The organism is Moritella sp. JT01, from assembly GCF_001574435.1.
In the GTDB taxonomy this organism is placed as follows: Bacteria; Pseudomonadota; Gammaproteobacteria; order Enterobacterales; family Moritellaceae; genus Moritella.
Window position 1 is genome coordinate 1 of record NZ_LOCN01000002.1, and the last position, 50956, is coordinate 50956.

Below are 50956 nucleotides of genomic sequence, written 5' to 3' on the forward strand. Positions count from 1 at the left end.
CTCATTGTTTGGGTAGAATCTGTATTTATACGCAATAAGTTTCAATTTTCAGCACCTTATGTGACTGTATTTATATACAGTACCAAGTTCTAAACTTAGACTCTATGTGAAAATATGTCAATATTAATAACAAAACAAAGTGCTTATTGCTACGCAATAATGACTTACATCACAGCCCTAAAAGACAGTGTTTTTCGTCAAAGGTGATAAAAAAATACACCATAACTATTGTTGCATATACATCAATAAATCTATAGACTTCGACCTCTAGATTTATTGTTGTATAGGTAACAAAACAAATGAAGGACACAATTTATAAATACGCCATCTATTCCGTACTAACGGTAACGATAGGGTTTTCTGCATTTTTGATAAGCGCAGATAATATCGCACCATTTACAACGCAAGCGACCATACACAAAACAATTGCGAATATCGCACCGGAAGTTTCTGGGGTGATAACGGCAGTCAATGTCATAAACGGTCAATCAGTCAAAGTTGGTGATGTATTGTTTAGTGTTGATAAAAAGAGTTACGCATTGGCAGTGCAGCAGGCAAAAGCAGAACTACATAAAATACAAGAAAGTAACTCAGCGAAATGGCAAGAACTTCAGTCCGCCAATCAAATACTCAGTCAGCGCACGATTGAATGGAAAAATACAGATACAAAATATCGTCGTTATCAACAGCTACTCAACAAAGGCTTAATCACCCAACAAGATGTTGATGACAGCTTAACAAATGTAAATATCGCCCAAAGTGCGGTAGAAGCGGCGAATGCCGATATTCTGCGAATCAAAGTCGATTTACCAAGTGATAATAAAAATGCTGCAATTGAAATAGTAGAAGCAAAATTATTAACCGCGCAACTTGATCTACAACGCACCGATATTATTGCAACAACCGCTGGTACGGTAAGTAATTTACAATTACAACAAGGTACGTATATCAACAAAGGTAGTGCATCGTTATTTTTGGTAAACGAAGCAAACAGCTGGCTAAGCGCCGACTTCAATGAAAAAGGCGTCGCACATTTAACAACAAACACAGCCGTGTGGATCGCTTTTGATGCGCTGCCGGGTACTGTTTTTGAAGGTAAGATCAGTAACCAAGATCGCGCAATTTTTGATCCATCCACATCGACCAATCAGCTATCGACAGTCGTCAATGATACGCGCTGGATACGTGAACAACAAAAAATACGCACACGCATTAGCGTAGATGATATTGATAGCGTACTTATTGCCGGATCACGCGCCAGCGTTATGGTTAAAAATGGCAATCAAACCGTAGATTTTATCGGTTACGCTTGGATCAAACTCGTCGCTTGCTTCCGCTATATCTATTAGCAAGAGGTTGATATGTTAATTAAAAACCAGCAGTTAAATGATACATTACGGATCACTCTGATCATTACCTTATGCATGTTAGCGGGTAACTTATTACACCTTGAAAACAATGTATATTTGGTTCTCTATCCAACGCTCCTAATGACAAAAGGCAAAGATTACTCATGGTATGGACTGTTGAAGATGCTCATCCCGACCTTGATCGCTGCAACTTGTGCACTGATTATTGCGGAAACATTTAAAGATCATCCCTTTGCTATTTGGACAATCAGTTTAATTTTCATTGATCAAGTGCGCCGCAGTGCTAATACCCCAGCAAAACAGGGAGGCATGCTCATGCCAGTATTTAATTGGGTATTGATCATCGTATTTTCTCAGTATACGAGCGCTAGTATGCCAATGCGAATTCATGAGATCTTTATTTCAATGGCTGTGACTATCGCGGTCTGTAAATTCATGGTGTGGCTATTTCCAGTTGCCAAGAATGGCAAAGCACCGCAAATAAAACCGCAACAAGTGACTTATCAACACCGCTTCATTTCCCTCAGCCTGATTGGCTCAGGATTAGCATTCTTAATGATTGTCGATTTACTCTCTGCGACATTCTGTATGGTGCCAGTCATAGCGGCTGCAACGCAATTTAACCGAGCACAATATCTACGCGTAGTAAAGTTACGTTTTATCACTCAGATAGGTGGCTGCGCACTGGCGATCATTTTTACACTACTGCTCGCTGGACATCAGAGTGTCATTAGCTTTTACGCACTTGGGCTTGGCTTCTTGATATTTACCATCACCAACTGGATGGTTAATTCCCCAAATAAATTTAAAGACTTACATGCAGATGTATTACTGGCAACGGTACTGCCGATACAGCTGTATATGGGCAATATTTCATTTGGTTTAGAGCGAACCTATCTACGTGCATGGGAACTTGCGGTCACTTTAGGTATACTCTTTATTCTTTATCAGCTAACACGTTCGCGAGATAACAATGGCCAAATCAATCACCAATATTCCAACATTGGATAACAGTATTTCATTTATGATGGGATTGGCATACAAGCAATTTAGAACCTTAGCAAATCAGGTACTGGTAACTGAATTTGATATTACCTTAGAAATGTTAGGCACGTTACGTGCGCTAGAACAGTTAGGTGAATTACCACAACAAAAACTGGCCGAAGCATTGCTTCGTGAGCGCTCTGTGATCAAACGTCTGGTTGATAATTGTATTAAGCGTAAGTTAATCGCCGCACATAAAAGTGACACCAATAAAAAAGCGCGTTATTTATCAATAACAGCAAAAGGGATCGCGGTAAAAGATGCGGCACATAAACGAATACAACAAGTAACAACAGATTACTACTCGCCGTTAACTGCAGAAGAACAGCAACAGTTACTCACCCTTAATAAGAAAATTATTCAAGTTGATATGATCGTTGGCAATGATTAATCGTTAAGTGGTGTTGTTATCCAACTACAACTACAACTACACAACTACACAACTACAACGATAAGATGACTGGCTATCGCTGATTACTTGCCGCCAGTCCATATTGGATTGGTGATAAGTGATAAGCAACAACCATGCATACCAAGCCTACTGATGTATTAGCAGCGGTAATAAAGCTCAATTAAAAACATTAAACCGCGCTTACTACGTCTCCATTCTCATCCGCTTGCAATTCCAACTCTGCTTGTGAAAGCAATGCAAACTCTTCCTCTGCGCTGCCAGCAACCAAGTTGTGCCGACTGACAAAGAAATAATACAAACCGCCAATCACAAATAATCCCAATGTCAGATTAAATGCGCGGGGGTCAAACGCATACACCCCAGTCAAAGCAACCAACGAAAGTAATAACGAGATAGATGAAGTCACAATACCACCCGGCGTTTTGTAAGGGCGAACTAAATCAGGTTGTTTAATCCGTAATAATATATGACTGAGTGACATCAGAGCATAAGACACAGTCGCACCGACGACTGCCATGGCTAAAATCAAATCACCCTCGCCACTTAACGATACAAAGAATCCAAATACACCTGGAATAATCAAGGCTCTTGAAGGTACTTTACGTTTACTGGTTAACGACAATGAACGCGGTAAATAACCAGCACGTGACAATGCAAATACCAATCGACTATAACCATAAATAATAGAGAAAAACGAGGCCACTAGCCCAGCAAGACCGAGTACATTGACCAATGTAGCTAATGTCTCATTACCACTAATTTTTAATGCATCGACTAACGGGACAGCACTTTTACCAATGACATCTGCGCCAACGGCGCCAGCCAATAACACCACCACGAGCAATGCTGTAAAGAGCAAAAATGTCATCGCAGCAATAATACCTTTAGGCACATCCTTTGCTGGGTTTTTAGCTTCTTCAGCGGCAAGCGGCACCCCTTCAACAGCCAAGAATAACCACATAGCAAAAGGTAACGCCGCCCATACGCCATACCAACCCATCGGCATAAATTCAGAGGCACCCGCTGCATCCGTGACTGCAATGTCGTATAAATTATTTACATCAAACTCACCAATCAAGGCGACTGCAGTAGCGATAATGGCAAATACCGCCAGACCACTGATCACCATCATCACTTTTAATGCTTCACCGACACCCGCTAAGTGAATACCAATAAAAACCAAATAAAATAACGCGTATATGACTGGCCCGTCCACACCAAGCAGTGCATTAACCGCCGACCCGATAAAAATAACGATCGCGGCGGGGGCGAGTGCATATTCGATTAATATCGCGAGTCCGGTAAGATAACCACCTGCAGGACCCATGGCTTGGCGAGCAAAACTATAACCCCCACCTGCAGCGGGGATCGCAGCAGACATTTCCGCCAGTGATAACACCAAGGTGTAATACATCAGCCCCATTAATACCGAGGCAATCGCAAAGCCACCCCAGCCTGCTTGAGCAAAACCAAAATTCCACCCTGCGAAATCACCCGATATAACATATGACACACCTAAACCAGCCAATAAGAGCCAGCCTGCAGTACCTTTTTTCAATTGTCTCTTAGCGAGATATTCCTTATGATCCGACATGTTATATCCTTATCTTAGTTTGTTTTCGACAGTAAAAAATTTTGTGTGTCTTGCAACGCCTCAACTTCTAACGTATCGGAGCGATCTTTCAGGTTTACCCCAGACAGTGATAATCGACGCGCTTCCGTTAAGAGATAAAAGGCCCGTAAACTGGCTTCCTTATAACTCAACCCTTCGGGACGTACGTTAGAAATACAATTACGACTGGAATCATCCAGTCCGCGAGAGGGAGCCCATGTGAGATACATGCCTAAACTGTCTGGTGAACTTAGTCCAGGGCGCTCTCCAATTAACACTAAAACAACCTTGCCATGGAGTAATTCACCAATATCATCCCCCACCGCAACACGTCCCTGTTCGACGACAATGATGGGAGCGACAGTCCACGATTGTGTCTTATCCGCTGCTAAACGTTGCGTTAATAATGTAATAACGGCAACAGCATGATCTTGCACAGCCCGAGAAGACAGCCCATCTGCGACCACGATGACCAAGTCATATTCAGTCTGCTTCATCTGCTGATAATCCGTTAATTTCTGACATGATGCCTCATCAAGCTGACGGCCCAAATCTGGACGCTGCAAATACATCATGCGATCAACAACTGCACTGTGTAATACCAAGGGGTCGGCTAACATAACAGGTGTCTGCATTAACGTGAGGTCATGACATAACACATTAATGTCGAGTGGCGTATGCACTGCATCTTTGGCCTGCGCATGCGCTAACTGAAATTTAAATAATTCATTACTCGGGATACTGTTACCTACCCGACCTAAACCAATTCTGGCATTCGTAAAACGCCTTAATGTACGCCACGGGTTAGTCACAACGGAATCTGACTGGGGCGCTATTAACGCATGAGCATGAGAATCAGGCATAGCATTCCCCCTTCGGTAAGTTATTTAATTGTGTTGAAAAGCGTTCAGGAATAGTGTTATTAAGGATCACACCCGCGGTATCATCAAACAATTGCATCTTAGTTAGCCATTGCTCAAACTCTGGGGCTGGACGTAAGCCCAATACGCGACGCGCATACAGCGCATCATGAAATGAGGTCGTTTGATAGTTCAGCATGATGTCATCCGAACCCGGAATGCCCATAATGAAAGAACATTCCGCAACACCCAGTAAGGTCAATAAGTTATCCATATCATTTTGATCGGCATAAGCATGATTGGTGTAACAAATATCACAGCCCATAGGTAGGCCGAGTAACTTGCCACAGAAATGGTCTTCCAAACCAGCGCGAATAATTTGTTTACCGTCAAATAGATATTCAGGTCCAATAAACCCAACCACGGTATTCACCAATAAAGGCTTAAACTTTCTGGCCACCGCATAAGCGCGGGTTTCGCACGTTTGCTGATCGATATTATGATGCGCATTCGCCGACAGTGAGCTGCCCTGCCCAGTTTCAAAATACATCACATTATTACCAACAGTGCCTCGATTCAGTGATAATGCCGCATCGTTAGCTTCTGCCAATACATTAAGATCAAAACCAAAACTCCGGTTTGTCCCTTCTGTCCCACCAATAGATTGAAACACCAGATCAACAGGCGCGCCCTGCTCAATCGCTTCAATGGTATTAGTCACATGAGTTAATACACATGATTGTGTTGGGATCTCGTATTGCTGAATAACCTCATCCATCAGCGTTAACAGTTTCGAGGCCTGTGCAACATTATCAGTCGCGGGATTAATGCCAATCACGGCATCACCACTGCCATACATCAGACCATCAAAAATACTGGCAGCAATACCATTTACATCATCCGTTGGGTGATTTGGCTGAAGCCGAGTCGATAAGCGTTTGTTCAACCCTATAGTATTGCGAAACGCGGTAGTTACCTGACATTTTTTAGCCACCAGAATAAGATCTTGGTTACGCATTATCTTACTCACGGCAGCCGCCATTTCTGGCGTGATACCCAACCGTAAACGATTTAATATCATCGGTGTTGCGGCATCACTGAGTAACCAGTTACGAAAATCGCCCACCGTAAAATGCGCAATAATCGCAAAAGCCTCTACATCATGTTCATCCATGATAAGACGAGTCACCTCATCTTTTTCATAAGGAATGATGGCTTCATTGATAAAGGTTTTAAGCGGTAATTCCGCCAGTGTCATTTGCGCTACAACACGTTCTTCAGCGGTATGGGCAATGACACCTGCAAGCTTATCTCCTGAACGTTCAGGGGTCGCTTTTGCGAGCAGATCGGCTAAAGATTTGAATTGATATATTTTACTGCCAAGTTGATGACGATAAGCGGATTTCATACGTTGACCTCAAATAGCTTCTGTAACCATATCGCACAGATAGGATTGATACTTGCATGAATAAAACCAAAGCGAAGATCATTCCAACCGCCTATCAGATTTAGGCAAATTTAATAAACCATTAAAATCAACACGTTGAAATTATAGTGCATCATAAAAGGGCGTAGTCATAAAGAGGTAATTAGAAATGAACAATAAGAGTAAACAAATCATTGCACCATGTTTGAACATCTATGAAGCAAACGATGCAAACAGGCATGCTGGTAACTTATCGCTTTGGTCACAAGAGTATGATCAATTCAGCCATGGGGCTTTTTATGGATGTATTAACGAAGTCGCCTTAACGCAAGTCAGTGTCTTTAAGGAATACACTAATCAATCATTACGACAACAATGCAATATTAACGACAGTGGGATCTGGTTAGGGTTTAGTGCAAATAGCAAAAGTTGTCGTATTAATGGTCGCCATACTCAAGAAAACACAATTATGTGTAGAGCTGGACAGCAAGATTTCGAACTAATGACACCTGAGGATTTTAGTATTTACGGTATTGTTATCGACAAGTCGGCATTGACTCAGATTGCAAATATACAAAATATAACGTTAGATGAAATAATACCAGATTCAGAATTACTACGCAGTTACCCCCCGAATACTGTTTCCGCTTTACGGTATTTTGTAGCACACTTATTATCCTCGAAGTTATTGAATATAACCTGCCGGATACAAGAAGATATTCTTATTTCAGCGGTCGTTGAATTACTTGTTCAAAAGCAACCTCTCACGACAGCACGCGTCAGTTATCGTAAACGTAAAACAACCGTCGACGCCATAACTCAATACATTACAACCACCGCTTACCCAACAACGATTAGTGAACTTTGTAGTATCGCCAATGTGAGCAGGCGTACGCTGCAATACAGCTTTGAATCAATATTAGGTATTAGTCCCCAGCGCTTTATTCGCCTTACCCGCTTAAACCAAATACGCCGAGAACTCAGTAAACCACATCAAACCAGAGCCATCGTGGATGTAGCCCTCGATTACGGTTTTTATCATCCGGGGGGATTTTCTCAGGACTATAAATTGCTTTTTGGCGAAACCCCATCAACCACACGGCGGCTGCATACGGTTAGTCCATCTCTTTCGCAACACTCTGACAAATAGTATCTCTGACCCACTTATGTCCCGGCTCATCATTATTACGTTCATGCCATAACAATACATAGACCAATGAAGAAAAATCTATCGGCAAAGGTAATTGCACCAAGTCATATAACTTTTGTGCATGCGAGACAAAACTCGACGGTAACGTAAAAATTAAATCACTGTGCGCACACACACTGGCGGCACCGTAAAAATCCGGTAAGGTTGCGCAGATATGACGGTGTTGACCCGATTCAGCTAATTGATAATCCAATAACCACCAATCATTACCTTCACAGCGAACCTGTACATGCGACATACTCAAATAAGTATCAACATCCCAATGCCCTGCATTAATACTTGCTAACATAGGGTGATTTTCGCGTATTAAACACACCTGGTTATCGGTAAATAAACGCTGATGTGCAATCCCCTCAGGTAAATTATTGAGGCGAACATTGGCCGTGGGGTGCAACTCTCTGGCCGTAATGCCAAAATCAATCTGTCCTTGCTGCAAGTCTAATAATGACTTTTCATTCCAACCATAAATACCTAAATTCAGCTTAGGTGCTTGCGATAATATTGGCCCAATATAATGAGGTAGTAAAGTTTCATAGGCACTTTCAAGCATCGCAAACGAAAACTGGCGATGACTATTTTCGGGAATAAAACTCGGCGGTAAGCAGAGCTGATACAAGCCCTGTAATATCGTCGGTAATTGTGCTTTTAATTGCAAAGCATGCGCCGTCGGTTTTAAACCATGGGCAGTACGTAAAAACAACGGATCACCCAAGGTATCACGTAGTCGGTTTAAACTTTTACTCAGTGCCGACTGGCTTAAGTGCAAGCGATGCGCTGCGCGGGTTACACTCTCTTCTTCAAGTAAGATCTGTAAAATAGCCAAGAGATTTAGATCTATCTTGGCAAGGTTATCTAAATTCATAAGATATTCCTAAATGGAAACTCAGTTCTGAAATTATACCACTTCCATTCATATCACGCTTTACGTAAACTGCTCCACATTAATCCATGCCTTATATTTGAGAATAACAATGCGCCGAAATATATTACCTATTTTGATGGCTATGGTGGTGTTAAGCCCCCTCGCTATCGATATCTACCTGCCTTCAATGCCAACAATGGCAGCTGAATTTAAGGTGTCATCAAGTGAAATACAGTCTACGTTAATCTTATTCTTATTTGCTATGGGTATCGGCCAGATATTAATTGGCCCACTGGCAGACCGTTTTGGTCGCCGTCCTGTCGCTATTGGCGGGGTCATATTGTATTGCTTGAGCAGCCTGCTTGCTGCTGGTGCAGCCGAATTTCACTGGCTACAAATAGCACGAGTACTGCAAGGAATAGCAGCGTGTGCGGTATCAATTGTGGTGTTTAGTGCGGTACGTGACAGCTTTGACTCTAAAAAAGGCGCGTATTATTACAGTTATTTAAATGGCGTTATTTGTGTGATTCCAGCGCTTGCACCTACCTTAGGCGGCTTATTAGCGCTGCAATTTGGCTGGCGCTCTACCTTTATTTTTATGATGCTATACGGCTTAATAATATTGCTACTAATTATCAAAAAGTTACCAGAAACACGCCCAGATAATACTGATATGTCCGGACCGTTGTACCACTGGTCTCGCTTTAAACCGGTATTATACGATGCCCATTTCATGTTTTACGCTATGGCTTGTATGGTAGGCATGGCATCAATCCTAACGTATGTATCCTATGCACCAGACTGGCTAATTCGTCATTTAGGTATCGAAGAATTAGAGTTTAGCGCATTGTTTGGTCTAAATGCTATCGTCAATATCGCCGCTTGTTTTGCTGCGCCAACGGTGATCAAACGTTTCGGTAATCGTCCTACAGTGATCATTGCCTTTATTGCATTATTATTATCCGCGGCACTGCAATTGGCCGTACAACATTGGGGACCAACAGCTGGTATGGCTGCCGCGTTTGCCTTTATGTTACCAATGATGTTGTTATGTATTGGCTTTGCATTATTGCTTGGTCCAGCAACCAGTATGGCATTAGCTGCATTTGGCGAACGCGCAGGTACAGCGGCCGCAATGTTAGGTTGTATCCAAATGAGTGGCGCAGCACTACTCGCAGGGTTAATTCAACAAACAGAACTCACCGCACCCTATGCCGTGATCGTATTAATGGGTAGTTTATCCACAATATTACTGGCGATAATGCTTATGCCACGTCTCAACCATTGGCATCAAGAACAAGTCCAACATTAGATGCCGCGATGAACGAGTTCGACTACACTAAAAGAACTCGTTCATCACTAAGGCAATTATAATGCAAAATGAAAAACACCCGCTCAACCATGAATTTCCTGAACACGCCATTGATATCGCCAAACTAAAAAGCGATGACCCCGAATTTGCCGCCCTAGCCAAAGAATATCACAAACTCGATCATCATATTTACGGCCTTGAAGCCAGTGACATTCCCACCACAGATAGCCATTTTATTGAATTGAAAAACCGTCGACTTGCTTTAAAAGACCAGATTTATCAAAAACTAATTAACGGTGATTTTTAATTTCCCCACTTCCATTTAGTCATAAAAGCCTTACACTGAAGTTAATCGCACAAGGCATGAAAGGAATGCAGAATGACGGAAGAACATAACCAAGATAAACATCAACAGAAAATGCAGAAGATCCAAGATACAGTCGCCAAACGCGTCAATAAAGCCACGGAAGAACGTGGTATTTTGATCGTAATGACAGGTAATGGTAAAGGTAAAACCTGTGCAGGTTTTGGTAATGTTATTCGCTGTATAGGCCACGGTTTTAATGCGGGTGTTGTGCAATTTATTAAAGGTACATGGGAAGCGGGGGAAGTTAAATTCATCCAGCAAGTACGTCCTGATATGCCTTATCACGCAATGAAAACGGGCTTCACTTGGGATACCCAAGATAAAGCCGCAGATATCGCCGCAGCAGAAACAGCATGGGTGCATGCTAAAGCCATGTTAGCTAATCCTGATCTTAAAATGGTGCTTTTAGACGAACTGACTTACATGCTCAGTTACCAATATTTAGATTTGGAAGAAGTACTCAGCGCTATCCGTAATCGCCCTGTTGATCAAACAGTTATCGTCACTGGCCGTAGTGCCCACAAAGATTTAGTCGCCATCGCCGACACAGTGAGTGAAGTCAGAGAAGAAAAACACGCCTTTCGCTCAGGTATTAAAGCTCAAATAGGGATCGACTGGTAATGGATGAACTCTCGCTACATGAAACCCGCGTATTAGGCGCGTTAATTGAAAAAGAACACACCACACCAGATAATTACCCACTATCGTTAAACTCATTAACCTCGGCCTGTAATCAAAAAAGCAGCCGAGAGCCTGTTCTTTCACTTAGCCAAGATGAAGTACAAAACATTGTTGATGATTTAGTGAAAAAACGTTTAGTCGTAAATGATGAGCATGGCGGCAAACGCAGCGCTAAAATTCGCCATCGTTTTGGTAATACCGAGTTCAGTAAAATTCGTTTCAACCCGCAACAGTTAGCGATCCTTACCTTGCTATTTTTACGTGGGCCACAAACCCCGGGCGAACTAAGAACCCGTTCAGCACGTCAATGCCAGTTTAATGATGTACAAGAAGTTGAAACGACACTGGATCAGCTTGTCAATCATGAACAAGGTCCATTTATCGTTAAACTGGCTAGAGAGCCGGGACAAAGTGCTTGTCGTTATGCTCACTTATTCAGTGGTGAAGTAACCTCGACAGCAGTAGCAGATAGTACAGTACAAACGATGAATCCGCGTTCTGACGAACATGATGCATTATCAACTAGAGTCGATGAACTTGAGCAAGAAGTGGCAACACTAAAGGCGCAATTAACGGAATTACAAGAAACCGTAGCCGCACTCATAAAATAGATTTTTAGATCATAGTAATAACAAAGGGAGTTCTGAGTTCACAGATTCGAACTTCCAACTTACTCTATTGAAAGACTGTGTAATTTGATCCTAACGAATACCATTCGTCGAAATGTTACCGACTTTTTCGATTGAAGATAATATACTTGGAATTTACGCGTGCCCGCCTGAACATCATCAATGGAGAATTCATACCATCACTGTTACGGACAGAAATATCGCTTACACCAAACCCTTTAAGTTCAAAAGTTGATACAGCACTTACCATGGATGTCGACATCAGCACTGCCGTCATTATTATTGCAGTTTTCATTAATTACCTTACATCTAAGTTTCAATCTAAATCAGGCATCATAATAAAGTTAAATTTAACGAAAAAATAAACAAGAATGAAATATGTTTATAATTTAATAAAGAACAATAAAAATCAGGCATAAGCAACTGTATAATAACAATTAAAAACACCACCAAAAAACTAAAATACATGCTACTTTTCATTTTGGTTATATTTTTATTATAAAAAAACAACGTTTAAAGACAATTCTTAGTGTGATATGAATTATTTGAGGCTGAAATAATCACATTTTAAAAGACTGATGGGATATTGATAGACCCATGACACAAATCGTCACCTGCAATTGATTCAACTATAGAGCTATAGAGCTCCTCCTCCACGAGTTTGTAATTAATAACATTCAAACTTTCGCTCTTATTGGTTATGATAAAAGCACTCATCGCGATGTTATCTTTGTTGTATGGCGAGGAATAAACCCTAATGTAGACCTTATTTATATCACATGAATTTAGGTTTGAACCATCCAGGTCTTTTCTAAATTCCCTCCCAACAAGTAATGCATCAAGATCACTAATGTAGATATCAATATTATCCAGTTCATAGTGTTGATAGTTTTTTGTATCCATAAAAGAAGCGTTACCCATATTATTCTTTGCTATTAAAAAGATTAATGTCGATATAAACACTATATTAACAACAAGCCAGAACCCTCTTTTGTAGGTCCCCTTAATTGATGGTAAGCTTATTCTTTTATTATCGTTTAACAACTTACGATTAGCGTTATTCTTTTTATCACTGTCATCAATAACTTCATCTAACTCTTGTGCTTTACCTGACTCTTCAGCTCCATCTACAATTGACCCATTAAGACTATTTTCAGGTAAAGTAATTACCAATGAGTAGCCTTTTTTACTAATGGTGTTGAGTTTCAACTCATTAGACTCTAGTTTCTGTATCGTCTTTCTTATATAAGAAATCGTATTCGTTAATGATTGCTCAGAAACAACTGCGCCTTGCCAGCACACTTCGAACAATTCATCTCTAGAAATGCATTTATCTTGATTTTTTAATAAATGCATTAACACTCTAAAAGGTAAAGGGCGCATGCTCACTGTAACGCCTGAAATAAGACAAGTGATAGCACGCAGCTCTACATCTATAACTATATTCTTTTGGGTCGCTTGCTGTTTATGAGTCATTAAAGTCCTACATTAAATTAGATACTTATAGAGCTTCACTTCGTAAACATAGCTACGAACAAGCAATAAATTGTATATAATATATTATAACGCAAATTCTTAGTTCATATTCTTAGCTGTTTAAATTTATATTCGACAATGGTAAGAAAATTAAATAGTAGAGTGGTGAATAAATGCAATCATATTTAGTCAAACTGATCATTATATATGGCATTTTATGTTTTATTTTGCTTGGTAAAAGTTTGATAACACCAGATTTAGTTTTGGTCGGTAGTCAATGGAAATGTAATTTCCAAAAAATTAGATTCTCAAGTAATGTATACTCAAAATACGAAATGATAAATGAATCAATGCTTTATACTTTTAGCTCTAAGACTAGTTTTTATATTAAAGACAGAATGTTGGTCAAGGATAAAAACGGCCTCACAGAAACAGTAGAGCTACTCTTTGTTGGTGAATATATTCTGGACGGTAATAGTTTGTCGATGGTTTTCAACGACGTTAATTTTCAAAAAAAGCATTCTGATGATGTGATTAACAATGATCAATTATTATATAAAGGTTTTTCAATCGATTATAAGATTGAGCGTGAAGGCAATTTCCTTTATCTTTACTCCGCCAATAATAGCGAAGTATTTAATCACGTCTGTTCTATACCCTAGACAATCACTTTCCGAGTGCTAGTTTACTGCCAGCTCTTTCGCTAAATAATCTACTAACATTCGAACTTTCGGTGATAAATGACGATTTTGTGGATATAACGCCCATACTGCATCGTCCGGTTCACGGTAGTTCGGTAGCAATTCAATGAGTTGACCTTGATTAATGTATTCCTGCACATAATAATCAGGCAGTTGCACGATACCTACGCCTTTTAGCGCCGCATCCACTAATACCGGACCACTATTGCAACTAAAATTACCTTTCACGCGAATATTGCGGGCTTTGCCTTTTTCCTGAAAACGCCAATAATCCAGTGTCCCTGACAAACAATTATGACGATCTAATTCAGATAAAGTATGCGGCGCACCAAATGCACTTAAATACTCAGGCGCAGCACAAACATATTGTTTACGGGTCGCTAATCGTTTACCAATCATGGATGAATCGCCTAACTGACCTAAGCGGATCGCTAAATCAAAACCTTCATCGATTAAATCAATTTGCTGATTAGATAGTACCAACTGCACTTCTAATTCAGGATATTGCGTCACAAAATCATTCACTAACGGCGCGACACTACGCTCACCATAAGTAATCGGTGCCGTGATTTTTAACTTACCTTTGGGTGTGCTTTGTAAATTGGTGATCGCACGTTCTGCATCTGCTAATCCATCCATGACCTGACGACAATGTTGATAGTAAATCCCCCCCACCTCTGTCACCGATACTTTGCGTGTCGTACGATAAAATAATTTTGCCGATAAGCGTTCTTCAAGGGCAGAAACTTGTCGACTGACCTGCGCTGTAGAGATCCCTAAACGCTTTGCCGCCGCGGTAAAACTTTCGGTTTCAGCAACCGCAACAAATTCACTGACACCAGACCAATCACTCATCTATACACTCTCTTATTCTACAGTTAGGTAACAATTATAAGTTATTCCCTGCAATAAACCTACATTATTACTAACCAGTAAAAGTGATTTGCTTATCAAGCTCATTATCATTATCGAATAACTCCAATATAATCGCGCCTCATTTACTGATATCCAGTAACTCTAACGAGAAAGATTATGTTATCCACGATCAAGCGTTCATTGCCGTTGCAATTACTGACTGCCGCTATTTTAGCTTGGTTTTTTGCCTCAATCATGCCAACAGTCGCCAATATTACCGAGCAAACTTGGTATCAATTGATCTTGTTAGGAAAGACCACCTATATCGGCTTGCTAAAAATGGTCATCGGGTTGGTGGTGATGCTGTCTTTAATGCAAGGCATTACCAATATAGGCTCCACCCTAAAATTAAAAACTTTGGGTGTAAGTACACTCATTTTTTATAGCCTGACTTCGATTATCGCCATCAGCTTAGGGCTTGGTGCAGCACTATTAATGCCAGAATGGCAACCTTTAGTCGAACCTGTCACGGTTGCAGACCACATCAAACTGATTGATCAGGATACCGTAACCGGTTCAAGTATTGCCGCAAAATTACTCGCGATGGCGCTGGTCAATCCTTTTGCGGCTTTGGTCAACGGCAACTTATTGGCCATTGTATTATTTTCGTTGTTATTTTCAGTGTCGCTATTGCGGTCACTGCCACAACAGCATGTGGTATTTGATGTTATCGCGGGCTTAAATAAAGGGTTAAATAAATTAGTCCAAGGCATTATTCGTCTGGCACCGGTTGCTGTGTTTGCTATCGTATTTGAATTTACCGTTACCGGGAATTCCAGTTTATTTGGTCAGTTAGCATTATTCGCTTTACTGGTATTTTTGTTGACGTTGATCCACGGTGTTATTGTATTACCAACCTTGGCTAAGATATTTACTGGCATTAAATTCCGCACTTTATTTAAGGCTATATCAGCACCGCTAGCCATGGCATTTGCGACTTCGTCAAGTACCGCTACGCTACCGTTATCGATGCAAGCCGCAGAAAAAGAGCTCGGAATATCACAAAGTACCAGTAGCTTTGTTCTACCACTTGGCGCAGTCATGAACATGGATGGCACAGCCCTGTTTGAAGGCGTTGCAGCTATCTTTCTTGCGCAATTATTTGGAATTGATTTAAGTACAACTGGCATAGTAATGATTTTTATTATGGCTATGGTGTCGTCTGTCGGCGCACCGGGTATGCCATCGGGATCTATGTCTGGTATGCAGTTGGTCATGCTCGCCGCTGGTATTCCACTCGAAGGTATTGCGATCTTACTGATTATTGAACGTCCGTTGGATACATTCAGAACCGCAGTGAATGTCGAAGGCGATCTGATTGCCGCGCTGGTTGTTGATAAGTGGCAGCAGAATAAAAATATAACCTAATGGCCTGTATAAGGTAAGAGGAGATAAACCCTCTACCTTTAACCATTGCATTTCAAGACGATCGGTCATAGAATAACCAAATGCCAAGACCTAAACAAAACGAACATACCCGCGAAGCCCTGATTGAAGTTGGTATCAAGCATATCTCTCAACACGGTTATCACGGTACTGGGATAAAACAGATCCTAGATGAGTTAAAAGTACCGAAAGGGTCCTTTTATAATTATTTTAATAGCAAAGAAGCTTTTGTTGCCGAGCTAATCGAAGCCGATATGCACGCGCAAGCAAAACAAATGCAACCGCTATTGGATAACGCTAACCTGAATCCAATTGAAAAATTGCGCGCGTTGTTTGAAAAACAACGTCAAAAATACAGCGAGCAACAGGGTAAACAAGGTTGTTTAGTGGCGAGTGTTGCCAACGACATTGGTAACTCGAGTGAGTTATGCCAACAAGCGATGCAACGCTCAGTCAAAGCATTAAACACATTATTGTCTGGATTAATCAGCGATGCACAAGCACAGCAATTGATCCGTACCGACTTACCTGCGAAGCAACTTGCAACTCTGATGTGGACAGCGTGGGAAGGCAGCTTAATCGAAATGAAGATCGCCGGTAATACCGATAATCTCACTCAGATAACTGATTTCATTTTTGATGACATTTTAAAAGCTAGCTAACTTAATAAGCAGACAAACAGACAAACAGACAAACAGACAAACAGACAAACAGACAAACAGACAGCGATATTATAAGTCGAATTGTAATATCGTTTTTTTTACCCAGACCTAAGACGACCGGTCTAATGATTTATTTAAAGCAGGATTAATAATGACAACAGCAATTACATTACAGCAAGGTTTCACCTTAAAAAATGGCACTCATATTAAAAACCGTTTATTTAAATCGGCAATGAGTGAACAGCTAAGCGATATTAACCATAATCCATTACCTGGGTTAGCAACGCTTTATCATGCTTGGGCTTTAGGTGGTTTAGGACTGTCGATTACCGGTAATATCATGGTTGACCGCAATGCACTTGGCGAGCCAAAACAAGTGGTATTAGATGAACAAAGTGATTTAAGCGAATTTAAACGTTGGGCGCAACAAGGCAGCGTTAACGATACCCAATTGTGGGCGCAATTAAATCATCCCGGTAAACAAACACCGAACTTCATTAATGCAGAGCCTATTGCACCATCGGCAATAGCACTAACGAACGGTTTGGAAAAAGGCTTTAATACACCACGTGCGCTGACCGAATCAGAGATATTGAACATTATTGTTCAGTTCCAAACCAGCGCCAAACTGGCCAAACAAGTCGGGTTTACTGGCGTACAAATTCACGGTGCCCATGGCTATTTAGTTAATCAATTTCTGTCACCACGTCACAACCAACGTGATGACCAATGGGGTGGGACAATTGAAAACCGCATGCGCTTTGTACTGTCAATCTATCAAGCAATACGTACTGAGGTTGGCAACGAATTTCCGATTGGCATTAAACTGAATTCTGCCGATTTTATGCGCGGTGGTTTTACCGAAGAAGAATCCATGCAAGTAGTCAAAGCATTATCTGATGCTGGCATCGATCAAATCGAGATCAGTGGTGGTACTTATGAAAGTCCAACGATGACCGGTCACAAAGTGAAGAAGTCAACATTAGCGCGTGAAGCTTACTTCCTTGCTTATGCTGAAAAAGTACGTGCTATTACCGATACACCGTTAGTTGTGACTGGTGGCTTTCGTTCAAGTAAAGCCATGCTTTCTGCACTGCAAAGTAACGCAACAGATTTTATTGGACTCGCGCGTCCTATGTCGTTAGATACCCAGTTGCCGAATAAATTAATGGCATCTGATGACCACAAGATCAGTTTACCGAACTTAACCACAGGTGTTAAAGCCATTGATCGCATCGCGATGTTAAACATTACGTGGTACGAAGCCCAGCTTGCGCGTATTGCTAAACAGCAGCAGCCAAAAGCCAATTTAGGTACTTGGCCAGTATTTTTCAAAACTCTCTATGGCGCAGGTATCTACGCATTTAGAAAACGCCGCGCTTAGTCATAGCGTCACCCCGCAATCACATTGTATATAAGCCTGGTTATAAACAATAACTAATTAGGTCTGCGCCTAACCCCCTTGCTGATATACAGCAAGGGTCGTGCTGAGCGTCGCCTTACGGACTATAAATGTGTTAGCATACCGAAAAACTCACCCCATTTTCACAAGGTACTTATTCATGAAAGTTGTTCGCTGGCTACTAGGCCGTCTAATTTTAACGCTTAACTTTATCTTCACGCCAAAAAGCATGAAACGCCCAGCTGATGCACAAGCAAAAGTTGATAGCGAGATCAATAACATGTCACTTTACCAATTTGAGGCTTGCCCATTTTGTGTAAAAGTACGCCGTAGCATGAAGCGTTTAAACTTAGATATCACCGTACGCGACGCGAAAAACGATGCGACGTTTGGTAACGAACTAGAACAACAAGGCGGTAAACGCAAAGTACCTTGCCTACGTATTGAAGAAAATGGTCAAGTACAATGGATGTATGAATCAAGCGACATCATTGCCCACTTAGAAAAGAAATTTGCTTAATCTAGCTAGGCAAGTTTAGCCATTCATAGCACATAATGAACACCAGTCTGATAGTAATGTCAGACTGTTCTTATCAAAAATCATCGTCAGTATCTCCTTAATATCCCTATTTTACCCACGATTAAACTGTTAAAAGCACTCAATCCATATTAACAGCTACCAATTGTTACCACTCAGTAAAAGTAAATTACTATTTAATGGGATTATCAATGTCACAGAAATAACTATAATGGCTCCAACAAAACGGGGGTCCTCAGTGTTACCTCACAACTGACAGTATAAATTAGAGAGAAAATAGAATGACTGACAAATTTATCAAATCAAAAGCGGCAATTGCTTGGGGCCCTAACCAACCACTTTCTATCGAAGAAATTGATGTGATGTTACCCCGCGCTGGTGAAGTATTAGTGCGCATTATCGCAACTGGCGTATGTCACACTGACGCATTCACTATGTCAGGTGATGATCCAGAAGGTATCTTCCCAGTGATTCTTGGTCATGAAGGTGGCGGTGTCGTTGAACAAATTGGTAAAGGCGTAACAAGTGTTGCCGTTGGCGACCATGTTATCCCGCTTTACACACCAGAATGTGGCGAATGTAAGTTCTGTAAATCAGGTAAAACTAACCTTTGTCAAAAAATTCGTGAAACACAAGGCAAAGGCGTAATGCCAGATGGCACGACGCGTTTTTACAAAGACGGTCAACCAATCTTCCATTATATGGGCTGCTCAACGTTTTCTGAATACACAGTATTACCAGAAATTTCATTAGCAAAAGTAAACAAAGAAGCACCATTAGAAGAAATTTGTCTATTAGGTTGTGGTGTAACAACCGGTATGGGTGCGGTACTTAATACTGCCAAAGTGCAAGAAGGCGATACAGTGGCTGTATTTGGTCTCGGTGGTATCGGTCTTTCTGCGATTATCGGTGCTCAAATGGCAAAAGCAGGTCGTATTATTGCTATCGACATTAACGAAAGCAAGTTCGAACTGGCCCGTCAATTAGGCGCAACAGATTGCATTAACCCGAAAAACTACGACAAACCAATTCAAGACGTGATCGTTGAATTAACGGACGGTGGTGTTGACTACTCATTCGAATGTATCGGTAACGTTGACGTCATGCGATCGGCATTAGAATGCTGCCATAAAGGTTGGGGTGAATCGATTGTTATCGGCGTAGCCGGTGCGGGCAAAGAGATCTCAACCCGTCCATTTCAACTGGTAACAGGTCGTGTATGGCGCGGTTCTGCATTCGGTGGTGTGAAAGGTCGTTCAGAGTTACCCGAAATTGTAGAACGCTACATGGCAGGTGACTTCAAACTAAACGATTTCATTACTCATACTATGAGCTTAGAAGATATTAACGAGTCATTTGAATTGATGCACAAAGGCGAAAGTATTCGTACTGTCATTCATTTCGATAAGTAGCGTTTTCTACAAGAAATTTTTTGATAAGTAAGCGTTTACAAATAATCGTGTTATATCCGCCTTCACATACAGCAAGTATGTGAAGGCGTTTTTTAAGGCATAAAAATTTCTATATTTTCTATTTCTATAAATCAAAGTGAGCAGGTAGCGTTATGGGTTGGTTATTTCTTTTGTTAGGCGTATTGGCAGAAGCTACATCACACGTGGCTCTGAAAGCGACCAATGGATTTAGCAACTTCTGGCCCAGCGTCATTGTCGTCTTTGGTCACCTACTCGCTTTTTTGTTCTTAGGCCAAGCCGTTAAAAACTTACCCGTTGGTATTGTGCATGCTTCATGGGCAGGGTTAGCGATTATTTTAGTGACCTACATGTCGAGCTTAGTCTACAAACAACACCTTGATACTAAAGTTTGGATCGGCATGTTATTTATCGCCGTCGGCATTGCCTTAATCAATCTTTCATCGACACCTCATACCCACTAAGTCCAATTAAATCGCTTAACGAACAGTTTCCAGCAATTTTTTGTGCGTTGTTACTGAGTAAAGCATAAAAGCAGTTTAATTCTTCCTTGTATTTATGCTATCTTGGGCCGCTTTTAACGCTAATCAAAGGCTCACCATGGCACGTAAAGGCACTCTATTTATTGTATCCGCTCCAAGTGGCGCAGGAAAATCAAGTCTTATCAAAGCACTTCTAGATGCAAACCCAAGCAGCGATATGAAAGTGTCTGTATCTCACACGACTCGAGCAATTCGCCCTGGTGAAATTGACGGCACCCATTACCACTACATCCCTGTAGCAGACTTCAAACAGCAAATCGAAAACAATGAGTTTTTTGAATGGGCTGAAGTATTCGGTAATTACTACGGCACATCCCGTGTAACGATTGAAAAAACACTGGCTCGCGGTATTGATATTTTCCTCGATATCGATTGGCAAGGTGCGCGTCAAATAAAAGAACAAATTGCGGATGCACGTGGTATTTTTATCCTGCCTCCAAGCCGTGAAGAGTTAGAGCGTCGTCTAAATAGTCGCGGCCAAGACAGTGAAGAGATCATTGCAAGCAGAATGGCGGAGGCAGAAGCTGAAATGTCACACTATAATGAATATGATTACCTCATTATTAATGACGATTTTGCGACCGCATTAGAAGATCTTCACGCGATTGTGCGTGCAGAAAGACTCGATTCAGCAAAGCAAGCAGCAAAAAACAGCGTAATTATGAAAGATTTGCTGGTTAAGTAAGCAAAAATAAAGTATAGTTCCTCGTCATTTTTTAGACTTAATTCACTGGGAGTTCCTGCATGGCACGCGTAACTGTAGAAGATGCTGTACAACAGGTTGGTAACCGTTTCGACCTAATATTAATGGCGGCACGTCGCGCTCGTCAATTACAGATTCATGGTAAAGAACCTCTAGTATCACCGGAGAATGATAAACCGACTGTAATCGCCCTTCGTGAAATTGAAGCGGGTCTAATTACCAACGAATTAATGGATGCTGGCGATCGTCAAGAACAGCAAGAGCACGAAGCACAGCAAATTGCAGCAGTAGCAGCAATCGCTGAAGGCCGTGGCTAATAACGAATCATCTTCCTCGATGATTTTATAAAAAAGGTGCATATTGCACCTTTTTTAATACCTAAATTTTATCTATTATCTTTTATAACCAACATTCCAAAATGCTAATTCAAGATTGAATTGGCATAAATATAACAAAGATGTAAATTTAAAGGTGCAATTAGTTCCACTTTTTATTATCTTGCTAATACGATCATCTTATTTATATCAACTTTTAGTAACGAGGCAGTACTTGCATATATTCGCAAATTTAAAAGCAACGACATCAACCTACTTATCGGTTGAACAAGTCGAACTCATTGAACATGCTTATTTAGTCGCGCGGGAAGCGCATCTACCTCAAAAGAGAAGTACGGGTGAACCTTACATTATTCACCCTGTTGCCGTTGCTGAAATTCTTGCTGATATGCGCCTTGATCATAAAACCATTATGGCGGCACTGCTCCATGATGTGATTGAAGATACAGAAACAACCCAAGAAGACCTTGCGTCATTATTCGGTGGTACCGTTGCTGAATTAGTGGAAGGTGTTTCTAAACTTGATAAGCTTAAATTCCGCGATCGCAAAGAAGCACAAGCGGAAAACTTCCGTAAAATGTTCATGGCGATGGTACAAGACATACGCGTTATCTTAATCAAACTGGCCGATCGTACCCATAACATGCGTACCCTTGGTGCATTAAGACCAGACAAACGCCGTCGTATCGCCAGCGAAACCTTAGAGATTTTTGCCCCGATCGCTAACCGCCTTGGTATTCATAATATTAAAAATGAATTAGAGGAGTTAGGGCTAGAGGCCATGTACCCTATGCGTTACCGTATCCTAACTGAATCGGTAAAAGCGGCACGTGGTAACCGTAAAGAAGTGATGTCTAACATCCGTCAAGAAATTGAAGGTCGTTTAGTCGAAGCTGGCGTCCCTGCGAAAACAGATGGTCGTGAAAAACTCATCTTTAGTATTTACAACAAGATGAAGAAAAAGCGCGTACAGTTTCATGAAGTTGTTGATATTTATGCATTTAGAATCATAGTTGACGATCTCGATACTTGCTATCGTGTACTGGGGCAAATGCACAGTTTATACAAACCAAAAATAACCCGCTTTAAAGATTATATTGCCATTCCAAAAACCAATGGTTATCAGTCTTTGCATACCTCATTAGTGGGTCCACACGGGGTACCGCTTGAGATCCAAATCCGCACTAAAGATATGGACCTTATGGCTGACCGTGGTGTTGCTGCGCATTGGTCATACAAACAAGGCGCAGACAAAATTAATACCACCGCACAATTGCGTGCACAAAAATGGATGCAAAGCCTACTCGAATTACAGCAAAGTGCTGGTTCGTCGTTTGAATTTATTGAAAGTGTGAAAACCGATCTATTCCCAGATGAAATTTATGTGTTCACACCTAAAGGTAAGATCATCGAATTACCACGTGGTGCGACACCGGTAGACGTCGCTTATTCAATCCATACCGATGTTGGTCATACTTGTGTTGGAGCCCGTGTTAATCGCCAGCCACATGCGCTAAGCCAACCATTGAAAAATGGTCAAACCGTTGAAATTATTACTGCGCCAGGTGCGCGACCAAATGCCGCATGGTTAAACTTTATTGTCACAGGCAGAGCACGCGTTCGTGTCCGTCAGCAGTTGAAAAACACGCGCACCGAAGATTCAATTATTCTTGGTCGTCGTCTATTAAACCACGCATTAAACGGTGTTAAAGTTGATGACATTGACGTCGAAAACTTAAACAAAGTACTCGAAGATACCAAGTGTGAAAATCTAGATGCACTGCTTATCGAGATCGGTTTAGGTAACATGATGAGTATTGTGATTGCCCGCCGCCTACAAGGTCGGGTTGATGAACTAACCGATCTGTCACCGCGCTCGGAAGAAGCTAAAATGCCAATTAAGGGCGCCGAAGGCATGCTCGTTAGTTTTGCTAACTGTTGTCACCCTATTCCAGGTGACCCAATTGTTGCCCATTTAAGTCCAGGCAAAGGTCTGGTCATTCATATTGAAACCTGTCGCAATATTCATGGTTATCAAAATGAACCAGACCGTTATATCCCAGTTGAATGGGATGAAAATATCGACCCAAGCCAAGAATTTAAAACAGAGATTCGTATTCAAGTGGTTAATCACCAAGGTGTATTAGCGAAATTGACCAATACTGTGGCCTCGACTGGTGCCAATATTCATAACATAGTTACCGATGAAAAAGATGCCCGTGTTTATAACGTTGATATTCTTATTACCGCGAAAAACCGTAAACATGTGGCCGATGTCATGAAGAAGATCCGTACCCTGCAAGACGTACTGAAAATATCACGCAGTTATAATTAAGCATTCAATGAACAATATGAATGTATGTATAACACAGTGTTAGTTTGCTGATAACGAAGCCGTTGTAAAGGACGGCTTCGTTATACAAACGCCATTCAACCACCCAGACTCGCCTAAGCTAAGTTCAGATATTCGCATTAGCCCGTGATTTGGGTATAATACCTCGCCAATTAAATCTGATAGAGTAAGACCATGACCCCAGAACGTCTCGAACGCATTACTAAAATGCTCCAACACCGCCAACCAGATCTTACTGTTTGTATGGAATCTGTGCATAAACCACATAATCTTGCAGCCGTAGTAAGAACTTGCGATGCAGTGGGTGTCAACAATGTTCACGCGGTATGGTCTATACGTCCAACAAAAGTATCTGGTGGCACTGCAACAGGCAGCCAAAACTGGGTGAAAGTACACTCTCACGATAACATTGCTGCAGCAATCAAAGAATTAAAAGCCCAAGGCATGCAAGTGCTTGCCACTAACCTTTCTGATACTGCTGTTGATTTCCGTGAAATTGACTACACTAAACCAACTGCGATCTTAATGGGTCAAGAAAAGACCGGTATTAGTGCAGAAGCATTGGCACTTGCCGATCAAGATATCATCATCCCTATGGTGGGTATGGTGCAATCGTTAAACGTATCAGTAGCAACCGCGACGATCTTATATGAAGCACAACGTCAACGTGATAATGCAGGCATGTATCAAGGCGAAAGCAAATTATCCGCTGAAGAGCAGCACAAAATTTACTTTGAAGGTGGCCACCCTATCTATGCAAAAGCATGTAAACGTAAAGGTTTAGCTTACCCTGCATTAGATGAAGAAGGTCAAATTGTTGCTGACGAATCGTGGTGGAATGCACTGCGTAGTTCAAACTAGGCCAGCTTAAATTAAGCTTTGCATTTAATACCAAAATGCAAAGCTAGCATAATCTAAATCTTCTGATAATATATGTGTATATGTACAGTAGATTCGTGAGTGATTATGCGACTAGATAAGATCCCGGTTATCGAATTAAAAGGTGTTGGCGCCAAAATGGCCGAGAAATTAGCAAAGCTGAACTTAGTCACGGTTCAGGATCTGCTTTTTCATCTACCAAGCCGCTATCAGGATCGTACAACCATCTATCCTATCCAAGACCTATTACCCGGTCTGCATGGTACTATCGAAGGCGAGATCGTCAGTTGCGATGTCACGTTTGGTAAACGCAAAATCATGTCTTGTAAAGTCAACGACGGCACAGGCATTATCACGTTATTATTTTTCCATTTTAATGCCGGACAAAAAAACAGTTTCAATATTGGTAAAACCATTACCGCGTTTGGCGAGTTTCGCCGTGGCCGCTTTGGTTATGAAATTGTCCATCCGGAATATAAACTTGCGCATGCTACCAGCTCAGAAATGAGTGAAGAAACGCTAACGCCGATATATCCTTCAACAGATGGGTTAAAACAACTTACCTTACGAAATCTAACAGACCAAGCACTGCAACACCTTACGCAAACGACATTACAAGAATTGCTACCAGAAGGTCTATACACAGGGCAAATCGAGTTAAATCATGCCATCCAACTATTGCACCGACCAACACCCGATGTCTCGCTTGAGCTGTTAGAGCAAGGTAAACATCCTGCGCAACAACGCCTTATTATTGAAGAACTACTGGCGCAAAATATCAGTATGCTGCAATTACGTAAAAAAATGCAGCAGCATCCTGCAGTCAAATTACACCCTAGCAAAACAATTACCGATAAATTTTTAGCGCAATTGCCTTTTACGCCAACGAATGCCCAACAACGTGTTGTCGGTGAGATCCAACAGGACCTCCAGAAAGGCTATCCTATGATGCGTTTAGTGCAAGGCGACGTTGGGTCAGGCAAAACCCTCGTTGCGGCCTTAGCGGCGCTGCAGGCTATCGGTAACGGCTATCAAGTCGCATTAATGGCACCCACTGAAATATTAGCGGAACAACATGCGCTTAATTTCAAAGGCTGGTTCAATCAACTGGGTATCAAAGTCGGTTGGTTATCCGGTAAACAAAAAGGCAAAGCGCGAGAAGCTGAGTTGGCATCCATTGCGAGTGGCGAAACGCAAATGATTGTCGGCACCCATGCCATTTTTCAAGACGCGGTAAAATTTTTAAATTTAACCTTGGTCATTATTGATGAGCAACATCGCTTTGGTGTCGAGCAACGCCTTGCCCTACGTGAAAAAGGCGCGGTCAGTGGTTTATACCCGCACCAATTATTTATGACGGCAACGCCGATTCCACGAACCTTAGCCATGACGGCTTATGCCGATCTAAATACCTCGGTTATTGACGAATTACCACCCGGGCGAACCCCGATCACCACCGTAGTGATGCCAGATAGCAAACGCGGTAAAATCATCGAACGGGTTGCATTAGCCGTTAAAAATGAAGGTCGCCAAGTCTATTGGGTATGTACACTCATTGAAGAATCAGAAGTATTAGAAGCCCAAGCGGCTGAAGATACCGCTAATGATTTACAAAAAACGTTACCCGATTTACGTATTGGCTTAGTACATGGCCGAATGAAAGCCATTGAAAAACAATACGTCATGGCGGCGTTTAAGAACAAACAATTGGATTTATTAGTCGCCACCACGGTTATCGAAGTCGGTGTTGATGTGCCAAATGCCAGTTTGATGATTATCGAAAATCCAGAGCGTTTGGGTCTGGCACAATTACACCAACTGCGTGGTCGTGTCGGCCGTGGTAAAGTAGCCAGTCACTGCGTATTACTTTATCACGCACCGCTTTCCGATACTGGCAGTAAGCGTTTATCGGTATTACGGGAAACCACAGACGGGTTCAAAATTGCACAACGAGACCTCGAGATCCGTGGCCCGGGCGAAATGCTCGGCAGTAAACAAACCGGTATTGCCGACTTAAAAGTGGCAGACTTAGTGCGCGACCAACAACTTATTCCTTTAGTCCAAAATATTGCTCGCCACTTACTGCAACAGCATCCCGATAATGCCCATGCGATCACCCAACGTTGGATGGCAGACAAAGACATTTATTCCAATGCCTAACCACTGATTTTTAATCAATTAAGGTTATCGAATAGGTTAAAATTATGCACCAACTGGCATAACGACAAAGGTCGCGCTAAAAATAGCTGCCAGTTTGGGACCACTATAAACATCAACTTCAATATCAAGCTTGGCGTTACGTCCTTCGATTAATTCCACCAAACTGCCCTTCATTCGGTATTTATGAGCAACCGCGAAGGGCGCTTGGTTAATTGGTCGTTTATAATGAATATTACCTTTAGACAGGACAATATTACCCAGTAACCCCTGCTCTTTTAGCATTAACCAAACTAACCCCCAGCCTGTTAACGTCGCCTGACTGTAGATACTGCCAGCAAACATAGTATCGTGAACATTGACATTGGCATTTAATGGCGCCGCTGTTTCGAATCGCCAACCACTGTACTGACGAATATTAATGCCCATATGCTGGCTAATCGGGATCTTGGTTGCCCATTCTTGTTGTAATTCTGCGCACCAATCTGGATGTCGTAAAATCTTATCCATGGCGTTCACTTCTTTAATCATCTGACGATGACGAACACCTTCACTAATTTGGCCACTGCCGACTAAAGAGAACCCGCACTTTTCATAAAATGGCACCGCTTCGACACGCGCATTCATGACAATTCGTTCACTACCAGCCTTGTAAGCTTCATCTTCTAACGCCGAGATCAGTAAACTGCCTAATCCCTGCTTACGGTGACTCGGGTCAACCGCCATATAGTGAATCTGAGATTCATCCGCTCCCGCGGTATAAATCCGCCCACACGCGATGGGTGTGCCGGCATTATCCAAGATCATACGATGCTCACTGTGCTCATCATAGATATCTTTTTCGCTACCAGGCGGACGCTGCAGTGGTGCTCTTAATAGCGACCAGCGCAAATGATAATAATCTTCTAACTCTTGTTCCGTTTCAGGTATATGCACGTGAAACATATTCTCTCCTTGTCTATAACTATCACTCATGGTCTGCGGTCTACACTTGCAGCCAAAAAGTAACCGGTCCATCATTGACTAACGACACTTGCATATCTGCAGCAAAGCGCCCTGTCTCTGTCGTTATTTCTTTTTGACGACATTGACCAACAAAATATTCATATAAATGATTGGCATCAGCAGGGGCGGCAGCACTCGAGAAACTCGGTCTTGTACCAGAATTGGTATCTGCCGCCAACGTAAATTGAGATACCACCAACAGTTCACCATTGATTTGATTAACATTTAAATTCATTTTATCGTCTGCATCACTAAACACCCGATACGCTAATAATTTTTCACATAGACGCTTAGCTTTCGCCTCGGTATCGCCTTTCTCAATGCCTAATAACACCAGTAAACCTTGGCTTATTTTACCGATAACTTCATCTTCAACGCTTACATCTGCTTTGCGTACACGTTGGATCAATGCGATCATGCCTTTCCTCAATAATCATTATTAAATTTTAATGTTATTGATAATACCGAAACTCCTTAAATTAATCACTGACAAACTCAAACGCAATAATCTCAGCCATGAGTTCTGTCGCTTTTCGTAACGCATCTATCATGCCTGGCTCACAATCAAAATGACCCGCATAAGGCACAATAAACAGCTGTGCGAATGGGAGGTGCTGACATAACTCATACGTAGGCCCTAACGGATTAGAAATATCAAAGCGCCCATGCACCATGATCATCGGTAAATGTGATAATGAGTCTAGACACTTAAAAATATAATTGTCAGAAATAAAACAATTTTTCGAAAAATAATGACATTGTAACGTCGACATACTTAACGCCACATCGGCATCAATCAGATCCACTTTACTGCGGAACTCTGGATGTGGATTACCAATTTGCACTTGCCACTCCACCCAGGCTTTTGCCGCTGCCATTTTTTCTATTTCATTATCACTCACTAACAACTGGCTATATGCAGAAAGTAAGGCACCATAATCTCTTCCGTTAGCGCGACTAACCAGCTGATTAAAATGCTCAGGAAATAGCTGTGCGGCACCACCTGATGCTGAAAATTGCCACGTTAGATCCTGATTACGCGCTAGAAATAAACTGTGTAGTATTAAGCCCTGTATCTTATCTCGATGATTCAAGCTATACAGTAACGCTAACGTCGCCCCCCAGCCTTCCCCGAATAATACGCAACGGCGAATATCTAACAGCGTTAAGATAGCACTGATATCCTGCAATAAATCTTGGGTGGTATTGTCTTCAATACAGGCATACGGTTGAGAGCGTCCACAGCCTCGTTGGTCAAACAAAATTATCCGGTATAGCTTAGGGTCGAATAAGCGTCTATCGTCTGCCAGAACCCCTTTACCGGGACCGTCATGCAGAAATAATAGCGGTATACCATCAGGATTACCCACTTCCTCAATATAAAGACTGTGTAGGGGACTTACAGATAAATGATGTTCAGCATAATGCTGGATGGCCGGGTACAGTCCAATCATAGCAATATCAACCTCTTCTCCCACAACAAAAGACACTAGAGGTTGATAGTTGAACCGAACATTAGCGCAACAATGTTAATCCGCTTGCAGTATTAACTTTGCCTTACTTAGCCAGAGCTGTCATCCATAGATAGATGTTTTTGCTGTTGATTTTGTGACTGTTTTTTCAATTTAACCTGTGCTTTTTTATGCTCATCAAATTCTGTTAATGACGCGGTAATTTCAGCCCCGAGTAGGACAATCAACCAGCACAGGTAAATCCAAACTAATAAGATAGGTATAGTTGCTAATGCGCCATAAATCACTTCATAAGAGGGAAATTGTACTAAATACCAAGTAAAGATCCGTTTGATACCTTCAAATAACAAAGCACTAATCGAGGCGCCAATAAATGCATAAAGTAACGGAACGTGACGATGAGGAATAACCACATACATCACAAATAAACCCAATGTACCCAGCAAGGCAGGCACCAACTTTAACAGGCTAACAATCCCGGTCACTTCAGTCACATCAGAAACAAATGATAAGGATAATAAATAAGACGAAATACCTAAACTAAGGGCAATAAATAATGGACCAAAAGTTAATATCAACCAATACACCGCAAATGATAAAAAGAAACTACGTTCAATTTTACAACGCCAAATATGATTAATGTGCTTATCAATGGTATTAATTAACAGCAATGCCACCATAAACAACGCGCCAGAACCAATCGAGGTCATTTTTCCTGTATTGGCAACAAAATCCTGTAGATATTCTTGAATCGTACCCGTCGCATGTGGCACTAAATTAGTATATAAAAATGCTTCAACACTTTGCTGCCAACTTTCAAAAATAGGAAAAGCCGACATCACCGAAAAAACGACAGTGATTAATGGCACGAGAGAAAGTAAGGTTGTATACGCTAACGAACTGGCGTTAACCGTGATCCGATCATCACTCACGCGTTGACCTAAATAGCGCAAAAATGCAAAGCAATTTAACAAGAACAACCACAACACGGTTTTAGTTTTTGCCAACAGCAACAGTAACGGATGTTGATAAGATAACGTAACCACAAGTACCCTCCCTGGTAATTTGAAGATAAAAAAAAAGGTGATACCTAAGTATCACCTTTTTTTGAAATAGCGCCAAGATTATTAATTCATAACCTTGTTAACTATTATTATTTAGCTGGACGGCTAGCACGTTTACGATCGTTTTCTGAAAGAAGTTTCTTACGGATACGAATGCTTAACGGTGTTACTTCTACTAACTCATCAATATCGATGAATTCAAGCGCTTGCTCAAGAGTCAGAACGATTGCTGGTGAAAGCGTTTGTGCTTCATCAGTACCAGAAGAACGAACGTTAGTAAGCTGTTTACCACGAATACAGTTAACTGTTAAATCGTTAGAACGGTTATGAATACCAACAATTTGACCTTCGTATACTTCTGTCGCGTGACCTAAGAACAGACGACCACGATCTTGTAAGAAGAATAAAGAGTAAGTAACTGCTTTACCAGTTTGGTTACAAACTAATACACCATTCTGACGTTGACCAATTGTACCGCCTTTATGTAGACCGTAGTGATCGAAGCTATGGTATAAAAGACCAGAACCAGATGTCATTGTTAGGAATTCAGTTTGGAAACCGATTAAACCACGGCTTGGGATCATGAAGTCTAAACGAACACGACCTTTACCATCTGGAGTCATGTTAGTTAGTTCCGCTTTACGGATGCCTAACTGTTCCATTACAGAACCTTGATGTTGATCTTCACAGTCAACAGTCAATGTTTCCATTGGCTCATGTAGCTTACCGTCAATCATACGTTCGATAACTTCAGGACGAGATACTGCTAGCTCGAAACCTTCACGACGCATGTTTTCAATTAAGATGCCTAAGTGTAGTTCACCACGACCAGATACTTTGAATTTATCTGGATCAGCAGTTTCTTCTACTTTAAGTGCAACGTTGTGTACTAACTCTTTGTTCAGACGGTCAAGGATGTTACGTGATGTAACAAATTTACCTTCTTTACCACAGAATGGTGAGTTGTTTACTTGGAACGTCATTGTTACAGTTGGTTCATCAACTGATAACGGTGGTAGCGCTTCAACATTGTTCTGTGCACAGATAGTGTCAGAAATTTTTAGTTCGCCTAAGCCACTTATTGCAATGATATCGCCCGCTTCTGCAAGTGCAACATCATGACGTTCAAGACCTAAGTAACCTAATACTTGGCCAACTTTACCTTTACGCTGTTTACCGTCAGAACCAACAATAGTAACTTGTTGATTTACTTTAACAGAACCACGTGTGATACGACCAACACCGATCACGCCAACGTATGCGTTGTGATCAAGTTGCGAGATTTGCATTTGGAAATCACCGTCACGATCGCCTTCAGGTGGAGCAACACCGTCAACAATAGCTTGGAATAAAGGTTCCATGTTTTCAGTTGGTTCATCTGATTCAGAGTTAGCCCAGCCATTTAGTGCAGAAGCATAAACAACTTTAAAGTCTAACTGTTCATCAGTTGCGCCTAGGTTATCGAATAAATCAAAGATTTGATCCATAACCCAATCAGGGCGAGCACCAGGCTTATCGATTTTGTTGATAACAACAATTGGCTTAAGACCGTGTGCAAATGCTTTTTGTGTTACGAAACGCGTTTGTGGCATAGGCCCATCAACTGCATCAACGATCAAACAAACACTGTCTACCATAGACATAATACGCTCAACTTCACCACCGAAATCGGCGTGTCCTGGAGTATCTACGATGTTGATACGGTAATCTTTCCACATAATTGCTGTGTTTTTAGCAAGAATAGTAATACCACGTTCTTTTTCAAGATCGTTAGAATCCATTACACGTTCTTCATTACCACCACGTGTTTTTAAAGTACCTGACTGTTCTAATAACTTGTCAACTAAAGTGGTTTTACCATGGTCAACGTGAGCGATAATCGCAATGTTGCGTAGTTTCTCTAGCACTGTGATGCCTCTGTATATTTTATATGGGTAAAAATTAGGCGGTATTGTAACCGCCTCGCTGTGATCTACCTAGCAAAATTTTGGCACAGAGTAAAATGATTGCAATTTATTTTATTGAAAAATCGTGCGATAGGTACTGAATGGACTTTTAGCACACAAAAAATAAATAAATATAAGCCATATCACACCGTGAGTAATTAGGCTTATAGATGATACGTTTTATCAACTATATTTGAATACGATTTTACTGGTAATCCCTGAAAATAAACCATAATATCAGAGTTAGTAATCGTAAATGTATGCGTTTATTTACCGCAACAACTTCTGCACCAAAAAGGTGCTCTGCACGCACGATGTTCGTGCAGCAATAGGTTGAAGCAAGGAGTGACACATACATTAAAACAACAAAATCAACAACTTAAATAGTTGGCACATATATGGCATTATTTAAATTATGATTGTTTACAGTCAGCCACTTTAAATGAAGCCATCATATTGATGACACCGGAGGTTATTTTTTATGTCAGCAGAAAGCGTATTAGCTCTAATTAAAGAACAAGACGTTAAATTTGTAGATTTACGTTTTACAGATACTAAAGGTAAAGAGCAGCACGTTTCTCTACCACATCATCAAGTTACTGCCGGCTTCTTTGAAGAAGGTAAAATGTTTGATGGTTCATCCATTGAAGGCTGGAAAGGCATCAACGAATCTGACATGATTTTAATGCCAGATCCGGCAACAGCCGTACTTGACCCGTTCACAGAAGCAACAACACTGAACCTTCGTTGTGACGTACTAGAGCCTGCAACGATGCAAGGTTATAGCCGTGACCCACGTTCAGTAGCAAAACGTGCACTTGCATATTTACGCTCAACTGGTATTGCTGATGATGTATTCTTCGGTCCAGAACCAGAATTTTTCCTATTTGATGATGTTAAGTACAAAACTGACATGTCAGGTAGCATGTACAAAATTGACGCTGAAGAAGCTTCTTGGAACTCTGATAAAGAGTACGAAGGCGGCAACATGGGTCACCGTCCAAGTGTTAAAGGTGGTTACTTCCCAGTATCACCAGTTGACTCTGCACAAGACATCCGTAGTGCAATGTGCCTAATAATGGAAGAAATGGGCTTAACAGTTGAAGCGCATCACCATGAAGTAGCGACAGCAGGTCAAAACGAGATCGCAGCACTATATAACTCAATCGTTGAAAAAGCGGATGAAGTTCAAATTACTAAATACGTTATCCATAATGTTGCACACGCTTACGGAAAAACAGCAACATTTATGCCTAAGCCACTTGTAGGCGATAACGGTTCTGGTATGCATTGTCACCAATCACTACAGAAAAATGGCGAAAACATTTTTGCTGGTGATCTGTATGGCGGCCTATCTGAAACTGCGCTTTATTACATCGGTGGTATCATCAAGCACGCAAAAGCAATTAACGCCTTTGCTAACCCAGCAACTAACTCGTACAAACGTTTAGTTCCAGGTTTTGAAGCACCAGTAATGCTAGCTTACTCAGCGCGTAACCGTTCTGCATCAATCCGTATCCCAATCGTACCATCGCCAAAAGCGACACGTATTGAAGTACGTTTCCCAGATCCAGCAGCAAATCCATACTTAGCATTCTCAGCAATGTTAATGGCGGGTATTGACGGTATTAAAAACCGCATCCACCCAGGTGATGCAATGGATAAAGATTTATACGACCTTCCAGCGGAAGAAGCAGCAGAGATTCCACAAGTTGCCTCTTCACTACAAGAAGCACTATCAGCACTCGATACTGACCGTGAATTCTTAACGGTTGGCGATGTAATGGCAGACGATACTATCGATGCTTACATTGCAATAAAAGAACAAGAAGTTGAAAGACTGAACATGACAACTCACCCAATTGAGTTTGAAATGTACTACAGCGTATAATTTCTGATTAATACAAATTAATATCAAAAAACCCGCAATTAAGCGGGTTTTTTATTTGTTAAACAAATGTAATTAGGTGAAAATAACCATACAAATCAAGTAAGCAAAGACAGGATGTCGCCATGAAACACGTAATGTTATTCATATTAATAATCACAAGCTATGCCAGTGTTGCCGCTATTTATCAATGGACTGATGAGCAAGGTATTACCCATTTTTCGGATGATGAAAGTAAACCCGCATCAGCCAAAGAAATTAATGTGAAGCTCACACCACCTTCCATTGACTCTCTAACTCAATCAATCACCCACAAAGCAAGTCATGCAAATACCACTATGAATGATAAATCTGTCACGCCAATTAGCATTCATATCAACACACCACGCGATCAACAAACGATACGCAGTAACACTGGCGAAATAACAGTGTCAGCCGCTCTCAGTTCAACACTGCAGTACGGCTCGAATATTCGTTTATTAATTGATGGCATTATTCATAGCGAACAAATTGAGAACCAATTTAATGTCACCAACGTACCGATTGGTACGCATAAATTACAGTTACAAATAATCAACAATTTAGGCAAGGTAATTGCATCATCAGAACTCATTACTGTTTATTTACATCGATTTAAGGCCAACTAAGCATTACAGCTTTAATTTTACCACGCTGTACAGTAATATTTTAAAGTCAGCACCAAATTGGTGCGTTCGGTCTCGGGATGTTTATCCTAATAAGGAAGTGCCATGATAATGATCCCAGAACCTCAACAGTCATTAATGAATAACTTAGTTTCTTCGGTTTTCGTTCTCAATCATGATCTGTATATAAAATATATCAATCCAGCGGGTGAACAATTGCTAGGCTCCAGCGCTAGCCGGGTGCTTGATGTGAAGATCACGGACATCATCGAACATACAACGCTAGACCTTTCGTTATTGGCAAGTACAATTAAAACAGGGCAAGGATTTACTGACAATGAAGTATCATTAGTCATTGATGATCGCCAACTATTAGTCGAGATTTCAGCAACATTAACGAACTTTAACTCGGAAGTCTGCATTCTAATTGAAGCGAGGCAAATAGATTTACAAAAGAAAATCAGCCAAGAGCTTTATCAACATGTACAACAGCAAGCAGCGCAAGAATTAGTACGTGGTTTGGCCCATGAAATTAAAAACCCACTAGGGGGATTACGTGGCGCCGCACAATTGTTAGAGAAAGAGCTACCAACGGCGGAATTAAAAGAATTTACCGGTATTATCATCGAACAAGCCGATCGATTACGGACGCTAGTTGACCGTTTATTAGGGCCACAAAAGCCTGGTCAGAAAACCATTTTAAATATTCACTCCGTCATTGAAAAAGTAAAACAATTAGTCGAATTCGATTTACCGCCAGGCATCATTATCGAGCGAGATTATGATCCATCTATCCCTGATTTTGAGATGGAACCAGACCTATTACAACAAGCACTACTTAATATCATTAGTAATGCAGTTCAAATACTAAAAGAACATGGCATCATTAAAATTATTACGCGCACAGCACATCAAGTGAATATCCAAGGGCAGAAATATCGCTTATGTGCTGAAATAAAAATCATTGATAACGGACCAGGTATTCCAGAGCACATTAAAGATACCTTGTTCTACCCAATGGTTACTGCACGTGAAGGCGGCACCGGACTTGGTCTTTCTATTGCTCAAAACCTGATTAAACAACACAAGGGTAAAATTGAGTGTCATAGCTGGCCAGGCCATACCGAATTTGCCATTTATCTGCCACTAAGAAAATAAAGGATTAAACTATGACAACAGCAACAGTTTGGATTGTCGATGACGATAGTTCCATCCGCTGGGTTCTCGACAAAGCATTAAAATCACAGAAATTTGAAACCTCTGCATTTAGTGGTGCGCATGCCTTATTAAATAAACTCGAATTCGAACAGCCAGATATCATTATTTCTGATATCCGCATGCCAGAAATGACCGGATTAGAGTTAATGAAAAAAGTACATGCCATTCACCCCGATCTCCCGATCATCATTATGACTGCCCACTCCGATCTAGACAGTGCAGTCAATGCGTATCAGGCGGGTGCATTTGAATACCTACCAAAACCGTTTGATATTGATGAAGCAGTGTCCTTAGCGACTCGCGCAGTGACCCATGCCAAAGAGCAAAGCAAAAATCGTCGTAAAAATAATAAAGTGGCGCCAGTGACTGAAATTATTGGTGAAGCACCCGCCATGCAGGAAGTTTTTCGCGCTATCGGTCGCTTATCACGTTCTTCGATCAGCGTATTAATTAATGGTGAATCTGGTACGGGTAAAGAATTAGTTGCACAAGCGCTACACAAACACAGCCCACGCGTAAATAACGAATTTATTGCCTTAAACATGGCTGCAATTCCCAAAGATTTGATTGAATCAGAACTTTTTGGTCATGAAAAAGGTGCCTTCACGGGCGCAGCAGGTGTGCGTAATGGTCGCTTTGAACAAGCTAATGGCGGTACCCTATTTTTAGATGAGATCGGGGATATGCCGATTGATATTCAAACCCGATTATTGCGGGTACTTTCTGATGGGCAATTTTACCGTGTAGGTGGCCATTCTCCGGTGAGTGTAGATGTACGAATCATCGCAGCAACGCATCAAAACCTAGAAAAAAAAGTAGCTGATGGTAGTTTTCGTGAAGACTTATTCCATCGTTTGAACGTCATTCGTATTCATATTCCATCGTTAAATGAACGTCGAGAAGATATTCCTAAACTCGCCAATCATTTTTTAATCAGAGCGGGTAAAGAACTGAGTGTCGAAACCAAAATTCTCAGTAAAGAAGCACAAACCTATTTAGCTAATCATCATTGGTCCGGTAACGTTCGCCAACTTGAAAATATTTGTCGTTGGTTAACTGTGATGGCCAGCGGCCAAGAAATATTCATTGCTGATTTACCTCCTGAGATCACCGAAGAGCAACCGCCCTTAATGAGTCATGGTAGCGCAGCTCAAAGTGGCGACTGGCGCACGCAATTAAAAACCTGGACGGCACAGCAACTCGCATCAGGACAGCGTGATATCCTTGCTGAAGCAATGCCTGATTTTGAACGTATCATGTTACAAACTGCATTAGAGTACACGCAAGGTCATAAACAAGATGCAGCAAAACTACTGGGCTGGGGTCGTAATACCCTCACCCGTAAGTTGAAGGAACTCGATATTAATTAATCATGCTTAGGCAGTTAACCTATCCTTTAAGTTAACTGCCCGCTTACTAATTCAGTGAATCATGTTTTTCAATAATATAATTATGGAGTATCAAAGCTAAGTCATTATCAATATCGAAATTCAACGCCAGTCCTTTACCATTATTATTTTCATTTTCAATCCGTACAACGTTAGCCTTAACTAAATGAAAACCACGTTGTGGGATCTTTAAATAAAAGTTCACACAGTCCCCTTTTTGAAGGTTGAAATCGATAGACGAAAATTGCTGCGCACTGCATAACATAAACAAACCCGACGTCGATATATTCAGAACCGCACCCAATAATACTTCACCTTGCGGATCAAATACCTTTAAACCTTTGGGATCCGACAGGCGCCAATAACGCCCTTCTCCACCTTTATAATCAATGATATCGGGAGGACCAAGCTCCTTTAGCTCATCGCTATAGCCATCACTAATAAGATAAAGCGGAAAACGAAATTCCTTTTTTTGGCTTTGCGTTACCAATACAATGTCATCAGATTGCGCTAATACATTCAGCATTTGCTTTGAGATATGCGAGATAAATACTTCACGGCTAACATCATCAGCCTGACTCTCTATTACTTCCTGTAATAAATTAAGTTCATCTTGAGTTAAAACATCCGTCACTTTCTTTGGCATGAAAAAACCTTTATTGCTTTGTCGAGAAACATCCTGTTTGCTATACAAAGAGTGGGAGTAATTCGAATCACATTTTCATCTAGTTATACTAATCTTAGTAAACCAGAACAGGTTTAACCTTGCAAATATAAAAACTGTGAGCTTGATGACACTGTCATAAAAATAAGTATTAACAAATAACGATTCCGATATCACGACAAGTGAGCTGAGCATGGAAGTAAATCTAGATAATATGAATAATGAAGTCTGTCTAATCGAGACGATAGAAGTAAAAGGCGAGTTTATTATGGAGCAACGTCACCGCCATGAGCGGCGGCAACGTCAATCAAATCACTGTTCTCGTTACGAGCGCCGGTTACACGATCGACGTAATGCCCAGAGAAACAAGATTGATATTACAATCTAATGATGGTGATGGTGAGGTTTGGCATTTCTAAAACTATGCGGTAATAATTCCAACATAAAGCTACGCGCACCGCGACGTAAAATACTTATCGCAAATAGAACCGTTACAATGACTAGACTCAAATAACGCCACCAATCATCTTGCCAATGTGGTGCTAGCGTTAACCATGGCTTAGGCAATTCAGGTACCCAATACATAATCCCCAGGCCTAATAACAAGGCTACAGTGACAATCGCCATAACCACAGCCATTGCAATGTGCTTACCTTGATTATCTTTAATAAAGCGGTATAAATCTAAGTTAAGCGTTGGTCCCACTAAACTAAAAGCAACAACCGCACCTGGCGATACGCCGGCAATAAGCATAATCGCTAATACAGGGGTAATACCCGTCGCACAAAAATGAAAGGGTAACGCAATCAAGATCGCCAGAACCACTTGTAACCAAGGTTCTTGCTGTAAAAACTGCCAACCAATCGTCGGGGTAAATGTTGCTGCGGCAATTAATCCAAACAATACCCAAGGTGCAGTATGATCAATTAAATGCGCAAAACCATGTTCAAAAGCATGCTTCAAACGCGATGTAGATTGTTTTAGCTGTTCAGGTGTCGCACACGTTTCAGTATTTAAATCATGTTTCTTAAACAATAACCCAATCAATAAACCCAAGGTTACCGCTAAAATAATCGCCATCACTAAACGAATACCAACCCACTCAGCACCGAGTAACGGCAATGAAATAAGTAATGCATCAAACCCGATCACAGGCGACGCCACCAAAAATGACACTGCTAATGCAGAGCCGCAGCCCGCTTTAATCAATTGCTTATACATGCTTGATGCATCTGGAATACAGATCGGCAGAGGTAAACCAATCAGCGTGCCTTTTAATGCGCCAGCGACTGAGCCAGTACTGCGTAATTGGCCAACCAGATTGAATGCAGGTTTCACAAAGTTAATCAGCCATGTCAGGATATAAGCGAACAATAACGCGGGGGCCGCATGTAACGACAAGCTCACAAATCGTAATAAGGTTTCAGCTGTTTCATTACCGTGCGCATGTCCCGCATGGTCATCATGTCCCGCATGGTCATCATGTCCTACATGGTCATCATGCCCTACATGGTCATCATGCCCTACATGGTCATCGTGTCCTACATGGTCATGCCCTTCATCTTCCGCATGCTCATGTAATTCGATATCGACCTGTAGCTCAGGAGATGTCGCCATTTCTGATACCAACACGGTTTCTTCCGAACCGTGATCATGCGGCGCATAACCTAACCAATGTGGCAGTAATACCGCAAGTAAACAGATGGCACCAATTAAGCTACCCGTACCAGCGGCAAATTTATCACGTTGAGTTTCTTTACCGTGTTCCTGTTTATAGGGCTGGTGAAATACAACATGTAAAATAGAACCCATCACTAATGCTTGGAACCAGATCAACCAGTTACCACTATCATGTGCGATCAGTTCTCCACCCAGCCAAGTACCCGCAACCGTTGCCACTGACATTGCTGTTAATACCGCTAGCGGTAATGCTCTGCCGTAATGCGGACGTAACAACCACCACACAGTCAAACCGACAGGAAAACGATGGAGAACCACACCGATTGCCAATAAATAAGCGGTCTGATCATTTTCAATCGCAAGCGCGCCGCCATCGGTAAGAGCGTGTAAAACTAGGCCTAACACGCCTAATATCAAGGTAATAGAATGGGTTTGTTTGGCGACTTTATGAAATATTTTTTCCACCATACCAGGGCCAAATAAGCCGACTAGCATCAGTCCAAGAACGGCAATACCCCCACTTTCCAATAATTCTGGCAAGATATGGAATAACACCAAACCGCCAATGGAAACAAAGATAAAACTATCAAAGAAAGCAAAACGATCAGATTTAGAGCCGACAAATTTACATAAATAAGGGCCAAGGAAGAGGGTCGCGATGCTCAGAAATAAAAGTAAAGACATGGTATAAACACGAGGTCAGTAAACAGGTGTTATAATATAACATAACAGCCGTCACTGATGCCAGTCAGAAATGTTATATTATAACAATGCTGACTGGCATTAATAAAACGTAGATTAAATTAGCCGTAGAGGAAAATTATTTTACGACTTTAATGTTATGTTTTTCTAATAAATGTACATATTCTAACGAAGCATCTTCGTCAGTAATCACCATATCGACCTGATCGAATTGATATAATGGTGTATTGTGAACTTGACCGAATTTAGAAGAATCCGTGATGACAATATTTTGTGCACCTTTTTCTAAAATAGCCACACCGACATCAGCACGCATCATATTACGGCTCGTAAAGCCCGTATTTGGATGCAGACCATCGATACCTAAAAATGCTTTAGTAAAGTGAGTATGCTTGATGCAAAGACGCGTCAAGGTACCCACCATGCTTTCACTTTCATGCTGATAAAGACCACCTAACACGATAATCTTAACATCGGTTTCTTTCATTAAATGGGCAATATAGCTGCTCGGTGTAATAATGGTTACATCACTACGTTTACCTAGCTCTTTTGCCAGTAAAGCATTCGCACTACCACCTTCGATCATGATAGTTTCGCCATGCTCAACGAGGCTTGCTGCACACATTGCCATTTTACGCTTGTGCTCATAATTGACCGTAATACGATGCGACACGTTATCGGTATTATGCGGAGTAGCGCCACCATGAACACGACGGATGAATCCTTCTTTTTCTAACTTGTTCAGGTCATGACGGATCGTAACCTCTGAAACACCCAGCTTATTCGACATTTCGCCAACAGAAGCACGTCCCTTTTCATTTACAAGATTAATAATATCAGTATGTCGTTGCTGCATGATTTCTCATATCCCACACAATTTAAGTTTCCTATAAAGTAGATAGTACCACTTTCATCTGAAAGTCATAAGTACTAATTAGAGCTACAAATTGAAAAACTCAGATACATCGTATAACTGAGAGCTTCATCGCTAATACTAAGTTTAGCTTATTGTACCGACCATGTTTTTTCATGCCACGTTTGTATGATATAGGAAATTTCATACCAGTCGTGTGCACTCGTTACTCTTTCTCTGAACGCTTTATTATGCGGTTGCTTTATCATAATGCAATTATCAACCCCAGCATTTTTCGCATCCAGCAAATTATCATATTTATCATCTACAAAAGCATGGATCTCATGCGTCTGTTGAATCTTGTTTAAATAAGTCGCTTTTGACTCTCCAAACTCAACAAAAAAGATATCTTGAAAAATATTACCGAAGCAATGATACATGTTTGCTCGACGCAGCGCTTCCACCTGAGGGTCACGACTACACGCAGTAATACAAAAAATATCATAACCTTCTTGGATTAGTTTAGTTAGAATTCGCGAAGCACCTGGCAGCGCATCTAATGCACCAAACTGCCAACTAGATGCAAACTCTTTTAATATTTTAACATCTTGACCTTCTTTAACACCTAACCACTCGCATAAATCCCATGCTAAGGGTTTACCAGTCACTTTTTTATCATATTGGTGATTAACAAACTCACGTAACCGAGAACCAAAATCTAATACCGTATCATCAATATCAATGACTATCGCTTTCATAGGCGTATTTCCATTTTTGTGATTATGTCTATCATTAATAACTTTGTAAAATAAGATAATGTTATCGAAGAACAATATTACATAGATACCAAGTTATGTATATTTAACTTCTATGAAATCAGGTCTCCAATACTAACGTAATAGTCAGAAAATCGAGAGCACTATTTTCCTTAAAACAACAATGATTACATTCAAACAGGCATTAAAAAGGCACCCTAAGGTGCCTCACTATTATTTAATCTCTTGCGGAATTAGATCACGCGAGAAAACTGTTGCTGACGTGCGCGTTGACGTAAATACACATCGAAACACATACAGATATTACGGATCAACAATTTACCTTTCGGTGCTACTTGCAACATATTGCCTTCAATAATAACCAGTTCATCGTTAATGAAGGTTTGTAATAATGCCATGTCTTCAGCAAAGTAAGTGGCAAAGTCTAGCTTGAAAGTATCCGCAATCTTATCCATATCCAGCTCAAAATTACACATTAGCTGTTTGATCACCGCGCGACGAATCGAATCATCATCATTCAGACCCACACCACGCCATTGTGCATGACCAAGCTCATCCACTTGCTTATAGTACATTTTTAGTTCTTTTTGGTTCTGCGAATAAGCATTACCAATTTGGCTAATTGATGATACACCTAAACCCAACAAATCCGTTTCACCTTGAGTCGTATAACCTTGAAAATTACGGTGCAGTATACCTTCGCGCTGAGCAATCGCTAATTCATCGTCTGGCTTTGCAAAATGATCCATACCAATAAATTGATAACCGTTATCGGTCAAAAACGCGATCGCATCTTCTAAAATAGCTAAGCGATCAGAAGGCGACGGCATATCTTCTTCTTTCATTTTACGCTGACCAGCAAACAAACTTGGTAAATGCGCGTAATTAAATACCGTTAAACGTGCCGGATCTAAATCTAGTACACGCTCCAAGGTTTTATGGAAGGTTGCTTTGGTTTGATGTGGTAAGCCATAAATTAAATCAATATTAGTCGATTTGAACCCTAACTCATGAGCACGTTTGATAAGCGCAAAAATGAAGTCTTCATCTTGATCACGGTTGATTGCCGCTTGCACTTTTTTATCGAAATCTTGCACACCAAGACTTAAACGATTAAAGCCAACTTTCGCTAATAAATCAATGGTACTTAGTTCAATTTCACGTGGGTCAACTTCAATCGAAATTTCAGCATCGTCGTCAAAATTAAAGCTGTTTTTTAACGCATCCATCAAACGTTGAATTTGTGGTTGCGTTAAAAACGTTGGAGTGCCACCGCCCCAATGTAATTGCGATACATTACGGTTTTTGAAAAATGCAGCTTGTTGCTTGATCTCAGCTTCAAGCACATCAAGGTACGGATCGGCTTTATGCTGATGGCGGGTAATGACTTTGTTGCAACCACAGTAATAACAAAGCTTATGGCAGAAAGGAATATGCACATACAATGACAACGGCTTATCAGGTGTCTCATCGCAAGCAAAGCGAAAGTCTTGATAACCGAAAGACTCATCAAATTCCAACGCAGTTGGATAAGATGTATACCTTGGACCACTGTAATTATATTTTTCGATCATAGCCTGATCCCAGACTAATTTTTGATTTAGCATATTCATCCCCTAAGACAACTCACGACAGTATGCCGAAAATAAACATCATGCCGTTTGTCTTACATCATAATATTAACGATTAGTTCCGTTATTTATTAACACTCGAACGTCGTTAAGCGGGCTACGTCTTTTTGCACACGTTCTGCATATTCACCTTCAAAACGAAAACGATCTAAATCAAATTGCATACGCGTTTTTTTTGGTAATTCACTGCGAGCATCCATGATTGGCATATGTTTTACTTTGTCATAAAACGCATGTAAGTCAGGATACTGCTGCGCCCAATCAACAGGTTCTAAAGCAGGTATAGCCGCCAATAATTTACTGATACGAATAGTGCCTTCTGACAGGTCACATTCTTCACGCCCCATCGCTTTGGCAATGATCTGTACACTTTCAGTAATGCGGACTTTACGTGCAGCAATTGCTTCATTTTGTTGATTAAGCTGCTGTACTTGTTGTGCTTTCACACGATACAGTAAACGTCCCGCATACACTGATAATGCCAGAATGATCAGGCATCCGATGCCCATTAATATCATCCAACTCGCTTGCATTATTAGTCCTCTGCGTCGTTATTCTTTAACTTCTTCTCTGTCGCTAAGAAGCGTTCATATAACTCATCTTCCGATAATTTTTCATTAGTAGTTTGAAGTGCTTTAGCATCAAGTTCTGCCATCATCGCTTCATCCCACTCATCTTCATCATAATCTTCTTCAAACTCTTCGTCATCAGCATAACCAAGTTCTTCAAGTAAGAATGCATGACGATCAACACCTTCATCGACATATGCTTGGTCATCACTGTTTAGCACTTCATTGTTATCTAAACGTAGTAATAGACCACTTAGGCGTGCATCATTTTCTAGTTTGTCTAGCTCTTGCTCAAACGTTAATACCGGTGCAACAGGCTTAACTTCAGCTTTAGGTCGTTTCACTTTAACAATCGCAGGTTGCACAACTGGTGTCGGTGTCGTTAGCAATTGAATCGGTGCTTTACTGCCTACTCTTGGATCGCCCGACTTACGTGAACCACCCGTGCCTTTTTTACCTTTTACAGCTTCCGTGGTTTTATTACCTGATGTTAAACCTTTACGCTTTTTTAAACGTTTATGCTTACGCGCTTCTAACGCTTGGGTATTCGTTTCACGCTTTTTGCGGTCTGATTTAGCAATAGCTAGCGGGCCGCCTGAACGTTCTTTTCTTTTACGAGTCATAGTATTCTCTGTCTTTAATCTGTCTAATAACAAGGTTCACAATTATCTTGTTGACCATATTGTTTATTAGCGGGTATCGTATTGCGCCTTATTTAAAGATAGTCAATTGACCCGTCTTTATTAAGGGCATAATGAGGCAATTCTTTAAGTGAGCGCAGACTATCAAAAAAGCGAGGAAGAAAAAAGGTAATTCCGATCTGATGAAAATAAAAAACTCAGCCGAGGCTGAGTTTTTTACGATATTAAAATGAACTCACTAAACAAAAATGATTAGTGAAGACCACCTAGATATTTAGAAATCATTTCCATATCGGCAGGTTTCAATTTATATGCAATATCATGCATCATATCATTTTTGTCATTTGCACGTTCTTGGCTACTAAATTTCTCTAGTTGCGCTTTAATATAATCAGCATGTTGACCTGATATTTTCGGGAATTTAGCTGTTTCGCTACCATTACCACGTGGGCCATGACATGCAGCACAGCCAGCAATGCCACGTTCGATATCACCACCACGATATAATTGCTGACCTGCAGCGATAACGTCTTCAGGTGTTTCTTCAGGCTTCATAGTTTTAGACGCAAAAAACGCCGCAAGATCCTGGATGTTTTGTTCAGTTAACATTGCAGACATACCCATCATGGTTGGATCATTACGACCCTTTTCACCACCAGTTTGCATCGCCAGTTGAAAATCTTTCAACTGCTTAACAATATACGACGCATTTTGCCCCGCTAACTTAGGATAGATACTTGCAGGACTATTACCATCAGCACCATGACACGCTGCACATGTACCGGAAATAGCTTCACCCGCAGCTGCATCCCCTGCAGCTTGGGCGGTACCCATTAATCCGATTAACATTGCAAAAGATAAGACAAGACTTTTCATAGCATTCCACTTGTTATTTTCAGCTTCCGATCCCATGTCACGGCGTGACATGTTACACTTATTATTATTCTATTTGACTATTTTACACATTTTCAAAAAAAAGTAATCATTTAACACAATTTCAATGAGAGATATTAGATTGGATAACAAAAAGATACACTTCGAAAACGCTGCATTTAGGATTAGTGCGCCAGACATTAGTCACCTAACAGACGATTCGGGCATTGAAATTGCTTTCGCTGGGCGATCTAATGCAGGCAAATCAAGTGCATTGAACACGCTGACACGCCAAAAAAGCTTAGCGAGAACCAGTAAAACCCCTGGCCGTACGCAACTTATTAACGTATTTGAAATCGAAGAAGGCAAACGTCTTATCGATTTACCGGGTTACGGTTTTGCTAAAGTACCTTTTGAAGTAAAGAAAAAATGGCAGAAAGCCTTAGGTGAATACCTTCAAAAACGCCAGTCATTAAAAGGTATCGTGGTATTAATGGATATTCGTCACCCATTAAAAGACTTAGATAAACAATTAATTCTTTGGGCGATTGATTCTGATATCCCGGTGATGGCGCTATTAACCAAAGCAGATAAATTAAAACAAGGCGTTCGCAGTAAAACCGTTAAAGAAGTAAAAGAGGCGGTAAAAGAATTTGGTGGTGACGTAACAGTAGCCCCGTTCTCATCATTGAAACATACCGGTATCGATGTGCTTAAAAACAAACTATGCGAATGGTATGCTTTGGAACCTGCAATAAACATTGCTAGTGACGACGATGAAGCGTCTGACGTTGAATACATTAACGAAGACTAGTTCAAACTCTGAATTTCAGGCAAAAAAAACGCCTCGTCAAAAAGTGACGTGGCGATGAATAATAAATTCAATTTGAAACAAAAGGTTTGAAATATAATTTCGAACCTCCATACCCTACCTCGCTAATATACTTCAAACTTATTTACACCGAAAGTAAAATACGTTATTTAGTTACATTTTTTGTGACAAAGCGCACCTGCATCGTTATTTTATGTAAAAAAACAACAAAACCAGCTCTGAGACTGGTTTTCTTTTAAATCACAATATAATGAAATTAACGCTTAATACAAAATTAGTGCGCTTCATCCCAATTATCGCCCACACCTGCTTCCGCAATAAGTGGTACATCCAATGACATTGCCGCCGCCATCAACGCTTTGATATTAACAATGTAGTCGTCCACATGCTCTTCTTTGATCTCGAATACCAATTCATCGTGAACCTGCATTAACATACGAATAGAGTCTGTTTCCACAGTTTCCATCCAGCCAGCTACATTAATCATCGCCTTCTTGATAATGTCAGATGCAGTCCCTTGCATTGGCGCGTTAATTGCCGCACGTTCAGCCGCCATTTGACGCATTTTATTACGTGCATTAATTTCAGGTAGGTATAAACGACGCCCTGATAAGGTTTCAACATAGCCTTTATCTTTAGCCACTTTACGTGTTTCGTCCATGTACGTTAATACACCAGGGTAACGTTCAAAATAGCGCGTCATGTATTGCTTAGCTTCTTTTTGCGGAATGTTTAACTGACGACCTAAACCGAATGCGCTCATCCCATAAATAAGCCCGAAGTTAATTGCTTTGGCACTACGACGCTGATCACTCGTTACTTCATCAAGCTCAACAGAAAATACTTCTGCAGCCGTTGCGCGGTGAATATCTTTACCTTCCGAGAACGCCGTTAGCAGCCCTTTATCTTGTGATAAATGCGCCATAATACGTAATTCAATTTGGCTGTAATCCACTGCTACATATTTATAACCCGCTTCTGGAATAAATGCCTGACGGATACGTCGACCTTCACCCGCGCGTACTGGAATATTTTGTAGATTTGGATCGCTTGAAGACAAACGACCAGTCGCAGTAACCGCTTGGTGATAAGACGTATGCACCCGCCCGGTTTTTTCTTCAATCAAGGTTGGCAGTTTATCGGTATAGGTTGATTTTAGTTTACTTAAACTGCGGTACTCTAAGATAATTTTTGGTAATGGATAATTTAGAGCCAGTTCTTGTAACACTTCTTCTGCTGTCGACGGTGCGCCTTTTGGCGTTTTCTTAATGATCGGTAATTCCATTTTAACAAATAGAATTTCTTGCAGCTGTTTTGGCGAACTCAGATTAAATGGTTGCTCGACAATTTCGTGTGCTTTAGCTTCTAGCTCCAGCATGCGAGTTCCAAGTTCAACACTTTGTGCATCGAGTTTTGATTTATCAATCAATACACCTTGGCGTTCTACCGTTGATAAAATACTGACCAGTGGCAATTCAACCTCGTTAAACAACGCCACTAGCGAAGGTTCCGCCTCGATCTTTTCCCACAGTACATTGTGTAAGCGTAACGTAACATCGGCATCTTCCGCTGCATACGGTGACGCTTGCTCTAATTCAATCTGGTTAAAAGTTAATTGTTTTTTACCTTTACCGGCGATCTCTTCAAAGCTAATCGTTTTATGGCCTAAGTATTTATCCGCTAAGCTGTCCATGTCATGACGCGTCGCGATACTGTTATAAACGTACGATTCAATCATGGTGTCATAAGCAATACCCGCGAGGTTAATACCGTAGTTTGCTAGCACTGATTTGTCGTATTTTAAATTTTGACCCACTTTTTTTGCATTACTGTCTTCGAGTAGTGCTTTTAGTGACGCTAATACATGATCACGGTCTAACTGCTCGGGCGCATCTAAATAGTCATGGGCAACCGGTAAATAAGCGGCTTCGCCTTCTGCAACTGCAAATGACAGTCCCACTAATTCAGCTTGTATATAATTAAGACTCGTGGTTTCAGTATCGAACGCAAACAGATCGGCTTTTTGTAACTTCTCTAACCAGCGATCAAAATCTGCTTGGGTTAAAATCGTTTCATAATTGCTGCGATCAATTGTACAAGGGGCTACAACGTCATTACTGTCAGACTCACTTGCCGCTGAACTCGATTTTGCTGCTTTACCTGCATACACATGTTTAGTTGCATCAGCACCGCCTAATAACGCCGCTAACCAACGTTTAAAGCCCATCTGCTGGTATAACTCAGCCAATGCATCGGTATCTGTTTCTGCGATAGCCAGATCATCAAGGGTTACACCGGTTTCAACATCCAATTTGATCGTCGCTAATGCATAAGAAATTTCAGCATTACCTTTATGCTCGATCATCTTTTTAGCGAGGGTTTTCGAACCACGGAAACCTAAAGGGGCAATAGCGTCTAAGTTATTGTAGATATCTTTAATGCTGCCCAATCCCTGCAGCAAACCTAACGCGGTTTTCTCCCCAACACCTGGCACACCCGGAATGTTATCGGCAGCATCACCCATAAGCCCAAGCAGATCAATGATCAACTCTGGTGGTACACCAAATTTGTCTTTAACACCCTGTGGATCCAATACCGTGTCCGTCATGGTGTTGATCAGCGTGACATTCTCATCAACCAACTGCGCCATATCTTTATCACCAGTACTGATCAATACAGCACGACCTTCTGCACTAGCTTGCTTGGCGATCGTACCGATCACGTCATCGGCTTCAACACCCGAAATACAGATCAAGGGTAAACCCAATGCCTTAACGATGTCATGCACCGGTTCGATCTGACAACGTAGATCATCCGGCATTGGTGGACGATGCGCTTTATAATCTGGGTACATTTCATTTCGGAATGTAGGACCTTTGGCATCGAAGATAACCGCGATATGACTGGGACTAAATTGTGTTAATAAGCTCTTTAACATGTTAACGACACCATACACAGCACCCGTCGCCATACCTTCAGCATTGGTCAAATGCGGAGGTGAATGATAAGCACGAAACAGATACGAAGAGCCATCGACAAGCACGAGGGGATTGCTAGGGATCGTAGACATAAAATAAACTCAGTGAAATAAATGATGAATAGGCTAAGCATGCCACAAGCCGTGAATTCTCGCTATGTTGATGATAAAAATATATCTTGCGATCAGATCTTAACCACTCGATCATAGATCTTGATCTAACTGTGGATAACTCTGTTGACAATGACGATCAAAAAACTCAGTAAAAAATATAGATCGTTAATGGCAACAACTAAAACAATTAAATAACAATAACTTAAATATTTAAACTGTAAGATCTAAAGTTATCTAACGCTTTTAGGTTATGTGGAAAAGAATCTCAAACTGAGAATATTATGTGTAAAAAGAAGGCATGATGATTAAAAAGAATACATCATTGAATAAATAAAATGTTTGATTTATGTTAATGAAAAATGATTTTGTTGCAGAAAATAAAAAGCCGGTATCAACCAGACTTCTCGATAATCGAGGGATAAGAAGTCTGATCTACCGGCCCGAAAAAATTCGGTNNAAGCAATGTGAGCAATGTCTTGTCCTACTGAAACAAATAATGATTTCCTGAAGAACAAGCTAACAATAACGATTCTCATTTGCGTTTGCAAGGGTTTATTTATATAAAATCAAAATAATTGTCATTAATCACAAAAATAATAATGTAACAAATACAGAATAGCTGACACCGTAATCGTGCAGACACTCGAGAACAATTTGGACATAGTTCGGTGATATAGAATAGTTGAAATAATAAATCTGCAGAAAATAAAAAGCCGGTATGAATCAGACTTCTCGATAATCGAGGGATAAGAAGT

General features: G+C 41.0%; 45 protein-coding genes. 25 read left to right on the forward strand and 20 right to left on the reverse strand.

Annotated elements, in window-relative coordinates; genetic code table 11:
• Window positions 1–299 precede the first annotated feature (299 nt).
• The 3 genes from AKG98_RS02265 to AKG98_RS02275 are packed head-to-tail and all read left to right on the forward strand — an operon-like array spanning window position 300 to window position 2805.
• On the forward strand, window positions 300–1349 hold the full coding sequence (locus tag AKG98_RS02265; RefSeq protein ID WP_067040747.1) for an HlyD family secretion protein: 1050 nt from the start codon (window positions 300–302) through the stop codon (window positions 1347–1349).
• Between the two features lie 12 nt (window positions 1350–1361).
• A complete protein-coding gene (locus tag AKG98_RS02270) occupies window positions 1362–2381 on the forward strand; it encodes a DUF2955 domain-containing protein (protein ID WP_067040749.1) in 1020 nt (339 codons plus the stop codon).
• Entirely contained in the window at window positions 2344–2805 is a 462-nt protein-coding gene (locus AKG98_RS02275; protein ID WP_067040751.1) for a MarR family winged helix-turn-helix transcriptional regulator, read from the forward strand. Before AKG98_RS02270 ends, AKG98_RS02275 begins: the two co-directional genes overlap by 38 nt.
• Window positions 2806–2995: 190 nt before the next feature.
• Here the strand turns inward: AKG98_RS02275 and eat are convergent, their stop codons facing one another.
• From eat to AKG98_RS02290, 3 genes are read right to left on the reverse strand one after another with little or no spacing between them, the layout of a single operon-like run.
• Window positions 2996–4420, reverse strand: coding sequence for an ethanolamine permease (eat, locus tag AKG98_RS02280; RefSeq protein WP_067040755.1), 1425 nt, complete (start codon window positions 4418–4420; stop codon window positions 2996–2998).
• 14 nt (window positions 4421–4434) lie between these two features.
• A complete protein-coding gene (gene eutC, locus AKG98_RS02285; RefSeq protein WP_067040758.1) occupies window positions 4435–5301 on the reverse strand; it encodes an ethanolamine ammonia-lyase subunit EutC in 867 nt (288 codons plus the stop codon).
• Complete coding sequence (locus tag AKG98_RS02290; RefSeq protein WP_067040761.1) at window positions 5294–6706, reverse strand: ethanolamine ammonia-lyase subunit EutB; 1413 nt, start codon at window positions 6704–6706, stop codon at window positions 5294–5296. The genes eutC and AKG98_RS02290 overlap by 8 nt, the downstream gene beginning before the upstream one ends.
• 187 nt (window positions 6707–6893) lie before the next feature.
• Between AKG98_RS02290 and AKG98_RS02295 the strand changes: the two genes are divergently transcribed.
• Complete coding sequence (locus AKG98_RS02295) at window positions 6894–7874, forward strand: helix-turn-helix domain-containing protein (protein ID WP_067040764.1); 981 nt, start codon at window positions 6894–6896, stop codon at window positions 7872–7874.
• Here AKG98_RS02295 and AKG98_RS02300 read toward each other — a convergent pair.
• Window positions 7840–8796, reverse strand: coding sequence for a LysR substrate-binding domain-containing protein (locus tag AKG98_RS02300; protein WP_067040767.1), 957 nt, complete (start codon window positions 8794–8796; stop codon window positions 7840–7842). The two genes, AKG98_RS02295 and AKG98_RS02300, sit on opposite strands and share 35 nt — an antisense overlap.
• 109 nt (window positions 8797–8905) lie before the next feature.
• Here AKG98_RS02300 and AKG98_RS02305 point away from each other — a divergent pair, with 109 nt between their 5' ends.
• The 4 genes from AKG98_RS02305 to AKG98_RS02320 all read left to right on the forward strand — a co-directional run bounded on the left by AKG98_RS02305 (window position 8906) and on the right by AKG98_RS02320 (window position 11767).
• A complete protein-coding gene (locus AKG98_RS02305) occupies window positions 8906–10108 on the forward strand; it encodes a multidrug effflux MFS transporter (RefSeq protein ID WP_067040769.1) in 1203 nt (400 codons plus the stop codon).
• A 61-nt stretch (window positions 10109–10169) separates the two neighbouring features.
• Window positions 10170–10415, forward strand: coding sequence for a YdcH family protein (locus tag AKG98_RS02310; protein WP_067040772.1), 246 nt, complete (start codon window positions 10170–10172; stop codon window positions 10413–10415).
• A 72-nt stretch (window positions 10416–10487) separates the two neighbouring features.
• Window positions 10488–11096: a cob(I)yrinic acid a,c-diamide adenosyltransferase gene (gene cobO, locus AKG98_RS02315; protein WP_067040775.1), complete on the forward strand. Its 609-nt coding sequence runs from the start codon at window positions 10488–10490 to the stop codon at window positions 11094–11096.
• Window positions 11096–11767 (forward strand): YceH family protein, encoded by a 672-nt coding sequence (locus tag AKG98_RS02320; RefSeq protein ID WP_067040778.1) that lies wholly within the window; start codon window positions 11096–11098, stop codon window positions 11765–11767. Before cobO ends, AKG98_RS02320 begins: the two co-directional genes overlap by 1 nt.
• Window positions 11768–12352: 585 nt before the next feature.
• Here the strand turns inward: AKG98_RS02320 and AKG98_RS02330 are convergent.
• Entirely contained in the window at window positions 12353–13261 is a 909-nt protein-coding gene (locus tag AKG98_RS02330; protein ID WP_067040784.1) for a winged helix-turn-helix domain-containing protein, read from the reverse strand.
• Between the two features lie 173 nt (window positions 13262–13434).
• Here AKG98_RS02330 and AKG98_RS02335 point away from each other — a divergent pair, with 173 nt between their 5' ends.
• Complete coding sequence (locus AKG98_RS02335; protein ID WP_228140185.1) at window positions 13435–13923, forward strand: hypothetical protein; 489 nt, start codon at window positions 13435–13437, stop codon at window positions 13921–13923.
• An 18-nt stretch (window positions 13924–13941) separates the two neighbouring features.
• Here AKG98_RS02335 and AKG98_RS02340 read toward each other — a convergent pair whose 3' ends face one another.
• The gene (locus AKG98_RS02340; RefSeq protein WP_067040787.1) at window positions 13942–14817 is read right to left on the reverse strand and encodes a LysR substrate-binding domain-containing protein; all 876 of its coding nucleotides are present in this window, start codon (window positions 14815–14817) and stop codon (window positions 13942–13944) included.
• Between the two features lie 177 nt (window positions 14818–14994).
• Here AKG98_RS02340 and AKG98_RS02345 point away from each other — a divergent pair, with 177 nt between their 5' ends.
• The 11 genes from AKG98_RS02345 to recG all read left to right on the forward strand — a co-directional run bounded on the left by AKG98_RS02345 (window position 14995) and on the right by recG (window position 27267).
• Window positions 14995–16245 carry a dicarboxylate/amino acid:cation symporter gene (locus AKG98_RS02345; RefSeq protein WP_067040790.1) on the forward strand — a complete coding sequence of 417 codons (1251 nt, stop codon included), beginning with the start codon at window positions 14995–14997 and terminating at the stop codon, window positions 16243–16245.
• Between the two features lie 80 nt (window positions 16246–16325).
• Window positions 16326–16925 (forward strand): TetR/AcrR family transcriptional regulator, encoded by a 600-nt coding sequence (locus AKG98_RS02350; protein WP_067040793.1) that lies wholly within the window; start codon window positions 16326–16328, stop codon window positions 16923–16925.
• A 151-nt stretch (window positions 16926–17076) separates the two neighbouring features.
• The gene (locus tag AKG98_RS02355; RefSeq protein WP_067040796.1) at window positions 17077–18309 is read left to right on the forward strand and encodes an NADH:flavin oxidoreductase/NADH oxidase family protein; all 1233 of its coding nucleotides are present in this window, start codon (window positions 17077–17079) and stop codon (window positions 18307–18309) included.
• 178 nt (window positions 18310–18487) lie between these two features.
• Window positions 18488–18847 carry a glutathione S-transferase N-terminal domain-containing protein gene (locus tag AKG98_RS02360; protein ID WP_067040799.1) on the forward strand — a complete coding sequence of 120 codons (360 nt, stop codon included), beginning with the start codon at window positions 18488–18490 and terminating at the stop codon, window positions 18845–18847.
• A gap of 299 nt (window positions 18848–19146) precedes the next feature.
• A complete protein-coding gene (locus AKG98_RS02365; protein ID WP_067040804.1) occupies window positions 19147–20277 on the forward strand; it encodes an S-(hydroxymethyl)glutathione dehydrogenase/class III alcohol dehydrogenase in 1131 nt (376 codons plus the stop codon).
• A 152-nt stretch (window positions 20278–20429) separates the two neighbouring features.
• Window positions 20430–20759 carry a multidrug efflux SMR transporter gene (locus AKG98_RS02370; RefSeq protein ID WP_067040806.1) on the forward strand — a complete coding sequence of 110 codons (330 nt, stop codon included), beginning with the start codon at window positions 20430–20432 and terminating at the stop codon, window positions 20757–20759.
• A 136-nt stretch (window positions 20760–20895) separates the two neighbouring features.
• Window positions 20896–21522 (forward strand): guanylate kinase, encoded by a 627-nt coding sequence (gene gmk, locus AKG98_RS02375; protein ID WP_067040821.1) that lies wholly within the window; start codon window positions 20896–20898, stop codon window positions 21520–21522.
• A 59-nt stretch (window positions 21523–21581) separates the two neighbouring features.
• Complete coding sequence (rpoZ, locus tag AKG98_RS02380) at window positions 21582–21857, forward strand: DNA-directed RNA polymerase subunit omega (protein ID WP_067040823.1); 276 nt, start codon at window positions 21582–21584, stop codon at window positions 21855–21857.
• Between the two features lie 232 nt (window positions 21858–22089).
• Window positions 22090–24210 (forward strand): bifunctional GTP diphosphokinase/guanosine-3',5'-bis pyrophosphate 3'-pyrophosphohydrolase, encoded by a 2121-nt coding sequence (gene spoT, locus AKG98_RS02385; protein ID WP_067040824.1) that lies wholly within the window; start codon window positions 22090–22092, stop codon window positions 24208–24210.
• 192 nt (window positions 24211–24402) lie between these two features.
• The gene (gene trmH, locus AKG98_RS02390; protein WP_067040825.1) at window positions 24403–25089 is read left to right on the forward strand and encodes a tRNA (guanosine(18)-2'-O)-methyltransferase TrmH; all 687 of its coding nucleotides are present in this window, start codon (window positions 24403–24405) and stop codon (window positions 25087–25089) included.
• A gap of 105 nt (window positions 25090–25194) precedes the next feature.
• Window positions 25195–27267 carry an ATP-dependent DNA helicase RecG gene (gene recG / locus AKG98_RS02395; RefSeq protein WP_067040828.1) on the forward strand — a complete coding sequence of 691 codons (2073 nt, stop codon included), beginning with the start codon at window positions 25195–25197 and terminating at the stop codon, window positions 27265–27267.
• Between the two features lie 42 nt (window positions 27268–27309).
• On the opposite strand, the gene AKG98_RS02400 is transcribed toward recG, so the two are convergent.
• The 5 genes from AKG98_RS02400 to typA form a co-directional block, all read right to left on the reverse strand.
• Window positions 27310–28209, reverse strand: coding sequence for a bifunctional GNAT family N-acetyltransferase/hotdog fold thioesterase (locus AKG98_RS02400; RefSeq protein ID WP_067040831.1), 900 nt, complete (start codon window positions 28207–28209; stop codon window positions 27310–27312).
• A 40-nt stretch (window positions 28210–28249) separates the two neighbouring features.
• The gene (gene dtd / locus AKG98_RS02405) at window positions 28250–28687 is read right to left on the reverse strand and encodes a D-aminoacyl-tRNA deacylase (protein ID WP_067040833.1); all 438 of its coding nucleotides are present in this window, start codon (window positions 28685–28687) and stop codon (window positions 28250–28252) included.
• 61 nt (window positions 28688–28748) lie between these two features.
• Window positions 28749–29723, reverse strand: coding sequence for a prolyl aminopeptidase (gene pip, locus AKG98_RS02410; protein WP_067040836.1), 975 nt, complete (start codon window positions 29721–29723; stop codon window positions 28749–28751).
• Window positions 29724–29830: 107 nt separating this feature from the next.
• Window positions 29831–30787: a virulence factor BrkB family protein gene (locus tag AKG98_RS02415; protein WP_067040840.1), complete on the reverse strand. Its 957-nt coding sequence runs from the start codon at window positions 30785–30787 to the stop codon at window positions 29831–29833.
• Window positions 30788–30894: 107 nt separating this feature from the next.
• A complete protein-coding gene (gene typA, locus AKG98_RS02420; protein ID WP_067040842.1) occupies window positions 30895–32712 on the reverse strand; it encodes a translational GTPase TypA in 1818 nt (605 codons plus the stop codon).
• Between the two features lie 520 nt (window positions 32713–33232).
• Here typA and glnA point away from each other — a divergent pair.
• The 4 genes from glnA to glnG all read left to right on the forward strand — a co-directional run bounded on the left by glnA (window position 33233) and on the right by glnG (window position 37871).
• Window positions 33233–34642 (forward strand): glutamate--ammonia ligase, encoded by a 1410-nt coding sequence (glnA, locus tag AKG98_RS02425; protein ID WP_067040844.1) that lies wholly within the window; start codon window positions 33233–33235, stop codon window positions 34640–34642.
• A 122-nt stretch (window positions 34643–34764) separates the two neighbouring features.
• Window positions 34765–35286 carry a DUF4124 domain-containing protein gene (locus tag AKG98_RS02430; protein WP_067040846.1) on the forward strand — a complete coding sequence of 174 codons (522 nt, stop codon included), beginning with the start codon at window positions 34765–34767 and terminating at the stop codon, window positions 35284–35286.
• A gap of 102 nt (window positions 35287–35388) precedes the next feature.
• Window positions 35389–36441: a nitrogen regulation protein NR(II) gene (gene glnL / locus AKG98_RS02435; protein ID WP_067040848.1), complete on the forward strand. Its 1053-nt coding sequence runs from the start codon at window positions 35389–35391 to the stop codon at window positions 36439–36441.
• 11 nt (window positions 36442–36452) lie between these two features.
• Complete coding sequence (gene glnG, locus AKG98_RS02440) at window positions 36453–37871, forward strand: nitrogen regulation protein NR(I) (RefSeq protein ID WP_067040855.1); 1419 nt, start codon at window positions 36453–36455, stop codon at window positions 37869–37871.
• Window positions 37872–37917: 46 nt separating this feature from the next.
• Here glnG and AKG98_RS02445 read toward each other — a convergent pair whose 3' ends face one another.
• The 8 genes from AKG98_RS02445 to AKG98_RS02480 all read right to left on the reverse strand — a co-directional run bounded on the left by AKG98_RS02445 (window position 37918) and on the right by AKG98_RS02480 (window position 46281).
• The gene (locus AKG98_RS02445) at window positions 37918–38535 is read right to left on the reverse strand and encodes a PilZ domain-containing protein (protein ID WP_067040858.1); all 618 of its coding nucleotides are present in this window, start codon (window positions 38533–38535) and stop codon (window positions 37918–37920) included.
• Window positions 38536–38937: 402 nt separating this feature from the next.
• Complete coding sequence (locus AKG98_RS02450; RefSeq protein ID WP_067040861.1) at window positions 38938–40917, reverse strand: permease; 1980 nt, start codon at window positions 40915–40917, stop codon at window positions 38938–38940.
• Window positions 40918–41053: 136 nt separating this feature from the next.
• A complete protein-coding gene (locus AKG98_RS02455; RefSeq protein ID WP_067040864.1) occupies window positions 41054–41791 on the reverse strand; it encodes a DNA-binding transcriptional regulator YciT in 738 nt (245 codons plus the stop codon).
• 149 nt (window positions 41792–41940) lie between these two features.
• Complete coding sequence (locus AKG98_RS02460) at window positions 41941–42621, reverse strand: HAD family acid phosphatase (protein ID WP_228140186.1); 681 nt, start codon at window positions 42619–42621, stop codon at window positions 41941–41943.
• A 176-nt stretch (window positions 42622–42797) separates the two neighbouring features.
• On the reverse strand, window positions 42798–44171 hold the full coding sequence (gene hemN, locus AKG98_RS02465; RefSeq protein ID WP_067040878.1) for an oxygen-independent coproporphyrinogen III oxidase: 1374 nt from the start codon (window positions 44169–44171) through the stop codon (window positions 42798–42800).
• 95 nt (window positions 44172–44266) lie between these two features.
• Complete coding sequence (locus AKG98_RS02470) at window positions 44267–44728, reverse strand: DUF2489 domain-containing protein (RefSeq protein WP_067040887.1); 462 nt, start codon at window positions 44726–44728, stop codon at window positions 44267–44269.
• 2 nt (window positions 44729–44730) lie between these two features.
• Entirely contained in the window at window positions 44731–45387 is a 657-nt protein-coding gene (gene yihI / locus AKG98_RS02475) for a Der GTPase-activating protein YihI (protein ID WP_067040891.1), read from the reverse strand.
• Between the two features lie 270 nt (window positions 45388–45657).
• Window positions 45658–46281, reverse strand: a complete 624-nt coding sequence (locus AKG98_RS02480; protein WP_067041089.1) for a cytochrome c — start codon at window positions 46279–46281, stop codon at window positions 45658–45660.
• A 139-nt stretch (window positions 46282–46420) separates the two neighbouring features.
• Here AKG98_RS02480 and yihA point away from each other — a divergent pair, with 139 nt between their 5' ends.
• A complete protein-coding gene (gene yihA, locus AKG98_RS02485) occupies window positions 46421–47092 on the forward strand; it encodes a ribosome biogenesis GTP-binding protein YihA/YsxC (RefSeq protein ID WP_198155382.1) in 672 nt (223 codons plus the stop codon).
• 292 nt (window positions 47093–47384) lie between these two features.
• Here yihA and polA read toward each other — a convergent pair whose 3' ends face one another.
• Complete coding sequence (gene polA / locus AKG98_RS02490) at window positions 47385–50180, reverse strand: DNA polymerase I (protein WP_067040900.1); 2796 nt, start codon at window positions 50178–50180, stop codon at window positions 47385–47387.
• Window positions 50181–50956: the final 776 nt, after the last annotated feature.

What these genes read in the sequence shown, in the direction of transcription:
- AKG98_RS02480 (WP_067041089.1), bottom strand. Translation starts at nt 46,281, where the DNA reads ATGAAAAGTCTTGTCTTATCTTTTGCAATGTTAATCGGATTAATGGGT.
- glnG (WP_067040855.1), top strand. Translation starts at nt 36,453, where the DNA reads ATGACAACAGCAACAGTTTGGATTGTCGATGACGATAGTTCCATCCGC.
- AKG98_RS02365 (WP_067040804.1), top strand. Translation starts at nt 19,147, where the DNA reads ATGACTGACAAATTTATCAAATCAAAAGCGGCAATTGCTTGGGGCCCT.
- AKG98_RS02270 (WP_067040749.1), top strand. Translation starts at nt 1,362, where the DNA reads ATGTTAATTAAAAACCAGCAGTTAAATGATACATTACGGATCACTCTG.
- yihI (WP_067040891.1), bottom strand. Translation starts at nt 45,387, where the DNA reads ATGACTCGTAAAAGAAAAGAACGTTCAGGCGGCCCGCTAGCTATTGCT.
- AKG98_RS02320 (WP_067040778.1), top strand. Translation starts at nt 11,096, where the DNA reads ATGGATGAACTCTCGCTACATGAAACCCGCGTATTAGGCGCGTTAATT.
- cobO (WP_067040775.1), top strand. Translation starts at nt 10,488, where the DNA reads ATGACGGAAGAACATAACCAAGATAAACATCAACAGAAAATGCAGAAG.
- AKG98_RS02350 (WP_067040793.1), top strand. Translation starts at nt 16,326, where the DNA reads ATGCCAAGACCTAAACAAAACGAACATACCCGCGAAGCCCTGATTGAA.
- glnL (WP_067040848.1), top strand. Translation starts at nt 35,389, where the DNA reads ATGATAATGATCCCAGAACCTCAACAGTCATTAATGAATAACTTAGTT.
- AKG98_RS02335 (WP_228140185.1), top strand. Translation starts at nt 13,435, where the DNA reads ATGCAATCATATTTAGTCAAACTGATCATTATATATGGCATTTTATGT.
- AKG98_RS02275 (WP_067040751.1), top strand. Translation starts at nt 2,344, where the DNA reads ATGGCCAAATCAATCACCAATATTCCAACATTGGATAACAGTATTTCA.
- AKG98_RS02265 (WP_067040747.1), top strand. Translation starts at nt 300, where the DNA reads ATGAAGGACACAATTTATAAATACGCCATCTATTCCGTACTAACGGTA.
- dtd (WP_067040833.1), bottom strand. Translation starts at nt 28,687, where the DNA reads ATGATCGCATTGATCCAACGTGTACGCAAAGCAGATGTAAGCGTTGAA.
- AKG98_RS02345 (WP_067040790.1), top strand. Translation starts at nt 14,995, where the DNA reads ATGTTATCCACGATCAAGCGTTCATTGCCGTTGCAATTACTGACTGCC.
- gmk (WP_067040821.1), top strand. Translation starts at nt 20,896, where the DNA reads ATGGCACGTAAAGGCACTCTATTTATTGTATCCGCTCCAAGTGGCGCA.
- AKG98_RS02355 (WP_067040796.1), top strand. Translation starts at nt 17,077, where the DNA reads ATGACAACAGCAATTACATTACAGCAAGGTTTCACCTTAAAAAATGGC.
- AKG98_RS02470 (WP_067040887.1), bottom strand. Translation starts at nt 44,728, where the DNA reads ATGCAAGCGAGTTGGATGATATTAATGGGCATCGGATGCCTGATCATT.
- AKG98_RS02450 (WP_067040861.1), bottom strand. Translation starts at nt 40,917, where the DNA reads ATGTCTTTACTTTTATTTCTGAGCATCGCGACCCTCTTCCTTGGCCCT.
- AKG98_RS02305 (WP_067040769.1), top strand. Translation starts at nt 8,906, where the DNA reads ATGCGCCGAAATATATTACCTATTTTGATGGCTATGGTGGTGTTAAGC.
- AKG98_RS02455 (WP_067040864.1), bottom strand. Translation starts at nt 41,791, where the DNA reads ATGCAGCAACGACATACTGATATTATTAATCTTGTAAATGAAAAGGGA.
- trmH (WP_067040825.1), top strand. Translation starts at nt 24,403, where the DNA reads ATGACCCCAGAACGTCTCGAACGCATTACTAAAATGCTCCAACACCGC.
- glnA (WP_067040844.1), top strand. Translation starts at nt 33,233, where the DNA reads ATGTCAGCAGAAAGCGTATTAGCTCTAATTAAAGAACAAGACGTTAAA.
- pip (WP_067040836.1), bottom strand. Translation starts at nt 29,723, where the DNA reads ATGATTGGACTGTACCCGGCCATCCAGCATTATGCTGAACATCATTTA.
- AKG98_RS02300 (WP_067040767.1), bottom strand. Translation starts at nt 8,796, where the DNA reads ATGAATTTAGATAACCTTGCCAAGATAGATCTAAATCTCTTGGCTATT.
- AKG98_RS02445 (WP_067040858.1), bottom strand. Translation starts at nt 38,535, where the DNA reads ATGCCAAAGAAAGTGACGGATGTTTTAACTCAAGATGAACTTAATTTA.
- eutC (WP_067040758.1), bottom strand. Translation starts at nt 5,301, where the DNA reads ATGCCTGATTCTCATGCTCATGCGTTAATAGCGCCCCAGTCAGATTCC.
- recG (WP_067040828.1), top strand. Translation starts at nt 25,195, where the DNA reads ATGCGACTAGATAAGATCCCGGTTATCGAATTAAAAGGTGTTGGCGCC.
- AKG98_RS02430 (WP_067040846.1), top strand. Translation starts at nt 34,765, where the DNA reads ATGAAACACGTAATGTTATTCATATTAATAATCACAAGCTATGCCAGT.
- AKG98_RS02360 (WP_067040799.1), top strand. Translation starts at nt 18,488, where the DNA reads ATGAAAGTTGTTCGCTGGCTACTAGGCCGTCTAATTTTAACGCTTAAC.
- AKG98_RS02340 (WP_067040787.1), bottom strand. Translation starts at nt 14,817, where the DNA reads ATGAGTGATTGGTCTGGTGTCAGTGAATTTGTTGCGGTTGCTGAAACC.
- AKG98_RS02330 (WP_067040784.1), bottom strand. Translation starts at nt 13,261, where the DNA reads ATGACTCATAAACAGCAAGCGACCCAAAAGAATATAGTTATAGATGTA.
- AKG98_RS02310 (WP_067040772.1), top strand. Translation starts at nt 10,170, where the DNA reads ATGCAAAATGAAAAACACCCGCTCAACCATGAATTTCCTGAACACGCC.
- AKG98_RS02290 (WP_067040761.1), bottom strand. Translation starts at nt 6,706, where the DNA reads ATGAAATCCGCTTATCGTCATCAACTTGGCAGTAAAATATATCAATTC.
- polA (WP_067040900.1), bottom strand. Translation starts at nt 50,180, where the DNA reads ATGTCTACGATCCCTAGCAATCCCCTCGTGCTTGTCGATGGCTCTTCG.
- hemN (WP_067040878.1), bottom strand. Translation starts at nt 44,171, where the DNA reads ATGCTAAATCAAAAATTAGTCTGGGATCAGGCTATGATCGAAAAATAT.
- rpoZ (WP_067040823.1), top strand. Translation starts at nt 21,582, where the DNA reads ATGGCACGCGTAACTGTAGAAGATGCTGTACAACAGGTTGGTAACCGT.
- AKG98_RS02400 (WP_067040831.1), bottom strand. Translation starts at nt 28,209, where the DNA reads ATGTTTCACGTGCATATACCTGAAACGGAACAAGAGTTAGAAGATTAT.
- eat (WP_067040755.1), bottom strand. Translation starts at nt 4,420, where the DNA reads ATGTCGGATCATAAGGAATATCTCGCTAAGAGACAATTGAAAAAAGGT.
- AKG98_RS02370 (WP_067040806.1), top strand. Translation starts at nt 20,430, where the DNA reads ATGGGTTGGTTATTTCTTTTGTTAGGCGTATTGGCAGAAGCTACATCA.
- AKG98_RS02295 (WP_067040764.1), top strand. Translation starts at nt 6,894, where the DNA reads ATGAACAATAAGAGTAAACAAATCATTGCACCATGTTTGAACATCTAT.